43 protein-coding genes, 8 tRNA genes and 4 pseudogenes (1 of these 55 running past the window's edge) are annotated in these 57671 nt (G+C 40.5%); 35 read left to right on the top strand and 20 right to left on the bottom strand.

The features are described from left to right. From ACEO2X_RS02165 to ACEO2X_RS02150, 4 genes and pseudogenes are all read right to left on the bottom strand, one after another. On the bottom strand, positions 1-615 hold the 5' portion of the coding sequence (locus ACEO2X_RS02165) for a 1-aminocyclopropane-1-carboxylate deaminase/D-cysteine desulfhydrase (RefSeq protein WP_371971004.1). It extends 258 nt beyond the left edge of the window; 615 of the gene's 873 nt are visible here — the first part of the coding sequence; it begins with the start codon at positions 613-615; its stop codon lies off the left edge, out of view. A gap of 67 nt (positions 616-682) precedes the next feature. Then, positions 683-874 (bottom strand): annotated as a pseudogene (locus ACEO2X_RS02160) (HlyD family secretion protein); the annotation flags it as partial. Continuing rightward, positions 869-1256, bottom strand: a pseudogene (locus ACEO2X_RS02155) (IS4 family transposase); the annotation flags it as partial. The pseudogenes ACEO2X_RS02155 and ACEO2X_RS02160, both read right to left, overlap by 6 nt. Before the next feature lie 134 nt (positions 1257-1390). Then, positions 1391-3013: an oleate hydratase gene (locus tag ACEO2X_RS02150; protein ID WP_371971003.1), complete on the bottom strand. Its 1623-nt coding sequence runs from the start codon at positions 3011-3013 to the stop codon at positions 1391-1393. Between the two features lie 356 nt (positions 3014-3369). Here ACEO2X_RS02150 and ACEO2X_RS02145 point away from each other — a divergent pair, with 356 nt between their 5' ends. Beyond that, a complete protein-coding gene (locus tag ACEO2X_RS02145; RefSeq protein ID WP_180064456.1) occupies positions 3370-3993 on the top strand; it encodes a LysE family translocator in 624 nt (207 codons plus the stop codon). Between the two features lie 49 nt (positions 3994-4042). Here the strand turns inward: ACEO2X_RS02145 and ACEO2X_RS02140 are convergent, their stop codons facing one another. Together ACEO2X_RS02140 and metG are read right to left on the bottom strand one after the other, a co-directional pair. Next, complete coding sequence (locus ACEO2X_RS02140; RefSeq protein WP_136144675.1) at positions 4043-4399, bottom strand: hypothetical protein; 357 nt, start codon at positions 4397-4399, stop codon at positions 4043-4045. Positions 4400-4526: 127 nt separating this feature from the next. Continuing rightward, complete coding sequence (metG, locus tag ACEO2X_RS02135; protein ID WP_371971002.1) at positions 4527-6584, bottom strand: methionine--tRNA ligase; 2058 nt, start codon at positions 6582-6584, stop codon at positions 4527-4529. A 278-nt stretch (positions 6585-6862) separates the two neighbouring features. Between metG and apbC the strand changes: the two genes are divergently transcribed. The 7 genes from apbC to ACEO2X_RS02100 all read left to right on the top strand — a co-directional run bounded on the left by apbC (position 6863) and on the right by ACEO2X_RS02100 (position 16867). Then, positions 6863-8116, top strand: a complete 1254-nt coding sequence (gene apbC, locus ACEO2X_RS02130; protein WP_096901454.1) for an iron-sulfur cluster carrier protein ApbC — start codon at positions 6863-6865, stop codon at positions 8114-8116. A 373-nt stretch (positions 8117-8489) separates the two neighbouring features. Next, positions 8490-9083 carry a LysE family translocator gene (locus ACEO2X_RS02125; RefSeq protein ID WP_004975506.1) on the top strand — a complete coding sequence of 198 codons (594 nt, stop codon included), beginning with the start codon at positions 8490-8492 and terminating at the stop codon, positions 9081-9083. 446 nt (positions 9084-9529) lie between these two features. Then, complete coding sequence (dcd, locus tag ACEO2X_RS02120) at positions 9530-10099, top strand: dCTP deaminase (RefSeq protein ID WP_004975507.1); 570 nt, start codon at positions 9530-9532, stop codon at positions 10097-10099. A gap of 243 nt (positions 10100-10342) precedes the next feature. Beyond that, entirely contained in the window at positions 10343-12436 is a 2094-nt protein-coding gene (locus ACEO2X_RS02115; protein WP_225530555.1) for a hypothetical protein, read from the top strand. Positions 12437-12449: 13 nt separating this feature from the next. After that, entirely contained in the window at positions 12450-13166 is a 717-nt protein-coding gene (locus tag ACEO2X_RS02110) for a hypothetical protein (protein WP_004975509.1), read from the top strand. Between the two features lie 33 nt (positions 13167-13199). Then, positions 13200-15446 (top strand): DUF6160 family protein, encoded by a 2247-nt coding sequence (locus ACEO2X_RS02105; protein ID WP_179988584.1) that lies wholly within the window; start codon positions 13200-13202, stop codon positions 15444-15446. Positions 15447-15460: 14 nt separating this feature from the next. Next, on the top strand, positions 15461-16867 hold the full coding sequence (locus ACEO2X_RS02100) for a hypothetical protein (RefSeq protein WP_180050252.1): 1407 nt from the start codon (positions 15461-15463) through the stop codon (positions 16865-16867). Between the two features lie 58 nt (positions 16868-16925). Here ACEO2X_RS02100 and ACEO2X_RS02095 read toward each other — a convergent pair whose 3' ends face one another. The 4 genes from ACEO2X_RS02095 to ACEO2X_RS02080 form a co-directional block, all read right to left on the bottom strand. Then, positions 16926-18641, bottom strand: coding sequence for a proline--tRNA ligase (locus ACEO2X_RS02095; protein WP_225555889.1), 1716 nt, complete (start codon positions 18639-18641; stop codon positions 16926-16928). A gap of 123 nt (positions 18642-18764) precedes the next feature. Continuing rightward, entirely contained in the window at positions 18765-21869 is a 3105-nt protein-coding gene (locus ACEO2X_RS02090; RefSeq protein ID WP_371971001.1) for an efflux RND transporter permease subunit, read from the bottom strand. Between the two features lie 63 nt (positions 21870-21932). Further along, entirely contained in the window at positions 21933-23066 is a 1134-nt protein-coding gene (locus ACEO2X_RS02085) for an efflux RND transporter periplasmic adaptor subunit (RefSeq protein WP_131261509.1), read from the bottom strand. A 49-nt stretch (positions 23067-23115) separates the two neighbouring features. Then, positions 23116-23760 (bottom strand): hypothetical protein, encoded by a 645-nt coding sequence (locus ACEO2X_RS02080; RefSeq protein ID WP_154320463.1) that lies wholly within the window; start codon positions 23758-23760, stop codon positions 23116-23118. A gap of 275 nt (positions 23761-24035) precedes the next feature. Between ACEO2X_RS02080 and pilG the strand changes: the two genes are divergently transcribed. The 6 genes from pilG (at position 24036) to ACEO2X_RS02050 (ending at position 32685) form a co-directional block, all read left to right on the top strand. Further along, positions 24036-24419, top strand: coding sequence for a twitching motility response regulator PilG (gene pilG / locus ACEO2X_RS02075; RefSeq protein WP_004975524.1), 384 nt, complete (start codon positions 24036-24038; stop codon positions 24417-24419). 32 nt (positions 24420-24451) lie between these two features. Beyond that, on the top strand, positions 24452-24820 hold the full coding sequence (locus ACEO2X_RS02070) for a PleD family two-component system response regulator (RefSeq protein ID WP_004975526.1): 369 nt from the start codon (positions 24452-24454) through the stop codon (positions 24818-24820). A gap of 3 nt (positions 24821-24823) precedes the next feature. Then, a complete protein-coding gene (locus tag ACEO2X_RS02065) occupies positions 24824-25360 on the top strand; it encodes a chemotaxis protein CheW (RefSeq protein ID WP_004975527.1) in 537 nt (178 codons plus the stop codon). Positions 25361-25406: 46 nt separating this feature from the next. Further along, on the top strand, positions 25407-27482 hold the full coding sequence (locus tag ACEO2X_RS02060; RefSeq protein WP_371971000.1) for a methyl-accepting chemotaxis protein: 2076 nt from the start codon (positions 25407-25409) through the stop codon (positions 27480-27482). A gap of 169 nt (positions 27483-27651) precedes the next feature. After that, entirely contained in the window at positions 27652-32223 is a 4572-nt protein-coding gene (locus ACEO2X_RS02055; RefSeq protein WP_371970999.1) for an Hpt domain-containing protein, read from the top strand. A gap of 3 nt (positions 32224-32226) precedes the next feature. After that, positions 32227-32685: a hypothetical protein gene (locus ACEO2X_RS02050; protein WP_004975530.1), complete on the top strand. Its 459-nt coding sequence runs from the start codon at positions 32227-32229 to the stop codon at positions 32683-32685. 81 nt (positions 32686-32766) lie between these two features. Here ACEO2X_RS02050 and dapE read toward each other — a convergent pair whose 3' ends face one another. The 3 genes from dapE to ACEO2X_RS02035 form a co-directional block, all read right to left on the bottom strand. After that, entirely contained in the window at positions 32767-33900 is a 1134-nt protein-coding gene (dapE, locus tag ACEO2X_RS02045; RefSeq protein ID WP_371970998.1) for a succinyl-diaminopimelate desuccinylase, read from the bottom strand. Between the two features lie 141 nt (positions 33901-34041). Beyond that, positions 34042-34188, bottom strand: coding sequence for an entericidin A/B family lipoprotein (locus tag ACEO2X_RS02040; RefSeq protein WP_096901466.1), 147 nt, complete (start codon positions 34186-34188; stop codon positions 34042-34044). A gap of 120 nt (positions 34189-34308) precedes the next feature. Beyond that, the gene (locus tag ACEO2X_RS02035; protein ID WP_179996982.1) at positions 34309-35193 is read right to left on the bottom strand and encodes a DUF1853 family protein; all 885 of its coding nucleotides are present in this window, start codon (positions 35191-35193) and stop codon (positions 34309-34311) included. An 87-nt stretch (positions 35194-35280) separates the two neighbouring features. On the opposite strand from ACEO2X_RS02035, the gene ACEO2X_RS02030 reads away from it, so the two are divergent. The 11 genes from ACEO2X_RS02030 to ACEO2X_RS01980 all read left to right on the top strand — a co-directional run bounded on the left by ACEO2X_RS02030 (position 35281) and on the right by ACEO2X_RS01980 (position 38001). After that, entirely contained in the window at positions 35281-35661 is a 381-nt protein-coding gene (locus ACEO2X_RS02030; protein WP_004968265.1) for a YbaN family protein, read from the top strand. Between the two features lie 9 nt (positions 35662-35670). Further along, a complete protein-coding gene (gene elsL, locus ACEO2X_RS02025; protein ID WP_131261501.1) occupies positions 35671-36195 on the top strand; it encodes a cell wall-recycling L,D-carboxypeptidase ElsL in 525 nt (174 codons plus the stop codon). A gap of 262 nt (positions 36196-36457) precedes the next feature. Beyond that, a tRNA-Val gene (locus tag ACEO2X_RS02020) sits at positions 36458-36533 on the top strand. 26 nt (positions 36534-36559) lie between these two features. Further along, positions 36560-36636, top strand: a tRNA-Asp gene (locus ACEO2X_RS02015). A gap of 51 nt (positions 36637-36687) precedes the next feature. Then, positions 36688-36764: transfer RNA gene (locus ACEO2X_RS02010), tRNA-Asp, on the top strand. 20 nt (positions 36765-36784) lie between these two features. Next, a tRNA-Val gene (locus ACEO2X_RS02005) sits at positions 36785-36860 on the top strand. A gap of 14 nt (positions 36861-36874) precedes the next feature. Then, positions 36875-36951: transfer RNA gene (locus ACEO2X_RS02000), tRNA-Asp, on the top strand. Between the two features lie 100 nt (positions 36952-37051). Continuing rightward, positions 37052-37127, top strand: a tRNA-Val gene (locus ACEO2X_RS01995). Positions 37128-37191: 64 nt separating this feature from the next. Beyond that, a tRNA-Asp gene (locus ACEO2X_RS01990) sits at positions 37192-37268 on the top strand. Between the two features lie 101 nt (positions 37269-37369). Further along, positions 37370-37445, top strand: a tRNA-Val gene (locus ACEO2X_RS01985). A 94-nt stretch (positions 37446-37539) separates the two neighbouring features. Continuing rightward, positions 37540-38001, top strand: coding sequence for a DUF2750 domain-containing protein (locus ACEO2X_RS01980; RefSeq protein ID WP_004977378.1), 462 nt, complete (start codon positions 37540-37542; stop codon positions 37999-38001). A gap of 25 nt (positions 38002-38026) precedes the next feature. On the opposite strand, the gene ACEO2X_RS01975 is transcribed toward ACEO2X_RS01980, so the two are convergent. The 4 genes from ACEO2X_RS01975 to yccS all read right to left on the bottom strand — a co-directional run bounded on the left by ACEO2X_RS01975 (position 38027) and on the right by yccS (position 44669). Beyond that, positions 38027-38845, bottom strand: a complete 819-nt coding sequence (locus ACEO2X_RS01975; RefSeq protein WP_096901468.1) for a YdcF family protein — start codon at positions 38843-38845, stop codon at positions 38027-38029. 167 nt (positions 38846-39012) lie between these two features. Then, positions 39013-41631, bottom strand: coding sequence for a PepSY domain-containing protein (locus ACEO2X_RS01970; protein WP_371970997.1), 2619 nt, complete (start codon positions 41629-41631; stop codon positions 39013-39015). 155 nt (positions 41632-41786) lie between these two features. Continuing rightward, positions 41787-42347, bottom strand: coding sequence for a YcxB family protein (locus ACEO2X_RS01965; RefSeq protein WP_070152580.1), 561 nt, complete (start codon positions 42345-42347; stop codon positions 41787-41789). A 147-nt stretch (positions 42348-42494) separates the two neighbouring features. After that, on the bottom strand, positions 42495-44669 hold the full coding sequence (yccS, locus tag ACEO2X_RS01960; RefSeq protein ID WP_180005964.1) for a YccS family putative transporter: 2175 nt from the start codon (positions 44667-44669) through the stop codon (positions 42495-42497). Positions 44670-44920: 251 nt separating this feature from the next. Here yccS and ACEO2X_RS01955 point away from each other — a divergent pair, with 251 nt between their 5' ends. From ACEO2X_RS01955 to gltS, 3 genes are all read left to right on the top strand, one after another. Next, positions 44921-46105 (top strand): multidrug effflux MFS transporter, encoded by a 1185-nt coding sequence (locus ACEO2X_RS01955; protein WP_346781324.1) that lies wholly within the window; start codon positions 44921-44923, stop codon positions 46103-46105. Between the two features lie 391 nt (positions 46106-46496). Further along, positions 46497-47783, top strand: coding sequence for a DcaP family trimeric outer membrane transporter (locus tag ACEO2X_RS01950; RefSeq protein ID WP_371970996.1), 1287 nt, complete (start codon positions 46497-46499; stop codon positions 47781-47783). Between the two features lie 615 nt (positions 47784-48398). Further along, the gene (gene gltS / locus ACEO2X_RS01945) at positions 48399-49640 is read left to right on the top strand and encodes a sodium/glutamate symporter (RefSeq protein WP_131261496.1); all 1242 of its coding nucleotides are present in this window, start codon (positions 48399-48401) and stop codon (positions 49638-49640) included. A 91-nt stretch (positions 49641-49731) separates the two neighbouring features. Here the strand turns inward: gltS and chrA are convergent, their stop codons facing one another. Next, on the bottom strand, positions 49732-50958 hold the full coding sequence (gene chrA / locus ACEO2X_RS01940; protein ID WP_371970995.1) for a chromate efflux transporter: 1227 nt from the start codon (positions 50956-50958) through the stop codon (positions 49732-49734). Positions 50959-51228: 270 nt separating this feature from the next. Here chrA and ACEO2X_RS01935 point away from each other — a divergent pair, with 270 nt between their 5' ends. The 3 genes from ACEO2X_RS01935 (at position 51229) to ACEO2X_RS01925 (ending at position 53609) form a co-directional block, all read left to right on the top strand. Next, positions 51229-52203 carry a patatin-like phospholipase family protein gene (locus tag ACEO2X_RS01935; protein WP_162164697.1) on the top strand — a complete coding sequence of 325 codons (975 nt, stop codon included), beginning with the start codon at positions 51229-51231 and terminating at the stop codon, positions 52201-52203. A gap of 355 nt (positions 52204-52558) precedes the next feature. Then, entirely contained in the window at positions 52559-52729 is a 171-nt protein-coding gene (locus ACEO2X_RS01930; protein ID WP_004977313.1) for a hypothetical protein, read from the top strand. Between the two features lie 358 nt (positions 52730-53087). Next, on the top strand, positions 53088-53609 hold the full coding sequence (locus ACEO2X_RS01925; protein ID WP_004977311.1) for an acyl-CoA thioesterase: 522 nt from the start codon (positions 53088-53090) through the stop codon (positions 53607-53609). Positions 53610-53793: 184 nt separating this feature from the next. On the opposite strand, the gene ACEO2X_RS01920 is transcribed toward ACEO2X_RS01925, so the two are convergent. Continuing rightward, positions 53794-54006, bottom strand: coding sequence for a hypothetical protein (locus tag ACEO2X_RS01920; RefSeq protein WP_004977309.1), 213 nt, complete (start codon positions 54004-54006; stop codon positions 53794-53796). 521 nt (positions 54007-54527) lie between these two features. Here ACEO2X_RS01920 and ACEO2X_RS01915 point away from each other — a divergent pair. From ACEO2X_RS01915 to ACEO2X_RS01900, 4 genes and pseudogenes are all read left to right on the top strand, one after another. After that, positions 54528-55550, top strand: coding sequence for a GTP-binding protein (locus ACEO2X_RS01915; RefSeq protein WP_323712413.1), 1023 nt, complete (start codon positions 54528-54530; stop codon positions 55548-55550). A 92-nt stretch (positions 55551-55642) separates the two neighbouring features. Continuing rightward, entirely contained in the window at positions 55643-56173 is a 531-nt protein-coding gene (locus ACEO2X_RS01910) for a YaeQ family protein (RefSeq protein WP_179989704.1), read from the top strand. Between the two features lie 58 nt (positions 56174-56231). Further along, entirely contained in the window at positions 56232-56573 is a 342-nt protein-coding gene (locus tag ACEO2X_RS01905; protein ID WP_004977304.1) for an FKBP-type peptidyl-prolyl cis-trans isomerase, read from the top strand. A gap of 65 nt (positions 56574-56638) precedes the next feature. Continuing rightward, positions 56639-57544: pseudogene (locus ACEO2X_RS01900) on the top strand (histidine kinase); the annotation flags it as partial. A gap of 20 nt (positions 57545-57564) precedes the next feature. Here the strand turns inward: ACEO2X_RS01900 and ACEO2X_RS01895 are convergent. Then, positions 57565-57671: pseudogene (locus ACEO2X_RS01895) on the bottom strand (IS5/IS1182 family transposase); the annotation flags it as partial.

Below are 57671 nucleotides of genomic sequence, written 5' to 3'. Positions count from 1 at the left end.
GTCCTGTTTGAGAAAATCACCTTTCAAGGCTGAAAATCCTAAAACTTGCTGTTGTTCCGAGCTACTTTCAATGATGCCCACAATTGTTCCACCAGTACCCACAGCACAACAAATTACGTCATAATTTTCTAAATCATCAGGGGAGAGGATTTCCTGTGTCCCTTGAATGGCAAGGGAATTGCTTCCACCCTCTGGAATAATAAAGGCTTGAGGATATTGCTGTTGAAGTTGTTGTAAATATTCCACTTCATGGCGCAGACGATATTCGGCTCGGCTAACAAAATGCAGTTGCATGCCAAAATCTTGCGCTGTTTGTAGGGTAGGATTTAAGTCTTGGGTCGCAAGTTCTTGACCACGAATGATGCCAATACTTTGAAAGCCAAAGCGTTGAGCTGCATAAGCCGTTGCTGCAATATGATTGGAAAATGCACCGCCAAAAGTGAGGACTTGAGAAAAACCTTGCTGTTGTGCTGCCAAGAGGTTGTATTTAAGTTTAAAAAACTTGTTGCCCGAAATCTGGGGATGAATCTGATCAAGGCGTTTGATGGTTAGTTGAACAGGCTGGGGAAGTTCTAATGTTTGATAAGGGGTAGGAAAAGCAATGTGATCAAACATTTTTTGCGAACGAGAAATGAATTTGACCACATTGTAAATGTATTTGATTGAGAATGTCAGTGTTGGTTTATGAGTCGGTATCCACCGACGTGATTACCGACATACCAGGGCGTAGATTTTCGATCCCTTTTTGATTCGGATCAATGGTGATACGTACCGCTATACGTTGAACGACTTTGGTAAAATTTACTGTGGGATTGTCAGGTTTAAGTACACTGAACTCTGAACCCGCAGCGGGGGAAATCTGTTCCACATGGCCTGGTTCATTGAGCAATGTCCAAACAATAGTTATCGCTATTCCACGATAGACGATGGCTAACATCAAGATAGTGATATCTCGTTTTCCCCATTTCCAGTTGGTTCTATCCAAAGTTAATTGGACTTTATCGAATAAAAATATATTGAAAATTAATTGAGAAATTTGACGATAATCGAAATACTGATCTGCAAAGAAGCGTTGTATACATCGATAAAATGATTGTGGTAAGCACGTGAGGGGTAAGGCTTTAGATGCAGAAGAAAGATTACATGTCTGTTTTTACAATTAATGCCAGCATAATCAGTGTAAAACATTTTACATGTGACTTGTTCCACTTTAGATATTTGTTTAAGATGAGATGTAACTCATTGAAATGTGTCATCATATTCGTCGTCAGAAAACAAGTATTATGCCATTATTTCAATGAGTTATCTTTTTTTGTCGTGTACAAAGATCGTTTTATCAAAGTAAGTTGAATAACCATAGGGCAGCAATTACCCTATGGCTTTTTAAAATTTAATGAAAAACTGCTTCCAAAGCATTTAAGCCAACTTTAGGATCGAGTAAACCATTGTAAATCTCTGGAATTTCACGTTCGACACCTAAGAGCTGATAAATGGCAATCATGGCACAACGTACGGAATATTCCACAGTAAAAACCACATCATCTTCAAGCTCTACGAATTGACCTAAGAAAGCAAAGTTGACCGCATTTTCTGGAATGACCAATGGACGATCACCTGCTTTACGACATGCAAATAGGGCAGAAGCATAAGGCATCATTACTGTGGTAATGTCGGTATGTGCCAACACATGATCCAAGATGTCATCGAAACCAAGTTGATGAATCAACTCAATTAAAATCTCTTGACCCGTCGCTTCACTCATCGGTTTTTTAATGTAATCGCCGATATGGTCAATTTCAAAACCATAACCCCATAAGGTGAATTTACCTTCTGGTAAGTCAGCAAAATGCGGTTGAGCTGGAACGACCACAGATAGATGCCAACCAGATTCAAACCAAGTCATGAGTGCACCTGTACCCGGTTCATTTCCTGTGTAATCAATAATCCGTTTTAGCAGCACATCATCATGCATGGTGAGCGTAAAGGATTTCCATTTATGCTCATCAATGTTGCCATAGAAGGTCATTGGACGACCAAAATCAGGAGCTTTTTGAGCCAATGTTTCCCACAAACGCCAGCCATGATCTTGTCGATCACGAATCAGCTCAGGAACATCGAATTTATCGCCATAACGTGAATCAGCCGTAATCGAACCTAAAGTAAAGAGCGCAAGATCATGCTCACCCAGTTGAATTTGTTCAGTGCCTTCTGGAATGTTGACATAAAGTTGGGTTGCCTTACGTTCCTTCGTTTGGGCATCTTCGACAAAGTCTGCATCTGTGACATAACTACCGAACCGAACATCAACGCCTTGTTCCACCAACCAGCGTTGTAGAGGATGAATCATTGAATCATATTGATTGTATTTAGTTCGTTTCACACCTGCTAAGGTATGGATGCGTGGTAATTCTTGAATGAAACGTAGAAAATAACGGCGTAATTCCGCTGCGCTATGCCATTTTTGAAAGGCAAACGTGGTTCGCCACATCCGCCAAAAATTACTTTGGAAAAATGCATCATCAAAAAATTCATCAATACGGCGACTACCGATACGATCTTCTTTTAATGCCAGTAAACGTAACATTTGAGCACGGTTGAGCGTTGATAATCCCAATTTTTGAGCTTCTGCAATAATATGATTTGAGTCGATCAAACGTGCTTGAGCATTGGTTTTAACTTGTTCGTTAAATTCACGACATTCTTCACGAACAGAAATGTCTGGATTTTCTAAAGATGGGATGCTTGAAAATAAATCCCAAGTACACAAATAAGTCTCATCAGTTAGCATACGTCCACCACGTGTGACCCATGCTTGGTTCGGATTAAGCGGATAATGTCCACCATCCATCGAACCACCAGAAACATTCAATTCTTCTAAAATATGGATATGTTCGGCTGGCACTTTAGCATCACGAATCGCAAAAGCAGCAGCAGCCATACCAGCTATGCCTCCACCTACAATCCAAAGATGTGATTTAGAGCGGTCTAATGTTTTCAGTCTTTTATTTTGCATCTGATGTGCCTCGGTTGTAGTTCTAAAGAAAATTAAAGCCGTAATTTTATTATGGGATTATGTGTTTTAAAAATATATGAAAGTTCTGCTAAAAATCGATGATAAATTATTATCAGAAAAAAACTTTAATAGAAAAAATGGATGCACAATAAAATTTTACTGTTCATATGCTATGTTTTAACTGTTTGATATTAAAATTAAATTGAGTTTTTACTCTATTTTTGGTTTTTTACTAAATATCAAATTGCTTGAAAAATCCTTAAATTTATAAACATAAATCAAAAAAATTATATCTTCTATTATGGTTTTTTAAGTAAAATAAATAGTTGAAAATTATTCTAATCTTGAGGTCTATCTTGGAATCATTATTGATTTTAGGCTCTATTGCTTTGGCATTAATGTTGGGGGCAATTAGTCCTGGGCCTACCTTTATTTATGTGGCAAAAAATTCGATTGCCATTTCTCGTAAACATGGTTTATTTACGGCTTTAGGCACAGGTACGGGTGCAGCAATTTTTGGTTTATTGGCGGTGATGGGGTTGCAGGCTATTTTATTGGCTGTGCCTTCGGCATATTTGCTGCTTAAAATTTGCGGTGGTTTATATCTGTTATTTTTGGCTTATAAAATTGTGAAGCATGCCAAAGAGCCTATTCAAACTAATCTTGCAGATGGACAGCAAATGTCACTGCGCCGTGCGTTTACCACAGGTTTAATTACACAGTTATCTAACCCTAAAATTGCAATTGTCTTGGCGAGTATTTTTACAGCTTTGTTGCCTAAAGAAATTCCGAACTATTTTTATGTGGTGCTGCCAATTCTGTGTTTTTTTATTGATGCAGGTTGGTGTTCATTGGTTGCTGTAGCTTTGTCTGCAGAAAAACCACGTCAGGCTTATATTAAGTTTAAGGCTATTTTTGACCGTGCAGCAGGGGCGGTCATGACAGTATTGGGCTTAAAATTAATTTTTGGGATGAAGTGATTTTTGTATAAATCCCCTCTAGGGTGAGAGGATTTATACTTAGTACATATTATTTTTTACATTCTGGTTGAGAGCGATCAATAACTTGAGTGCCTTCAACGCGATAACCAATTTGACCTACAATGAATGCTTGGTTTAATTGAGTAATAACAACATCAGATAAAGCAACTGCACAGCGATCTTTTTCAATTGCACGATCTACAGCTGTTTTGAAGTTTGGAATACCTAAAGGAAATAATACAACAGGTACTTTATCTTCACCTGTAACTCGTTCACCTTTTACAAATTGATTTGAGTTTAAGTTATAGTTTTTCGTAGATGCGACAGTCATATCCGCCATACGTACTGAACAACCAGTGAAAGCAAGTGTCGATAAAGATAATGCGATTGCTAATACTTTTTTCATAAATACCCCTAAAATAATTTTAATAAATAAAAGCAGCGATATTTTAATTAGAATTATTTAGAAATCAATAAAATAATTATATTTTTAAGAAAAATGCGCCATTTCGGCGCATTTTTCAATTCACAGCTTAGCTGACTTTATCACCCGGTTTCGCACCACTTTCAGGTGAAACCACCCAAACGCCGTCACCATTACCCGCAGCGAGTACCATCCCATTAGAAATACCAAAACGCATTTTACGTGGTGCAAGGTTCGCCACCATTACCACCAATTTGCCTTTTAAGTCTTCAGGTTGGTAGAACTCACGAATACCGCTAAACACGTTACGTGGCTCGGCTTCACCAACATTTAAAGTCAATTGAAGGAGCTTGTCAGAACCTTCAACCGTAGCCACTTCAAGAACTTCTGCAACACGTAAATCAATTTTGACAAAGTCATCAATGGTGATAATTTCCGCTTCACCGACTTTAGGTTCTGCTTTTTTCTCTTTGGCTTTTTCTTTTTTCTTTTCCGTTTTTGGTGCTTCAGCAGGTGCGGCTAAAGAATCTTTAGATGCATCTACCATTGCAGCTACCGCTTTCGGATCAACACGTTGCATGAGTGGTTGGAACAACGCAATTTCATGACCGACTAAAACAGTTTTACGTGATTCAAAGTTAAAGCTATCTAACTGTAAGAAGGCTTGAACTTGTTCAGCCAAGGTTGGCAGTACAGGCGCAAGATAAATCGCCAATTGACGGAATAGGTTAATCCCTACAGAACATACGTCATGAACTTGCTGTTCTTCGCTTTCAATTTTGGCTAAAGCCCAAGGCTTTTTCTCATCAATATATTGGTTGGCGCGGTCAGCAAGCGCCATAATTTCACGAATTGCCGCAGAGAATTCACGCTCTTCGTATGCTTTGGCAATCGAGTCACCTGCAGCAATAAAGCTTTGTACTAACTCAGGTTCAGCGCAGTTTGCACTTAATTTGTTATCAAATTTAGTGTTGATGAATTTGGCACAACGACTGGCAATATTCACCACTTTACCTACAAGATCAGAGTTTACTTTCTGCACAAAATCATCCAGATTTAAGTCAGAGTCTTCAACTTTATCAGACAGTTTTGATGCAAAGTAATAGCGTAAATATTCAGGATTTAAATGCTGTAAATACGTTTCTGCTTTAATAAATGTGCCGCGAGATTTCGACATTTTTTGACCATTTACAGTCAAGAAACCATTTACAAATAAACCTGTAGGCGTGCGATAACCCGCACCATCTAACATTGCAGGCCAGAATAAAGCGTGGAAATATACGATGTCTTTACCAATGAAGTGATAGACTTCTTTGTCTGAATCTTTTTTCCAATAATCGTCAAAATTTAGGTCAGGGCGTTTGGTTTTTACGTAGTTTTCAAAACTCGACATATAACCAATTGGTGCATCAACCCATACATAAAAATATTTATTTGGTGCGTCTGGAATTTCAAAACCAAAATATGGTGCATCACGTGAAATATCCCAGTCATTCAAGCCATTTTCAAACCATTCATCTAATTTGTTGGCGATCGAAACTGGCAAACGACCTTCATCGCGTGTCCATTTTTGTAAGTATTCACCAAAATTAGGCAATTTAAAGAAGTAATGATCTGATGATTTTTCTACAGGCGTCGCACCGCTCAAAGTCGATTTTGGATTAATCAGCTCAGTCGCGTTATAGGTTGTACCGCAAACTTCGCAAGAATCGCCGTATTGATCTTCCGCTTTACATTTTGGGCAAGTGCCTTTAATAAAACGATCCGATAAGAACATGCCTTTTTCAGGGTCAAATAATTGCGTGACAGGACGAACAGCAATATTGCCCGCATCACGGTTTTTGACATAAATTTCGCTGGCACGTGCGCGGTTGGTGTTGCTATGCGTTGAATCATAATGATCAAAATGCACGCCAAAACCGTCAAAATCACGAATGTGTTCTTGTTGCACATTGGCAATTTGCTGTTCAGGGCTAATCCCGTTGGCTTCGGCACGCAGCATGATTGCTGTACCATGCGCATCATCCGCACAGACATAAGTCACGTCATGTCCCATTGCACGCATGGCGCGAACCCAGATATCTGCCTGGATATAACCGAGTAAGTGACCCATATGGATCGGACCATTGGCGTATGGTAGGGCGTTAGTGACTAAAATTTGACGCACGGATATAACTCTCTCAAATAGGGACGATGCAATTCGGGCAATTTTACCTTAGATAGCACATAGATGCACAAGGGATTCCATGAATTCTTTTCAAATCCGCCTAGAAGGCTAAATACAATATCTAAACAAGGAGTTGGTCTGCATTTGAAGATAAACCATGTTGAAAACCAACTGATATACTCAGAATTAAGTATTTCAGTGAAAGCACGACTTAACCTTATACTGAATTATCGTTACACTATCAAAATCGCGGTATTTCCAAACTTTGGAGTAAATCTATGTCTTGGCTTTCTTCACTTAAATCAGTTTTTTCACCTTCGCATACGGTGAATGAGGAAGCTATTCAGCACGTGCTACAAAGTTATGTATTGCCTGAATCTGAACATGCTTTAAAAGACCGTATTTCTCAAGTGAATGTGCAAGGTGATATTCTGCAAATCACCATCAATACTTATCCTGAAGAAAAACAACATTTACAACAAATTCATGATGAGCTAGCCGATGCTTTAGAAAAATGCGGCATTAAAGAACTGAATATGCATGTGATTCAGCAGAAAACGGGACAGAAAAAAGAAAGTTGTGGGCATCAACATGCTGAAGGTGAAAGCTGCTCAACATCGACCACACAGACCGTAGCATCTCATTTACCGCCAGTAGTCGATGCTGCAGGTCAAAGTTCAATGCAAGAAGCCGATCCGAATAATCCACCGATTCAAAAAGCTGCGCCACAACAGCGCGATGTGCCGAAACATCCGCGTATTCAAAACGTAATTTTGGTATCTTCAGGCAAAGGCGGGGTTGGAAAATCTACCACTACAGTAAATTTGGCTTTAGCTTTGCAAAAGCTCGGCTTAAAAGTTGGCGTATTGGATGCCGATATTTATGGTCCAAGTATTCCGACCATGCTCGGCAATGCTGGCAAAACTCCAATGATTGAAGCTGAGCAATTTGTACCATTGGATGCTTTTGGGATGCCTGTGTTATCCATCGGACATTTAACAGGTGACCACAATACACCTGTAGCGTGGCGTGGACCAAAAGCCACAGGTGCATTAATGCAGCTCTTTAATCAAACTTTATGGCCAGATTTAGATGTGTTGATGATTGATATGCCACCAGGAACGGGGGATATTCAATTGACACTTGCACAGCGTATTCCTGTAACGGGAGCGGTGATTGTGACTACACCACAAAATGTTGCCTTAATGGATGCTGTCAAAGGCATCGAACTATTTAATCGTGTGCAAATCCCTGTCATGGGCGTAATTGAGAATATGTCGACCCATATCTGCTCAAACTGCGGCTACGAAGAACAAATTTTTGGTCAAGGTGGTGGCGATAAACTGGCAGAACAATATGACATTCCGTTGCTTGGACGTTTACCATTGAATGTCAGTATTCGTGAAAATGTGGATGCAGGCACGCCGTCAGTGATTGCAGGCGATGATGCTGCCGATAGTTACATTGCGATTGCCAAGCAAATTGCAAAAAAACTGCCTAAAGCTGAAAAAGATCAGAATCGTATTTTCTAGTGAGGGATCTCAGCTTGGAATGATTGCAGTTGCAGTCATTAAGTTATCATCCTTTAAATTTTGACTGATTCACCTTTAAAAGCTAAATCACAATATTTTGAAAATTTGGCTCACTTCGGTGAGCTATTTTTTCTGATTAAAAAATACACAAGCATCTGATTTAATGGTGTTTAATCTCTAAATATCCTAAAAAGGTTAAGAAAAAATGACTTATAAGTTACCATTCAATTAAAAAGTATTTTTTATATAAGTAATTGAATGAAAATAATAAATTTAAAATATTGAACTGATCAAAAATTTGTCTTACAAAATACTTTTTGCCAATTGCAATGAACTATTTTAATCTGCGCTCATTCAGTAGTGAGGTCAATGCATGATTTCATGGTTTTTTATCGGTTTGGTGATCACAATTTTATTGACACCAGGGCCAACCAATACCTTGCTTGCATCATCGGGTATTCAGGTTGGTATCCGCAAATCTTTCCGATTAATTCCAGCAGAAGCATTGGGTTATTTGATCTCTATTACACTTTGGGGTGCCTTAATTGGTACGGTGTCTACCCATCTCCCATTATTGCCCACCATTCTAAAATTATTCAGTGCAGGCTATATTATTTTCTTGGCGATTAAATTATGGCGCACGGCTAAAGTCGAGCAAAGCTTTAATCAACCTACGATCCGTGCGAGTGAGCTATTTTTAGCGACTTTATTGAATCCTAAAGCTTTGTTGTTTGCCTCTGCAATTTTCCCAACGATTGCATGGGTAAAAGCAGACTATTATGTGGCACACATGTTGGCATTTTTATGTTTAATCGTGCCGATTGCTTTTTTCTGGACATTTATTGGTTCGGTGCTCGCTAAAAATAAAATTAGCTGGCTCAATCAGTGCAATCTACAAAAAACAGCTTCTATTGTGTTGCTGAGCTTTTCAATTCCTTTAAGTTATTCGGCTTTGTTGAGTCTATAAAGCCAACGTTGTATCTAAAAGTTGTATCTACTGGAAATAGGGTCTGTTGACATTTCATAAATGGCTTGCGCTGTAGGCTAAAACTGAGCAGATCAGGCATGAAACGCAGGGAATAGTGGGTCTATTGCCAAGTTTCATAACGCAATCTGAGAAAGTTTTAGCCACATGAGCGAGAACAAAGCATTGCTTTGTTTGCTGCGCAAGGGGACAAGCATATTTTTTGCTGCTATTGCGTTATGTGCCAGTCATTTAGAATGACTAAATTTCCTGTCCCATGCCTTATATCAGCTAAAAAATATGCGTTGTCGCAAACATAGACGAATTGTCAACAGCCCCTAATCATTGCACTTAAAAAAGCGATGTGAGGGAAACGGCTGGTTTTCATTAACTTAGATTTCAGTTAAAGTACAGCACAGTTAAACATTCATATTTTGGATAGAAAATAAATGGCAATTAAGTCTGATCGTTGGATTCGCGAAATGAGCGAAAAACACGGCATGATTGAACCGTATGCAGAAAACCAAGTTCGCTTTGATGAAAATGGCGAAAAACTCATTTCTTATGGTGTTTCTAGCTATGGTTATGACGTACGTTGTGCACGTGAATTTAAAGTCTTTACCAATGTTCACTCAGCAATTGTCGATCCAAAAAACTTTGATGAAAAAAGTTTTATCGATATTGAATCAGATGTGTGCATCATTCCGCCAAACTCGTTTGCCTTGGCGCGTACCGTTGAATATTTCCGTATTCCACGCAATGTATTGACAGTATGCTTAGGTAAATCGACCTATGCGCGTTGCGGTATTATTGTGAATGTCACGCCACTCGAACCAGAGTGGGAAGGTCATGTAACTTTAGAGTTTTCTAATACCACGAACTTACCTGCGCGTATTTATGCGGGTGAAGGTGTGGCACAAATGCTGTTCTTTGAATCAGATGAAGTCTGTGAAACTTCGTACAAAGACCGTGGTGGAAAATATCAAGGGCAGACAGGCGTGACTTTGCCTAAAGCATAAGCAATAACTATCTATCATATTTTTCTGTTGAAGAAGCGAGCCAATGTGCTCGCTTTTTTTCATTCATCGGAAAGCTGTGCAGTTTAGCCAGTTTGTTTTGCATTTGCATAAATATTCAGCATAATTAAATATGAGAATGCTTTGGCATAATCACGTTTTTAAGGATAAAAACACTCAAATAAATAGCCAAGCTATAGATAAATAAAAGAAAGATGCGGAGCATCAGATAAAAGGAAGGTCGAGATGACTGAACACGCAATTACTTACCCTTTTCGTAAGCATTGCTTAGCCACTGCGATAGGCTTACTTTTGGCGAATCCGAGTTATGCTTTACAAGCACTCTCCGATGACTCTTTGTCAAATACCACAGGCGAAGGGGTTGCTTTAGTCCTTGATGACTTCAAAATGGTGTTTCAGCAACCGAATGATCTATCTACAGGGTCGAGCTATGCACGTGGGTTAGAAAACCCTAGTCAATATGATACGGGCTTTATTCGTATTATCCCGACGGGGGAGAATTATGTGCAGTTGGCAGAAAGTGCATACCATACGGTTTATAACAATACTTATAATCAAAGTGTTTTAAAAGGTAAGGCTGAGCATAAATATAACGAAACTTACCGTTCAACTTATGAACAAACCTATACAAATCAATATTCAACTTTGTATCAAGAATATACTAAAAATATTGAAGCTGATGTTGACGCGAAAAAAGAAACATTTACATTTGATGTTCGTGAAGGTTTTTTTAATAATGAGACGCTCAAGAATTATTACAATCAGCGTCTTGCAGACTATAGTAATGGTACTTGGGGATGGAAGGATGGATGGTTATATACTGATGGTGAAGGTTTAGCAAAAGATGGGACTACAGCGTACTCTTTGAGTAATATTGGTACAGATCAGAAAAAAGCTAAAGAATATGCTATTACAAACACTTATGAGATGCTTGATCTTTTATATGGAAGACGGTCGGCAGAAGCTAATAATGATTTATTGAATTCTGATTTTTATAAAGGGCTTGGCAACTTTACTCGAGCAGACCAAGTTGGCTCACAAGTAGACACATTAATACAGGCTGAAATAATCAAAGAAACAGCATCGGCTGATATTCGGGCTAAATATAATGCGAGTCAACTTGCAGAAGATACAGCCAAGTCTGCTGTGGCAGAAGTTTATGCTCAAATTATACAATCGGCTGAACAGGCAGCGGAAATTGCTGCATTAGGTTCTCCTGTGCAATCTTTAAGAACCAAAGCAGATGTCTTTATTTATGGTCTGGCATTATCTAAAAGTGATAACTCTTTAAGCAGTCGTTATAGCAATCAGGGTTTTAACTGGGGTTCTGCAGACAATCCATGGTTATTCCGTGCAGGTACAGAAAAAGTCAAACAATTTAAAAATGTAGAAAAAGATGTCGGTTATTTGGCACTTGAGGCACCGCTCGCAACTACTACAGCAACTGAAAGTGATAATAATATTAAATTGGGCTTTTGGACTGATATTTTTTCGCGTCAGTTGAAATCAAGCGCAGAGGTTGATCCGAGCACTGGAGCACCAAAATCGGGTTTAGATAAAGAGCACCGTTTACGCACTCAGTTTGTTGCCAATGGTTTAAGTCTAAATGGTTCACAGACCCGAATATTTCAGACTTTAGACTCGGATAACCCAAATCATCATCAAACCTTGGGTATGGCAAGTGTATTGCGTTTAAATACCAATGATAATCCTGCGAATTTAAGTTTCACAGATTCAAACTTAGACAGTAAAGGGATCCGCATTAGTACAGCAGCAAAATCAGATACTTTGGATGGAACGGCGGTCACACCAGCAATAGATGGTTCATTGGCACCAGTTTTTCATGATACAGAGGGTTTGTATTTATACAGTCCGAATATCAATTTAGTTTTAGGGAATATGTATCAGCCTTTTGTGGTTGGTTCTGAGGGCAATAATATTGTGCTAGAAGTAACACGTATTCCGAATGTTCCTGAAATTTACAATAAAATTTATCAAAATTATGAAGATGGAAAGGGTGGGTATTTAGGTTCTACAGCATTTACAGGTTCTACCTGTAATGTGGTGAGTTGTGGCACACCGCTAAAAGCCAATGTCAATGACAGTGCTGCGATGTATCAAGGACGTAATGCGACGCATAGTAGTATTGCAATTGGTACTGTAGAACGCTTGCCAAATAATATGTTGCGTGCCAAAGATCATACGGATGCCACAGGTGTTGTATTTAAGGGTGTAGATGGTACTGCTAAGAATCTAGGTTCAGTTGCAATAGATGGTGTGCTGATTCAGCACCTTAAATTTAAAACAACAGGTCTATAAAAGGAGAATCATCATGTTGAAAAAACTGTCTTGTATTGCATTGATGTGTAGTCCTTTGACCCATGCCAATTTAATTGCACTGGAAAATCATGAATTAACGCAGGCTACTGGTCAAGGTGGAGCAGACCTCAGTTGGACGTTATCGTTAAACCATGAATATGCCGAAAATTTAGAACTCAGCAATATTTCTAAATTTAATGGTGGGACTAAACCTACAGAAGTTTATTATCGCTATAGTAAAAATTGTGCTGACAATAATGTGCTTTGTCGTTTAGCGATTGCACCCAATAACCATGAAGATAATAACGGCAATAAAAAATGGCTGGTATTTAAACAAATTCAGGGCACCATACAAATAGATAAATTTTCTTTAGATGGCACGACTATTATTAATCATAAAAATGACCCACAAACGGCAATGCAGCTTAAGTTTTATGATGATAAGCCATTAAAAATAAGAAATTTGGGTTTTGCAACCATGGCGATCGAAACAGGTACAGGGCAGGGAGCAAATGAAGGTTATGCAAATTCAGAGGTATATACCAAATTTCAAGGAAGAAATTATCAACAAGATGGTAGTTATAACTTAGTTCAGCAAGATGTACCTTTGTTTGATCAGGGCGCTGAAAAAGGATTTATGGGCTTAAATATTCACGGCAATATGCACATGTCTGGCAATGTGAAAATATTTAGCTACAACTGTACAGGTTCAGCAGCAAGTCGTTGTTGAATATAGGATTAAGTACAGTATAGGGAAATAACAATGAAAAAAATAATGCAGTTGAATTTATTAACATTGAGCGTACTTTGTGCGCAACAAGTGTATGCTTTAGAGCTGATTGCAGACCAGCATTTGTCTGATGTAAGTGGGCAAGATGGTATTGTAATCACCCATGAAATGTCTAAAGCCACGATTAATCAAGTCAATTGGTATGATCCTGATTTAGTGGCTGGAACTCAACAGGGTTTAGGCTTACATAATGTAGAAATTAAAGGACAGAATAACCAGCCTATTATCAGTAAGCTTGCTTTAGATGTGGGGAAAACTGATGTTGGCGCAGGTGTGCGTATCGATGCGAGTATTGATGCTTTTCAATCGACTGCAGATTTAAACTTGGTCAAAAAAAACTGTGTCGGAAATAGTTGTACTAAAGAAACACAAAGCTTGGGTCAGTTCGGCTTAGAAACTAAATCACCTTTAAAAGTTTTATTAGAAACCAAAGCAGGTTTATTCAATCAAAATGAAACGGCACATTTAAACTTCCAGTTACAGAATGCCAAAATTAGTCATGGTTTAGGTAAGCATGAATTATCTATGCATGATTTTAACTTTAATTTTGCGACTGACGGCTATATGTACATTGATGCCGATGAGGGATTGGTCTTTACCACTAAAAATGGCACCACCGACCATTTTGTTAATCTTGGACGAGTGAAAGACCTGAGTGATGTTGCTAGTAGCCGACAAAATGCAACTAACCCTGGGGTCAATATTGACTTGCGTTATGATGATAAAAATTTAATTCGCTTTGGTGCATCAGGTGCGGTAAGCAATGCGAAATTGTTTTTTAATGGGCATCAAAAAAATGTTGCCAATTTTGACGTTTCGAATAAGGTCAATGGTGTAATTGAAACTAAAAATACCGCAGTTACAGGCTACGATACTGTGGTGGGGCAAGGTGGTTTGCATTTGGGCTTATCTGCTGATTTTACCAATCAAAATACGGCAGGCTTGGCTGCAGGGCAATTACCAACAACCTTAGAAATTGGGCACACAGGAAAAGGCAGTTATGCGGTTGAGTTTTCGAATTTAAGACCGCTAACCACACGTGATGCACAAGGTGCTTTGCACAATAAAAATGCTTATATTGATTTTGGCGATATTTATATTAATACCGTACAAGCGAAAAACCTCAATTTTTTAGTCAATGAAAATATTAAAAATACCATTGGTGCAACCAGTCCTATTTTAAACCAGTTGCTATCGAGTAAGCTTGAAGGTGACCAGTTCTCACTGATCGCTGTTCGTGGTATGGACTTTCAGTCTATTGCAGCCAAAGCTAGAATTATTTCTGACAACTCTTTAAATGAATTGACAGGAGATGGTGGTTCTTGGGGTATTGGGATTCCAATTTATAATTTAAATGCCAATGTGGCCTTGTCGGGTAAACAATATCTGTCACCTTATGATGGAACGAACAAAACTGGAATTGGTTATAACGCTATTGTTTCTACCGAAGGTTATGGCATTGATTCAAAAACAGGCTTACCAAGTACCACTTCTATTATCTTAATTGACGGGCAAGACAGCCTGCATGCTGGTGAAGCTGTCAACTATTATGCTGGTTTAAGAAATATTGATGCATTAATTCAGTCCGACGGTGTGATTGGTTATGAAGATGAAGGGATTTATATTCGTGCAGATCATTTATTAGTTGCAGCAAAAGCAGAGTTAGCGATTGGACAATTACCAGGTTCGAAATACAACTGCGTCACAGGATCAACTAAATGCGGTGGTTTTGTACCTTACGATAATTTCTCTAAGAAAGATGATGTGTTGACCACAATTGCTTTTAAATTAGATGGCAATGGTGAATTGTTGGTAATTCCTGGAATGGATCCAACCGATACTAATCCGAACTCAAACTTTTTGTCTTTTGATGCGAACTTTAAGTTTAGAAGTCTAGATAGCACAGAACAGGCTGATCCGAAGAATTTAGGTAGTTATTTTAGTTTGATTAATGAAGATCAAGTGAATAATGAAACTGTTCAAACGTCTTCTATTAACTTGAATCGTATGGAAGGTCATTTAGGTGTCAAAGGAAAAGTCGTCGTCAGTGCAGATACGGTCACTTTAGACAATCAAGTGAAATTTAATTATAAAAATGATATTGCTCAACCCTTTAAAACAAACTTTGCAATGTCTACCAATGGCAATATGCAGAAAATCGCATCTGTCGCACTTACAGGTGGAACCATGCGCAGCACATTGGGCATTACGCCACGCTAAAGGATAGAAATAAAATGAAAAAAACAATTTTAGTTGCATCTATTTTAAGTACAGCTTTTTCATTCAATTCTGCTCAAGCGATGCAGGCTTTAAATGATGATCAGTTATCTCATGTACAAGGTCAGGCACTTTTGAACCTGATGACTGCGACAGATCAATCGCAAGGGTTAAATTTTTATAAACTAAGTGTTGATGCACTCATGGAGCTTAATGCCAACATTAAAACGCTACAATTAGGTTGTGGCGGTGTAAATAACGCGATTGGTGGTAAAGCGGGATGTGATATTGATATTTCTAATATTTCGTTAAGTGGTTTGAATGAATCCTATGATTCAACAGGTAACCCAAAGTTTAATGGTGAACGTGCGGGTACCAGTGCACAAATTACCAATCCATTTATTGAATTTGCGATTAGTGGAAATAGTGCGTCAACACGTGAAGTGGTTGGTTTTCGCTTAGGTGCAGAAGAAATTTTAGGTCTACTGACTTTGGGTACAGATAACGTGCAAAACCCAAATGACGGGATTAAAAGTTTCAGTGGTTATATGAAAATGGCACAAACGCAAGGGCATTCATTTACTAAAGAAGCTAAATTTGGTAATGCCTCTGACCAAAAAATTAGTGGGATACTGACTGCGTTGGGGCAGGATCGTGTCTATACAAGTAAACCTGGCGCAGAAGGACATACTGGGATTACCGTTCCATCGATGCGAGCTGATTTTACGATGCCTGAAACAGTAGTGACTGGTCAGCGTATGGAATCCGCTGTAGTTACGGGTATCCGTTCAACATTAGCTTCTATTCCGCTAGCGGCAACAGAGTCTGGGACATATACTGGTGATGTAAATGGAACACCTGACTTTTCAAAAGACCAGTTATATGTCACATTTCCTCCTTTATTGTTTGGTTCTGTTGGTGATCACTCATTCTTTAAAATGAGTAAGGGTTCTACATTAGAAAATTTGAATATGGATATTACTTTTGTCCAAGCCCTAAATATGATTCACAATATTCCTCTGACAGGAACAGGTGGATATTTATCTTTACAAAGCAAGCCAGTGCAGTGGATGGGTGCAGATGAAAAAGATATTGCACAACAAGGTTGGTGGATGTCGTTTAAGGAACCAGTGCAATTAGGTTATTTGGCAACTGCGGATTTGGTAGATGTTTCTGCAGTACTACCACAGGTCGCAAAAGCATTAACTTCTGAGTTAATGCAAGATAAGCATAATGTAGATGTAAGTTTGTTAGAAGCATTAGGTTCATTGGCTGGTACACCAATCGAGCGTAAAATGAATATCGATGTTGGTAGTTACACAGGATATTACACGGGTCAACCAGCCAGATTAACACTTAATAATCAGGTTTTACAAAACCAAAATGTTACCCCTAACTGTTATGGTGGTATGAAATTCTGCTAATCCCAAATGAAAAAAATCCCGCAACTTGTGCGGGATTTTTTATACTCAGTCTTCAATCTTATTTGGCAATTTTGATGAGTAATTCTTCTTTCGTTAGGTTGCTAGATTCAGCATCACGACGACCTTTATATTCAAAAGTACCTGCATCTAAACCTTTCTCACCAATCACAATACGGTGCGGAATACCTGTAAGCTCAAGGTCAGAGAATTTCACCCCAGGACGTTCATTACGATCATCCAGTAATACATCATAACCCGCAGCTTGAAGTTCAGCATAAAGTGCTTCTGCTGCTTCTAATGTGCGAGGTGATTTATGTGCGTTCATTGGTACAATCGCAATTTCAAATGGTGCGATGGCTGCAGGCCAAATAATCCCTTTATCATCAAAATTTTGTTCAATGGCAGAGGCAACGACACGTGTTACTCCAATCCCATAGCATCCCATGGTAACAGTAAACGGTTTGCCATCTTCACCCAATACTTTGCAGCCCAACGCTTCTGAGTATTTAGTACCAAGCTGGAAGATATGACCGACTTCAATACCGCGTTTAATTTGTAGAGTTCCTTTGCCATCTGGAGATGGATCGCCCTCAACGACGTTACGTAAATCGTAAACTTCAGTATATTGTGCATCGCGTTCCCAGTTCACACCTGTTGCGTGTTGATCAACTTGGTTTGCACCTGCAACGAAGTCAGACAGTACTGATGCAGCACGGTCTACAATCACTGTTATGCCTTTTTCAACCAAACCTTGTGGACCAACAAAGCCAGCAGTTAAACCTAAAGCTGCAATTTGTGCATCGGTTGCAAAAGTAAGTGGTGCAGCAATCTGTGGATGCTTTTCTGCTTTAATTTCGTTGAGTTCATGGTCACCGCGCAGGAATAATGCAATCACAGGCACTTGACCTGTTTCATCTGCAACACCTTGAACCAAGAGCGCTTTGACTGATTGGTTACTATTTGTGCCTAAAAATGCAGAAACTTCCGCAATGGTTTTTTGGTTTGGTGTATCCACAATGTTGAGTTCTTGGGTTGCAGCAGCACGTTCACCCACCAAAATAGCTTCAGCCATTTCAATATTGGCTGCATAATCAGATTCGGTAGAGAAGGCGATATCATCTTCACCGCTTGAAGCCAGAACGTGGAATTCATGTGAACCAGAACCACCAATAGAACCTGTATCTGCTTGTACTGGGCGGAAGTCTAAACCTAAGCGCGAGAAAATACGGCAGTAGGTGTCGTACATTACATCATAGGTTTCTTGTAAAGAAGCTTGATCGGTATGGAAAGAATAAGCATCTTTCATAATAAATTCGCGTGAACGCATTACCCCAAAACGTGGGCGAATTTCGTCACGGAATTTGGTTTGAATTTGATAGAAGTTGATTGGTAATTGCTTATAGCTTTTTAATTCATTACGCGCCAAATCGGTAATGACTTCTTCATGTGTTGGACCGAGTACAAAAGGATTGTCGTGACGGTCATTAAAGCGCAGTAATTCAGGACCGTATTGTACATAACGACCTGACTCTTCCCAAAGTGAAGCAGGCTGAGTAACAGGCATAAAGGTTTCTAAAGCACCTGCGCGATTCATTTCTTCACGAACAATGGCTTCAACTTTATTTAGCACACGCACACCCATTGGCAGCCAAGTATATAAACCTGAAGCCAATTTACGAATCATACCCGCACGTAACATCAGCTGGTGAGAAATCACCTCGGCATCGTTTGGGGTTTCTCTTAACGTAGCAAATAAAAAGCGACTCGCGCGCATGGAAACTGTCCTAAAAAGTGAAGCGTTAAATGGAGTTTTTTCAAAGCCAGATTATACAATAAAAATCGGGCTAAACTTGCGTTAAAATTTAGCCCGAACGATTGTGTGACTTTGCGTGAGATTTTAAGAAATCAGTTTACGCGTTTGGCGTAACATAAAATTCTTAAAATCATCTAAGTAAGTGAAAATGACAGGTACGACCACCAAGGTGAGTAGGGTGGATGTAATTACACCGCCAATGACTGCGTGTGCCATAGGCGCACTTTGTTCGCCGCCTTCACCCAAGCCAAGTGCGAGTGGCACCATCCCCATCACCATTGCACTGGTGGTCATTAAAATAGGGCGTAAACGGGTTTTCCCTGCAGCTATAATTGCATCATAACGTGAATCGCCCTGATCCATGGCTTTTTTAATAAAATCAATTAGTAAAATCGCATTTTTGGTGACCAATCCCATCAGCATAATAATACCGATAATAGAAAACAGGTTCATGGTCGAGTTAAAAATAAACAGTGCCAAGAATACTCCAATCAACGATAAAGGTAGGGAAGCCATAATTGCTGCGGGGTGAATGAAACTGTTGAATTGCGAACCTAAAACAATATAAATAAACACAATAGACAGGGTAATTGCAGTCAGTGCATAACCTGCAGATTCAGCCATGTCAGCATTGGCGCCTTGAGTGTCGAAGCTATAACCTGCGGGTAATTTAAAGTTATCCTGAATTTTTTGAATGTCGGCACCAATGTCACCTGCAGGACGTCCAGCAGTGTTAGCTACGACCAAAACTTCACGGGCCAAATCACGGCGGTTGATTTGCGCTGCACCTAAACTTTCTTCAAACTTCGCCACACTTGCTAGAGGCACTAAAATATTTTGTCCATTGGCATCGGTTTTTTGTGAAGTTAAATACATATTTTGCACATCGCTCGGCAAGCTACGATGGTTTTCTGTAAGGCGAACATTGACATCGTAGGTTTCGCCACGTTCATCTTGCCAAGTGGTGACATCATCCCCCGCAATCAGTGGGCGGATAATATTGGCAATTTGATTCACCGATAGCCCTAAATCGCTGGCAAGGACACGGTTAATATGAACACCTAATGTAGGTTTAGGAGCTTTTAGCGAGCTTTCTAAATCGACAATACCATTCACCTGAGCAATTTCGGTCATAAAGCGGTCAGAGATTTTTTGTAATTCTGCTAAATCAGGGCCTTTAATAGACACCATCACAGGTTTTTGCCCACCAGAAACCGTTTCATCGGCAGATGCGACAGAGGTAATGGTGATGCCTGCAATACTTTGTAGACGCTGGCGAAATTCGTTATTGAGTTCGGTCAGCGTTTGTTGACGTTCATTACGCGGGCTGACAGTTACACGCAAGTTAACATGATTTTTCCCGCGATCTGTCACGCTGTTAATGGCTCCGTAAGTCGCGCGAACTTCAGGGTGTTGACGGATGATTTGATCTACTTGTTTTAATTTTGCTTGTGAATATTCAAGTGAGGCATCCACAGGTGTTTCAAATTTAATCCGAATCTCACCTTTGTCGGGTACAGGTACAAACTCCGTACCAATCAGTTTGGATAATCCGAGTGCTGCAAATAATGAGCCCACTGCAATCAATAAGGTAATAACGCGAAATCGTAGTGCTAATTTTAAAAGTTTTTCATAATGATGGCTTAAATTGTCGAGTTTGTTAGAAATCCAGTTTAAGAAGCGTTTTAACCGTCCAGGTTTTTTATTCGGATTTGCTTTTTCTGCCCAGTGTGCAGAAAGCATTGGATCCAGCGTAAAACTGACAAACATGGAAATCAGTACGGCAGTACTGACGGTGACACCAAATTGATAGAAAAAGCGTCCGATAATTCCGCCCATAAATGCTACAGGTAAAAATACCGCCACAATGGTTAGGGTGGTTGCTAAAACTGCCAAGCCAATTTCTTTAGTACCATCCAAAGCAGCCCTGACATGGTCTTTGCCCATATCGGCATGACGCACAATATTTTCACGAACCACAATTGCATCATCAATCAATAAGCCAATACTGAGCGAGAGTGCCAGTAAGGTCATCATGTTGATGGTAAAGCCAAATGCCCAAATAAAGGTGAGTGTGCCGAGTAGGGCGATTGGCAGGGTCAATCCTGTAATAGCGGTAGAACGGAATGAACCAAGAAACAACAGTACAATCAGGACTGCCAGAATCGCACCTTCAATAATGGTACGTGCTACATCACGGATACTGCCACGAATCCCTTTAGAAGAATCCACCACGACTTTTGCAGTCATGCCAGCAGGCAGTTGGGTTTGAATACGTTCTAAGGTTTTATAAGTGTTATCTACCACTTCAATGACATTAGAGTCTGAACTACGCAAGATATCGACAGCAACCGCAGTTTGCCCATTTAAAAATGCACTGGTTTCCAGCTCTGCTTGACTGTCTTGAATTGTGGCAACTTGTTTTAAAAAGATTGGCGCACCATTTTTATTGGCAATAATTAAATCGCCAAAAGCCAGAGGGTGAATGACTTTGGATTGGATTTCGACCACCAATTCACTATTGGCTTGTTTGAGTGTGCCGCCAGGTACTTCAATATTTTCAGCTTTGAGCGTGTTGATGACCTGATCCACACCCAGTCCAAAACTCATTAACTTTTGTGGATCTACCTCAATACGAATTTGTCGCTGTGCATCACCCAATAAATTAACAGTTCCGACACCAGACACAGTGCGCAGTTGCGGTACAACTTGTTGATCTAAATAGGAACTTAAATCACGCAAAGACATTTGTGAGGATTCAAACACAATCGACATGACTGCATTGGCAGTTGGGTCGTAGCGCTCCACCACAGGGTCTTGAATTTCATCTCGAAAGCCTGCACTGACAGACGAAATTTTATCGCGTACATCTTGTGCCGCCACTGCCGAAGGAACATCTAAATTAAACTCGGCAATAATAGTAGATAACCCTTCACTGGATTGTGAAACCAGTTGTTTGAGTCCAGAAATGGTGTTGATCTGATCTTCCATTTTCTTGGTGATTTCAGATTCAACTGTTTCAGGTGATGCACCCGGATAACTGGTATAAACCACTACAAACGGAAAATCGACGTCAGGAAATTCTTCCACGCCCATACGTTGCCATGAAGCCAAGCCAAGCACCATTAGACAAAACATCATCATGATGGTAAAAACGGGATACTTGACGCTAACTCGGGTAAACCACATAACAACGATCCTGATTTTTTATTTATTGGACATCTGCACTACTGCATTGAGATGAAATTCAATTTATTGAGGGTTATTTTGAATGATCACCTGCTGCTGAATTTGATCGGGGTTGAACACCACTCGACTGACTAGATCACTGCTCTGTAAGCCTTGAATCACAGCAGTATTGTCACTATAGCGCTGTTCTAAAACTGTGATATCCACGCGGGCAATTTTTTGATCTCGAATCACCCAAACATAAGGTTTGTTTTGGATATCGTGAATGGTATTGAGTGGGATGATTTGCCCTGAAATTGTCGTGTTCGCTAAAATATAACCATCCACAAATGCCCCAATACTTAAAGAGGGAAGACGATCAAGCGGGGTTGCAAAAAATTCAATTTGACGACTGGCTAAATCCGCAACAGGAGAAACACGGCTAATTTGTGCATTAAATGTGTTTGCTTGTCCTTGGAGTTGATATTCAATTTTTTGACCAATTTTGAGTGCGGCTTGTAAGTCGCTTGGTAATTTCGCTTGAATTTCTAATTGGTTCGGATCGACGACTTCAAATAAGGTTTGTCCTGCAGCCACAGTTTGCCCAGGCTCAACTTGACGTTGGGTAATGACACCATGAATTGGACTGGTAATCGTGCCATCTTGATCGGCTTTTAGTGCAATATCGACATTGGCTTGTTGGGCGCGTACATTTTCCATTTGCGCACGATAATCTAACTGACTTTGCTCATATTCCACTTGTGAAATAAAACCCTGATCGAGCAAACGTTTTTTTCGTTGCATCATGTTGCGGGCTTGGTTGGCTTGCGCTTGCGTTGCAGCTAAATTGGCGCGAGCTTGTGCTAAACGCGCAGCATTATCCTGATTATTTAAGCGTAGCAAGGTTTGACCACGTTGTACGCTATCTCCCACTTTGACATAGACTGAGGTTGCTGTGGCAGTCACCTGTGCTTGAATACTGCTTTGATTCACAGCACGCACTGTGCCTGTAAAGGCAGTTTTACTGATTGCGCTGCCTTGTTGTGGTGTCACTAAATCTTGCTGAATGAGTTCAATTTTTTCTGATACTGTTGTTTTATTTTCAGTTTCTGTTTTTTGGCAGGCACTCAGCAAAATACATAAACCGATTGCACCGATACGAAAAATGGGTAAATGCTGCCGATTAAACCTAACTGCGATACGCTGCGCAATGTGCATGCATATTTGTCCTTATTGATTGCCAAAATGACAAGGTAATTCAAATCAACTATTCAAGTGCTTTTAAGCGAGTAATAATTCTGTCGTATTCTGCTTGTGTATTTCGATAGCTTGTTTGTAAAGATTGAATCATATCTTTTTTAAGCTCGATGTTTTTTAAGTTATTGTCCAAATTGGTTTTTAGTTGTGCAGGCACAGGTTTGACCTTGCGTAAATACTCCATTTCTTGACGTTTAAAAGTAATACGGTCATTTTGCAGCTGTTTGAGTTGTTCTTGTTGGAAAATAATTTGCTTTTTAATATGCGCTAAAGCGTTATTACGTTTAGTGATTGCGGTTTGACTATTGGTATAGGCTTTTTTTAAACGCTGATCAGATTCCATTTGATACGCTTGAGCAGCACGTTGTGGGGCTTTTTTAATATCCATTTCAGTGTTGTATGGACGTGCGCGCTGAATCACTTGCATGTTACGGTCTAATGCTTCATAGCCATGACGAATATGATTAGGTGTCACATTACTACTAATATTTGCAACGCCATGTTGATCATAATAGCGATACCACACCGCTTTGTTCTGGCTGTCAGCCATGAGTGGGGCAGAGGACAAGAGCAGTAAAGCAAGCATGCCCAATTTAAGTGACTGCTTATTTTGTTTTAATTTGACAGCGAGTGATTTTGCAAAAAAAGTGCTCACGTTGTCCCCCACAATAAAGTTGACTAAATTACTTAAATTACACGTAATAATAGTGTTATATTAGATCAAAATTAGGAATTAAAAAAATACAACCGATAAAAAATATCAATGGTCACAAGAAAGTGTGAGCGGTTTGGTGATAATGGTGTAAAAGTGTAGATTTACACTAAATATGTTCATTGAAACTACAAGTAAAGATATGTTAAAAATACGATCAATGTGTAAGATTTTTCTACTCAGTTGCTTGTACAAACAAAAATGGGAAGGGTCATTGAATGGACGATAAATTCCAAAATCTAAAAGTCATGGTGATTGATGATTCAAAAACCATTCGCCGTACAGCTGAAACACTTCTGCAGCGTGAAGGTTGTGAAGTGGTTACCGCAGTTGATGGATTTGAAGCTTTATCCAAAATTGCAGAATCAAATCCAGATATCGTATTCGTAGATATTATGATGCCACGCCTAGATGGTTACCAAACGTGTGCCTTAATTAAAAACTCGCAAAACTACCAAAACATTCCTGTCATTATGCTATCAAGTAAAGATGGTTTATTTGACCAAGCTAAAGGACGTGTCGTGGGTTCTGATGAGTATCTGACTAAACCATTTAGTAAAGATGAATTATTAAACGCCATTCGTAACCACGTGACCGCATAATTATTAGTTAGTTAGATTTATTGGGGAAAATAATGGCTCGTATTCTTATTGTAGATGATTCACCTACAGAAACATTCCGCTTTAGAGAAATCTTGACCAAGCATGGTTTTGAAGTCATTGAAGCAGCGAATGGTGCAGATGGCGTGACCATGGCGCAAGCTGAATTACCAGATTTAGTATTAATGGATGTGGTTATGCCAGGCGTGAATGGCTTTCAGGCAACACGTCAAATTTCGCGTGGTGACACCACCAAACACATTCCAATTGTAATTGTGAGTACCAAAGATCAGGCAACTGATCGTGTTTGGGGAAAACGCCAAGGTGCAAGCGATTACTTAACTAAGCCTGTTGACGAAAAACAATTAATTGATGTGATTAATCAACACCTTAATGCAGGATAAGCTATGGCTGCAAATGGTTTTATTGAATTGCTTCGGTTATCTAAACGTGGAAACAAAAACTACGTTAGTACCGAAAATGAGGTAAACCGCTGGTCAGGCATTGCTTTTGAGATGATGGGGCAATATTTCGTTGCTCCATTAGGAGAAGTTTCTGAGGTTATTTATCCACCGAAATATACGCCAGTGCCAAATACCCAACCTTGGGTAGTAGGTTTAGCGAATATTCGCGGAAGATTACTTTCAGTTTCAGATTTGGCACATTATGTTTCTGGGCAAAGCAGCCAATATTCACCTACTCAAAAAGTAATGTGTATTAGTCATAATGACCATTATGTCGGTTTAGTTGTAGATCAAGTTTTGGGTATACAGCACTTTAATAAGAAAAGTTTCTTTTCTAAACACAATGATTTAGATAGTAATTTACAAGAATATTGTCAGGGGTATTTTCACCAACATAACCAACAATGGCATGTTTTCTTATTTAGTCGTTTATTGCAAAACCCAAAATACATGAACGCATCTATAAAATTTATAAATTAACTGTCGCGCACCTAAAAAATGAAGGCGTCAATCGGGGAGAAGCTGCATGGGCTTTAAACTTAAAAAGAAAAATTCAGGCGAAGAAACCGTCCGTAAAGCAAGTGGTCCAGGTTTTTTTGCAAAATTACAGGCGCGAACAGAAGAGTTTGCGAGTGTATTTGGCGAAACAGAAAAATCTAAGCCACTTATTTTAGGCGCAGCTTTTTGTATCATCTTATCGCTTTTCCTGTTGTTATACCTTTTTTATAGCGTGCCGCGTAATAACGATTTTACCCGTAGTTTGGGTGATTTACGTCTGTTGTCACAAACCATTTCACGTCAAGCAACCGAAGCGACTGCATCAGGTACGCCTGAATCTATTAAAAACTTAACAGATTCACAAAAAGCCTTTGCTGCTCACTTAGAAACAGTGAAGGATATTCATGCCAGCACAGATACACTGCGTGAAGTGGAAACACAGTGGAAATCGGTTTCTGAAAATATTGATTTGATTGCTTCGCAACAAAAAATCATTAACCAACTCTATGACACCAACATTGCAATTGGTGAAACCATTCCGGGTATTCAGGCTGAATATAACTTGATGGTTGACCAAATGGCACGTCAAGACATGCCAAGTAGCCAGGTGGTTATTGCAAAGAACCAAGTATTCATTGCAGAACGTATTTTACGTTCAATCAGTTCTGTATTAACAGGTACAGACAGTTCACGTGAATCTGCAGATGACTTTAGTGCCGATACCGAAACGTTTGGTGCTTACTTGGCAGCACAGTTAAATGGTAGTGCGGAACTTGGTGTACAACGTATTACTCAAGAAGATTTACGTAGTTCATTAGAAGGTATTCAAGCAGAATATGAAGATGTATTGAAATCTGCTGCTGTAACAGTTTTAAATAACTCAACACAAATTGTAAAAGTACGTCAGGCATCATCTTCTATTTTCGATCAGTCAGATAAACTTTTAACCAATTTAAATAAATTGTCTAGCAGTTCAGGTTGGTCTATTGCAATTCCTGCAATTGGCTTAATTGCAGCATTACTTGCGTTCTTATTCTGTGTATTCAAACTCTTAAGCTTACGTGGTGAAGCCGATAAAGCTCGCGTGGTTCGTCTACAAGATGAATATGACCGTAACCAGAACGCGATTTTACGTTTACTCGATGAGATCGCCGACCTTGCAGATGGTGACTTACGTTCATACGCAACAGTATCGGAAGACTTCACGGGTGCAATTGCCGACTCGATTAACTTCGCAATTGACCAATTACGTGACCTTGTATCGCGTATTCACGAAACATCGCACGAAGTTGCACAATATACGGCAACCACACAGAACATTACCAACCAGCTTGCTGAAGCATCTGAGCATCAGGCGCAAGAAATTGCAGGTGCATCTGCCGCAATTAACGAAATGGCAATGTCGATTGACCAAGTATCTGCCAACGCTGAAGAATCAGCAGCGGTAGCAGAACGTTCAGTACATATTGCATCGAATGGTGCAGACGTTGTAAACCGTTCAATTGAAGGTATGGATATCATTCGTGAGCAGATTCAAGAAACCTCTAAACGTATTAAGCGTTTGGGTGAATCTTCACAAGAGATTGGTAACATCGTTGCCTTGATTAACGATATTGCCGACCAAACTAACATCTTGGCATTAAACGCAGCAATTCAGGCGTCTATGGCGGGTGAAGCAGGTCGTGGTTTCGCAGTCGTAGCCGACGAGGTACAGCGTCTAGCGGAACGTTCAGCATCTGCAACCAAGCAGATTGAAACACTGGTTAAAACCATTCAGACCGATACCAACGAAGCCGTAATTTCGATGGAACAAACCACATCAGAAGTTGTGCGTGGTGCGAACTTATCTAAAGATGCGGGTGTTGCACTGGATGAGATTCAAACGGTATCGACCAACCTTGCGAAATTGATTTCTAACATTTCGGATGCTGCAAAACTTCAGTCTGCTTCTGCAGGTCACATTGCAACCACGATGAACGTTGTACAGGAAATTACCTCGCAAACGACCAGTGCAACTTTCGATACTGCACGTTCGGTATCTGAGTTGGCCAACATGGCAGAATCATTACGTGAATCTGTAACTGACTTTAAACTACCTGAATAAGCGGGATTCCAGCTTGGGGAAAGGTGTACCTATACACAGTTATGGGTACACCATCATTCAGAGATAAAGCATCGCAAAGATGAACTTAACTTTTGGGTTAGGGGCATTCAGGATGGTTACAATTAAGTTGAAGTGCCTTTGGGTGCTGAAAACGTAAGAAGCCTTAGCTATGAAAGAAATATTAAAAAATTTAGTCGGAACAATGACGCTTCCTGAAGATAGTTATCTTGAGCAAGATGCGGAAATTCTTGAAATTTTTGTCGAAGAAATTGAAGAAATCTTCGAAGAATTAAATCCATTATTTACAACTTGGTTTGCGAACCCAACAGATCAAGAAACTTTAGTGACTATTCGTCGTCACTTTCACACTTTAAAAGGCTCGGGTCGCATGGTGGGTGCGAAGTCTGCGGGCGAATTGGCATGGACGGTTGAAGATACTTTAAACCGTGTGCTTTCGGGTGCGGTAACACTCAATACTGATATTCAAAAATACGCAAAAACTGTTTTAAATATTTATCAATACAAGCTTTATCCAATTTTTAAACAAGTCGGTTTAATTGATCTTGATTTACGCCCATTAGTGCTTTTAGGACAACAATTACAGCAAAACCAAAGTCCTGAACCTGCATTGGAAGAGTTGCTGATTTTAGCGGATCAACTGACTGCAACTGATATGCCGACAGGACTAGAATTGGCGGATGCTGCAGTTGAAACAGCAGTAGTCACAGCAGTTGAATCATCTGAAGATGTAATAACTGCTGAAGAAATGCCGCAGACAGAAGTTGCACAAGAAGAGGCTGCTGATGCGAGCCTATTGGCTGAAACTCTGGCTATTTTTGTGGAAGAAGCTGAAGAGCATTTAGCAACAATTGATCAGTTCTTGGCGCAAGATCAGATTCACTCACAAGACTATAATGGCTTAATTCGTGCTTTACATACACTGCGCGGCAGTTCGTCTATGGCGCAAATTGATCAAGTTTTTCAAGCCAGTTCTAAAGTTGAAAACTTGTTTAAAACATTTGTGCAAGATGAAATTGAATCCACCTCTAAAGAAACTGCGCTGTTGGTGCAATATGCAGAATTTGTCCGTGATTATCTGCATGTGCTTCGTCAAGGTCACTGTGATGGTTTAGATGTAATCTATGCAACTTTTAATAAAGCATGGGATAGCTATGGGTTTAGCACCAGCGATACGGAAGACTCCAACCCTCAAGGTTTGGTGTCGAAACTTATTGAACTGAATATTGATCGTTTACTTGATGCCGAATTTGAGTTTGATAAATTGGCGCAAGCGCAATTCCCAAGCTATTTAGAAGAACTCAGCGCACAAGCACAATTATTGGTAGAGCATACCGATAACCGTGCGTCTGTGGGTATCCATCAATTTACTGAAGAACTTAAAGCCGCTTACGACAGTGTTTTAGCCAAGCCAATCTTGCTTAACTCTGAATATGGTTATGAGTTATTTGCACAGGCGCACCAAGAGTTTATTCATTTATTCGATACTTTGGCTGCGGGACAGCGTGTTACGGTTACAGAAGACATTCAGAAAACCTTAAATGACTTAACTGCATTTGTGCAGCAAGACATTGATGCAAATGTATTGGAAGATGTTGAAACATCAGAGAGCAACAATGCTGTGGAAACAACAGTTGTTGCAGAACCTGAAGCGGCACCAGTTGCAGTTACTGGCGAAAGTTCGGGCACTGTGAATTTGGCACAATTGTCACAACGTATTGCATCAGATCAACAAAACATGCATGCCTATGATGCCAATAAAGACTTCGATCCTGACTTGCTGGATATCTTCTTGGAAGAAGCAGAAGAGCTTTTGGTGGGTATGGATGAAGATGTTAATACTTGGTCAAAAGACGCCAGCGATACTTCGGCATTAAATAACTTAATGCGTTATTTGCACACTTTGAAAGGTGGCGCAAATATGATTTCTGCGACGCATATTGGTTTAATTGCACACAACCTCGAGTCGATTTACGAGCGTATCATTAACAACCAAATTGTTGTTTCACCTGCGTTAATTCAAATTATTCGTTTGGTGCAAGATGATATTGCAGACCGTATTCAGACCATTCGTGATGAGCGTGTAGACTATGCAGCACCAGAGTCAATTGCGATTTTAGGCAACATTGTTAGCTTGGCACAAGGCGATGCAGATGCGTCAGTCGCAGGTGCAGCAACCGCTGCGCAGCCTGAACAGGCTGTTGAAGCAGAAGAAGTTGATGCACAGCCTGAGTTCGCGGCAGAAGCGTTGCAAGACACGACTGCAAATTTAGCTGAAAATGACGCAGTTATTGCTGATGATGCACATCTTGAAGACACCGCTGCTGCGGCATTTGAACCGATCACAGAAACTGCAAGTCTTGAAGCAAGTGCTGAATCTGAAGATGAGCAATTACATTCAATTGTGGTTGAAACTTTCCGAGAAGAAGCGGAAGAAATTTTGGATGCTGCAGATCAGCGTTTGAAACAATGGTTTGAACAGCGTAGTGACCGTAGTATCTTGCTTCAATTACAACGTGCGGCACACAGCTTAAAAGGCGGTGCACGTATGGCTGAAATTGAGCCTGTTGCGCAAATTGCCTATCAACTTGAAAGTGCCTTTGAACAGTTTGCGGTGCATCAATTTAACTCAAATGTTTATGATGCCTTGTTGCAAACCACGTTAGCGTGGTTACGTGATGCAATTTTCAAAGCAGATTACAGCAATTATGACAGCTTAAAATCTAGCTTGTCGGCAATGCAGTTTGTGGATGTATCTGCACAATTGCCTGAGCGTTTAACGCATACCGACTTGTTATCGCCAAGCCGTAGTTATGAGTTTGTTCAGGGTGATGGTACAGAGCCGCCTGCAATGTCGGGTGAGTGGGGCGAAACCACACAGCTGGATAATAGCAATGAGATGATTCGTATCTCGGCCGATTTAGTCGAGAAGATGATTGACTTGTCAGGCGAGAACTCGATTAACCGTTCACGTATTGAAATGGAGCTTGGGCAACTGGGCGGTACGTTGAATGAGATGGAATTGGCGATTAAACGTCTTGCCGATCAGTTACGTCGAATGGAAGGCGAGCTGGAATCGCAAATTATTGCCAAGCACGGTTCTGAAAACTCACGTTATGCAGACTTTGACCCATTAGAGATGGATCAATATTCATCGTTGAATCAGTTGTCTAAATCTCTGGCGGAATCTGCATCGGACTTGGTGGACTTTAAGAGCACCTTGGCTGAAAAAATTCGTGATGCTGAAGGTTTGTTATTACAACAATCACGTATTCAGGCCGAAATTCAAGAAAGCTTGATGCGCACACGCCTTGTACCATTCTCACGTTTATTGCCACGTTTACAACGTATTGTGCGTCAGACTTCATCGACCTTAAACCGTCCAACAGAATTGGTGGTTTATAACACTGAAGGTGAATTAGACCGTACCATTCTAGAGCGTTTGGTGACACCGTTTGAACACATGCTGCGCAACGCGGTTGACCATGGTATTGAAGACCCTGCACAACGTGCTGCAGCCAATAAACCTGAAGTTGGTAAAATTGAACTGAACATTACTCGCCAAGGCACAGATGTTATGGTGACTTTTGTGGATGATGGTAAGGGTATTGATGATGCTAAGATTAAAGAAAAAGCATTGAGCTTAGGTTTAATCAAAGCCGATCAGAATTTAGATAAAAATGAAATTCTGCAATACATTTTCCACCCAGGCTTTACAACAGCACAATCGGTTACACAAATTTCAGGTCGTGGCGTTGGTTTAGACGTGGTGCAAAGTGAGATTAAGGCGCTCGGCGGTCACGTTTCTGTAGATTCAACATTAGGTCAAGGCACAACCTTTAGTATTCGTGTACCAACGACGGTTGCGGTATCCGATGCCTTAATGGTTAAAGTTGGTGATCAACAATTTGCTGTACCGTTGGCGCAAATTGACCGTATTGTACGTATTGCACCAACCACTTTGGAATCTTACTTCAACAGCAATGAAGATTTCTTCCAAATTGACAACCAGAACTACAAGTTACGTTACTTATCTGAGTTCGTTGGCAATCAGCCATTACCGCGTTTAAGCCATGTGGGTCATTCACTACCTGTTCTGTTAATTAAAGGCAGCACAGGTCAAACCATTGCTTTACTAGTCGATCAGTTGATTGGTTCGCGTGGTCAAATTGTTGTGAAACCAATTGGACAACAGTTCTCAAGCATTGGTGCAATTGCAGGCGCAACTATTTTGGGTGATGGTCAAGTTTGTTTGATTTTGGATGGTCAGAACATTGCCCGTCAAATTCTTGCAACGCAACGTACTAAACAAGCCAGCGATCAACGTGATAGCCAACGTCGTGATACACGCCGCTTAATTATGATTGTGGATGACTCAGTCACCGTACGTAAAGTAACTTCACGTATGCTTGAGCGTCAAGGTTATGACATCGTGACTGCCAAAGATGGTGTCGATGCCATGGAGCAGCTTGAAAACGTCAAACCTGACTTGATGTTACTGGATATTGAAATGCCACGTATGGATGGTTTTGAGGTGACTAACCTTGTACGCCACCACGACATGCATAGCAATCTGCCGATCATCATGATTACGTCACGTACAGGTGAAAAACACCGCGAACGAGCGTTTAGCTTGGGTGTGACGCACTACATGGGTAAACCGTTCCAAGAGGCAGAATTGCTTGCCAATATTGAACAATTATTAGCAGTTAGTCAGGGGTAAACGATGAGTCAGACGAATAGTCCAAATTTACTCGGGCAAATCAGTCAGCAAGAGCTGCAACATTTAATTACCGTATCTACCGGTTTTATTGATGCTTATATTGTTGAATGTCATGGTAAACAACCAATGCTGATACCTCAAAATATTGTGTTGTCAGCGCTGGATAACGCCACTCAAGTTAAAACTGTGGAATGGCACGAATCGCAATTGCCTGTTTATGCGGTCAATGACCCAGAGAAAAAAATGGGCGTGGCACTGGTTATTGAAGGCGATGAAATGGAGCAGCGTTTTGCTTTGATGTGCAATGAAATGCCTAAAACCCTGCGCTTGCGTATTTCTGAAGTGGTAGATGATGACCAGCAAACCACGACTGATCCTGCGGTATTCCAATATGTCCGTATGGGTGAGCAGGTCTTTCATGTGCCTAATTTGCAATACATTCAAGAAAATTTGACGATCTAAACGCAATTTTCTCCGTTGTAAAATAGAAAAGGAACTCAAATAGAGTTCCTTTTCTGCTTCATGCAACTAATCTTATTGGATTTAAGTTAGTAATCCTTCCAAAATCTGTTCATAAATTTCTGCCAATGGCTCTAAATCAGCCACATCAACATGCTCGTTAATTTGGTGAATGGTGGCATTGAGTACGCCTAATTCCAACACTTGCGCACCTGTTGGCGCAATAAAGCGACCATCAGATGTACCGCCACTGGTCGATAATTCTGTTTCAACACCTGTGACATTGCGAATGGCTTGACGTGCAGCATTAACCAATTCACCTACAGGGGTTAAAAATGGCAAACCTGAAAGCGTCCACTCGATTTCATACTCCACTTGATGGCGATCTAAAATTTCCAAGACGCGAGCTTTTAGCTCATCTGCAGTCACTTCAGTCGAATAACGGAAGTTAAAGGTCACCGTCATATTGCCAGGGACAACATTGGTCGCGCCTGTTCCTGCTTGAATATTTGAAATTTGAAATGAGGTGGCAGGGAAGTATTCATTGCCATGATCCCACACCGTTTCACACAGTTCCGAAATCGCTTTAGACGCGGTATGAATCGGGTTAATTGCCAAGTGTGGATAAGCCACATGACCTTGTTTGCCTTTTACAGTCAAGACACCATTGAGCGAACCGCGACGCCCATTTTTAATAATATCGCCTAATTTATGGGTACTTGAAGGTTCACCTACCAAACACCAAGTCATTTTTTCCTGACGTGCTTCTAAAGTTTCAACGACTTTGACGGTGCCGTTAATAGAGGGGCCTTCTTCATCAGAAGTGATCAAAAAGGCAATTGAGCCTTTGTGATCAGGATGTTTGGCGACAAAGCGTTCAGAGGCAACCACCATGGCTGCCAATGCGGTTTTCATGTCGGCACTGCCACGACCATAAAGTTTGCCATCACGAATTTCAGGTACGAATGGATCGGTATTCCATGCGTTTAAATTGCCAGTTGGTACAACATCGGTATGACCTGCAAAGCAAAAGACTGGTGCTTCCGTACCTTTACGCGCCCAGAGGTTATCTACATCGTCAAAACGCATAGATTCAATCTTAAATCCAATTTTTTCTAAGCGTTCTGCCATGAGGTTTTGACAGTTGTGATCGACAGGAGTGACAGACGGTTGGCGTAAAAGCTGAAGGCTTAAATCCAGAGTAGCAGAAGAGGTCATGAGAGTTTCAGACGTTTATCAAGAGTAAGTGCTAATAATAGGGGAATAATGCAACAAAAGTGAAATTTTAGCGTGAAAAAACCTTGTCCGAGAACAAGGTTTTTTGTGGTTTTTGTGAAGATATTCCTGAAATACTCAGAATTATTTGCGAATTTCTTGTTGGGTTTTTTCAGCAGTATTACTCACCGCATGACCTGCAGAAGATACGTCTTCGCCCACGCCTTTAATTGTATTACAACCCGTTAAAACAAAGGCTAATAGTAGTGAAGTCGCTAGAATTTTTTTCATGATCATCTCCAATATGTTCTAGATAGATTATTTTGATGTGTTTTTTAGCTTAGGAAATAAACAGAAAAATAAATAGGCAACTTTTATGGTGCTTACGTAATAAAATGTTGAAACTGGTATTCAGCGTGTTAATGGTGGATAGTTAATCAGCGGTGCAGCACGATACATATAAAATTGTGAATGTGCCGCCCGATAATACAAGCCATCTCCCCACCATTGATTAGGATGGCTACTGGCTTGAGCATTTTGACAAATCCATTCATGACGTTGCAGGCGATAAAACTGTTCTGTTTGTGCAGGAATATCACTCCCCCAAAGACCTAAACGACGAGCGCGATTAACCCAGTATGGCACAAGTGTTGTAGATGATTGTGCCAAGTGATGTATGGTGAAATACAATTGTCCTTTGAGTACAGCAAAACGGCGTTGAATCGGCACATCCAAGGCTTGTTTAAATTGAAATTGCTTTTGACTAAAATGATTCAGTTTACGCGCTAAAGTATCGGAGCGGTTTAAACCATACCAGTGTGCCAAAGAGCAATCCGCTTCGGCTAAGTAGTATTTTAATGCGACTTCCCAGTGTTCAACCTGCTGCGTGTCATGGTTGTGCAGTAAAAAATCCAGTTCACCCACAGTTTTAGCACCATCAATAATTTGAATACTGTGCCCCAATAATTCGAAGGGATGATAGTCACGATCACGCAGCCAAAACCACATCAACATTTCAAAGCGTAAGCCTAAACGGGTACTTTTCAGTTGATTTAAAAAATCGTAAACCGCTTCGGGATGTGAATCTAAATAGGCTAAACGTGATTGATAAGCGTGATAATGGTGTTGCCAAAAAGTATCTGAATGGAATTCAAAAGTATGTTGAATGGGCAATTGCTCAGGCACAGCACATAAAATATTCGGACTTGCCACACTAAAAGCCAACTGACGGATAAGCGGGGTTTTGTAGGTCAGCCATACTTCGGGCAGAAGCTCGGGTTGATGCAACTCAATCATTATGAATCCATGCTGAAAAATGCAGAATTACAACGGAAAATTAAAAAACGCTTTATACTACCGCAATTCGTAGTTTAGGACAGTGGTATGCAAAGCTTGTTATGGCGAAGTTTAGTGGTGATCTTTGTCATCCTTGGCTTTATTGGTGCATTGTTGCCGGGTATGCCTACTACAGTTTTTTTGATTTTAGCAGCTTGGGCATCGTCACGCGGTTGGCCGCAAATGGACAACTGGTTACTGAATCATCCTAAATATGGCAGTACACTCAGAGATTGGCGCGCCAATGGTACTGTACCGCGTAAAGCCAAATGGTTTGCAACGATCATGATGAGTATTAGTGCCGTGATCATGCTGTTCACAACTGCGCCCGTTGCGGTCAAAATTTTTACCAATACCACCATGTTGGTGGTGTGTATTTGGTTGTGGTTACGTCCTGAACCACAGCCGCCCACGAAAGAAGAAGAATAGGGTAGCGCAATGTCTTTTTTATACACACAAGCAGATATTTTGATTGATTTAGCCGAGCAAACTTTATATTTGCCGAAGCATCAGAAACTCTACGTCATCTCGAGTGGTGTGAATGGCATTGGTGAAACTGAAAATAGTGGTAAAACACCACGTGGCTGGCATGAAGTCGCTTTAAAATTTGGTGAAAATGAACCTGAAAATGCAGTATTTATTGCGCGTCAACCGACAGGTGAAATTTACAATTTAGATTTAGCTGAACAATTTCCTGAACGGGACTGGATTTTAAGCCGCATTTTATGGCTCAGTGGTTTGCAAGAAGGTTTTAATCAAGGCATTGGCTGCGATACTTTTCAGCGCTATATCTATATACATGGCACACCAGACACAGAACCGATGGGAATTCCTGCATCGCATGGCTGTATTCGGATGCGTAACCACGATATTTTAGAATTGTTTGAACTGATTCCAGAAAAAGCCTTGGTTTATATTTCTGAACACAAGCTAGATTTAAATAGCTTAGGTTTGCTTGGTTGATGGTGCGAGTCAATTGAATAAAGTTGTATCTATCACAACATAAAAAACCAACATATTGAGCAGATAGATTGCAGAGCTAACAAGTTGAAAAGCACATTAATTTTGCTTGAAAACTAAAATAACTTGCAGAATTTGTTTGTTTTTATAGCGGATCACCTATTTTTTAATCACTCAGTCACAAAAAACTGAAAACAAGCCGAAAAGCGTTTGACAGGCGGTAAAGATTCTCTATAATGCACCTCACAAACGATAAAGACGTTAAGGGCGCTTAGCTCAGTTGGTAGAGCGTCTGCCTTACAAGCAGAATGTCGGCGGTTCGATCCCGTCAGCGCCCACCAAGCCTTTACGTTATAGATTCTTACGTGCAGCGGTAGTTCAGTTGGTTAGAATACCGGCCTGTCACGCCGGGGGTCGCGGGTTCGAGCCCCGTCCGCTGCGCCACTTAAGATTCTTTAACCATTGTTTGTACCACAATAGTGACTTTGTGTAAGTGCAGCGGTAGTTCAGTTGGTTAGAATACCGGCCTGTCACGCCGGGGGTCGCGGGTTCGAGCCCCGTCCGCTGCGCCATTTACATAAATTGCTTTTGAGGGCGCTTAGCTCAGTTGGTAGAGCGTCTGCCTTACAAGCAGAATGTCGGCGGTTCGATCCCGTCAGCGCCCACCAGATTCTTTTGCGATGCAGCGGTAGTTCAGTTGGTTAGAATACCGGCCTGTCACGCCGGGGGTCGCGGGTTCGAGCCCCGTCCGCTGCGCCATTCAAAAGAAAAGTTTAGGTTGCCTGATAGACTTAAACTGAATGATGCAAAGTTTGACAGTTTTGCAAAATCAGAACAAAATATTGTTTTGATCTTATCAGGGCGCTTAGCTCAGTTGGTAGAGCGTCTGCCTTACAAGCAGAATGTCGGCGGTTCGATCCCGTCAGCGCCCACCATATTTTAGTATTTATGCTTGGCATACATACAAAAAAGACCTTAATTGCTTACGCAATTACCGTTGCAGCGGTAGTTCAGTTGGTTAGAATACCGGCCTGTCACGCCGGGGGTCGCGGGTTCGAGCCCCGTCCGCTGCGCCATTTTTCATTCCCTGATGTGAAAAATGTATTTCAAAGTTCAAGACGACGTTCTTTGCTTGTCTTGCATCATAAAAAATAACGATGTTATTTTTTAATCTTCAGGGCGCTTAGCTCAGTTGGTAGAGCGTCTGCCTTACAAGCAGAATGTCGGCGGTTCGATCCCGTCAGCGCCCACCATATCCTTTCATCCTCCTTTATCTTATATTACTTGCGTATTGCAATAAATTCGCCTAAAATTTTTATTTAATAATAATACTAATATCCGTGACTTATGCGAAATCCTTATCAACGTAAAGCTGCATCTAAGCAAGCAACGCAAACTTATAATGCACAAGATATTTACAAGCAATTTATTGAGACCATTGTGTCTCAGGGGCATGTTTTTGCATTGTATGAAGATGGCTGGGCGCTCTGTGCCACGCCTACAGGGCAACGTGCTTTTGCAATGTGGCAAAATAAAAGTCTGGCAAAACTGTTAATTAAAGACAATTGGGCCAATTATCAAGTCGAAGAAATTTCACTGAAAGATTTTATTGAAAAAGTGATTCCATTTTTACGTCAGGAAGCCACCAATATTTCGATGAATCTAAGCCCAGAAGGGCAGAATGTATTGGTTGCCCCTGAAAAGTTATTGCTTGATCTAAAAAATTATTTGTATCAGGTGTATATGCAAAAACCTGAATTTTTTAAAGATATGCAAATTCCTTTACCACGCTCGATACGTTTGAATTAAGCGATCTGCTTGCTAGATTTTATTTTTAATACTCATTCAGCAGCCAACCACTGATATAAGCAAAATACTCGCGTAACCATGCGTTATAGCGGGTATAGAGTGGTGTCGTTGCACTGAGCATGCTGAACTGTGTGTATCCTTGTCGTTTGGCAATGGCTGCTGCACGTGGTGTGTGAAAGTCGCTGGTGACAATTATAATCGGTTGGGTTTTATCTGTGCCTAATGTATGCAGCAAGGGCTGACTGTTTTTCAAATTAAGTGCCGTACTGGTGCTTTGGGTTTCCAAGATAATGTGTGATGCTGCAATTGCATAACGTTGTTGCAAATAGTTGGACATCACCTGCGCTTCGGTGAGTTGTTCCGCAAAAGCAGGGCCACCACTGACTATTAAATAACTTTGTGGATGCTCCAAGGCATACGCGGCTGCAGTATCCAGTCGTTTGGCGAGCGTGGGCGATGGTTGTCCATTTTCAATGCCACTGCCGAGTACAATCACCACTTTAGCATTGTTGGTTACAGTATTTTGCTGCTGTGTACTGAAATGAATATAAGTAAAAAAGATCAGCAGGCTGATGCACCACAGCCAAAATACGCCCCAACCGAATTTCCACAGCCAATCTAAGCGTGTATGTTGTTTTAAGTAGCTTTGAATCCAAGTATAGAAAATGGCATAACACAGCAGCATCATGCCTATTAAAACAGGTAAAACGGTGCCGAAATGAATTTTCTTTAAGCTGATGAGATAGGCACCATCCAATACTAAAATTAATCCAATTAGGCTACTCAATATTCTTTTAAATAGACTAAATTGTGTTTGTACGTGACTTGCTTGCATGCCTTGCATAATTTTATTGTACTGTGATGCTGTACAAACAGTATAGCCGAAGCTGCTGAAAAATTTTGCCTCAACTGAATTATGTTTCGGCTGAGGCTATGGATAAAACTTGGGTGAATTGCCAAGTTTTAGCTATAGAGCTACAGCGCAAGCCATTTAAAAAGTGTCAACAAATCCTAATACACATCTCGGCGATAACGTCCTTGCTGACGTAATTGTTCCAGTTGAGTCTCACCCAAAATATCTTTTAAGGCTTGGTCGACATCACTGGCCATGCCTTGAATGCTACCGCAGACATAAATCACGGCATTTTGTTCAATCCAGCGTTTTAATTCTTCAGCCTGTTCGCGTAACTTATGGTGTACATAGACTTTTTCGGCTTGATCACGGGAAAAGGCCAAATCAAGGCGTTGTAGCATACCTGTGCTTTGCCAAGCCTCGATGGTGTGCTGATAAAAGTAATCGTGCGCTTGCTGACGTTCACCAAAAAACAACCAGTTTTGGGTGTAATTCAGGCGGGTACGTGCATGCAATAAGCTCATTAATCCTGCAAGCCCTGTACCGTTGCCAATACAAATAATTGGGCGGTCATCATCAATTAAATGGAAAGATGGATTATTGCGAATGCGTAATGCGATATTTTGCCCAAGTGCAGCATGTGCAGTTAACCAACCTGAACCTAAGCCAAGCTCGCCTTGAGCATCGAATTTTTGACGCACCACAAGTCTTAAAACCTGTTGTGAAGGAATACTGGCAATTGAATATTCACGACTAGGCAAGGGTGAAAGTTGTGCCAATAATTCATCCGCAGTTTTAAATGTCTGAATTGGCGCGGTGAGGTCTTTATCTGCCAAAGCCTGTACTAAGGTTTGCTGACCATCAGCAAGAATTGTATTGGCATCGAGTTGATGCTGTTTTAAAAAGGCGTGAATCCGTGCAGTGCTGTTTTCAGGCTGAATTTCTGCAATATCACCTGCAGACCAATGCACATCATGTTGTGCTAACAGTTCAATATTGAAGGCGGGTGCGCCTAAACTGTTGGGATTTAGCAAGTCACGTTGCTGTAAGGTCCATGTATCAAAAGTTTTTTCGATATGCATACTTGGTAAGTCAAGTTGTGTGACCTGTACCAAAGCCTGATTCCAACGCTGTATGTCTGCAGGATTGGCATTATTAACTTCAATGGTATTGAACAAGGCATGTGCTTGATTACGTTGCAACCATGCAGCAATCGTATGTCCAAAACGGCAGTAATGATCTGCATATTCACGTGAACCTAAAGCCAGTACTGCATAACGCAAATGACTCAGGTCACAGGTTTGCGGTAGGATTTTTTTCACAAAACTTGAGGTCAAATCGGGTGCATCACCTGTGCCATAAGTGCTAGCAATACATAACAGTTGGGTGGTGTTTTTAAGATCTTCAAGGCTGAGATGTTGCAGGGCTTTGACTGTGACAGGCTGATGTGCTTCTTGCAGACTAGTAGCGGTGCGCCATGCCAATTGTTCGGCAGTACCTGTTTGGCTGGCATAGACAATGAGCCAGTGTGCAGCATTTGGGTCGATCTGAAATTGAGTCTGGTTTTGACGTGCAGCAAGAGTCAAACGCTTTTGTTTACGACGTTTTAAATAGAGCATCCAACCTGTGACGAAAAACAGCGGCATCATCAATGCAGAAAGCATGGCTAAAAATTGATAAACAGGCCCAAAGAAACTACCGCGATGCACAGGCAGCATACTGCTCATGATTTTTTCATTAAGCCGTTTGTCTACATATAATTCAAGTTGAGTAATACGTGCTTGTTGATAATCAAAAGTTGCGTTATTGCGGGCACGTTCATGTTGTGGAATGACATCGACAAAGTTAATTTCAATTTCAGTATTGGCGTGTTTAGGCACATTAAAAGTGATACTGGAATAATCCTGCCCCAATTGCTGCGGGAAATGTTGCCATGCCTTCGTCAATGCCAGATTGATTTGTGCCTGATCCAGCGTATTCTGCTTGGCTGGTTTTGTAGTGTTTGCGCGGCGTCCTGCAGTTTGTGTTTGCGCAGCCTGATGAGGTGCTTGAGCATTTGAATTTACAGGTTTGTTGCGTCCATCTGCTTGCAATTGCGCTTGTGGTCTTTCCACACCCATGACTTTAAACATGCCATTGCGCCACCACTCATACGACCAATATAGCCCTGTGCATGCCAAAACTAGATAGAAAATCACCACCCATGTACCTACTACGGCATGTAAATCCCAAATAAAATTACGTCCTTTTAATTGAGGTTTGAGCGCAAACCATTGTTTAAATGAATGGCGTTTCGGCCAGCGTAGGTAAATGCCACTTAACACAAAGAACAACAACATGAGGGTACATGCGGCTGTAATTTGTTTACCAATAGGCCCTACGGTTAAGTTGCGGTGTAATTGCTGAATAAACTGGAAAAATTCACGTCCCCGAATTTCAGGCAACACTGCTGCCGAGTAAGGATTAATCAGGATATTTTGTCCACGTTTTGCACCTTCTTTCGCAATATTGATGGTTGAAGATGCAGCCGGGTCTTTTGCAACGGTGATGCTATTAATTTTATAGTCAGGTTGGGTACGCTGAAAATGTTGATAAATTTCTGCAGGGCTTAGTTTGGCTTTCTGCTCAACTTGTACCTGATAACTGTTCGGATTCATCCATTTTAGAATTTCTTGTTCGTAGGAATAAATCGCACCTGTCACGCCCATGAGTGACAAGATCAGTCCTGCAGTAATACCAAGGAACCAGTGAATTTGGAAAAAGGCTTTCTTCAGCATAAGCGTTGGTTGTTGAGTATGAATTGTGATGCAGAATAATGCAGAGATGAAGTTAATGCAAATGCTATTTATTCTCATTATCGTTCATTGTTTTAATTTTAAGCAAAAAAAACCTCCATCACAGGGGATAGAGGTTTATTTTTAAATAGGGATATTTAGATTTGCTTGGCTTCGCCTGCAGCTTCAGTCAAATGCTTGCGAATGGTGTTGAACGAAAAGTTCTTGCTGTCCATACGCTTAGGCAGAATATAAGCACCTTGCTGACCTTTTACTTTGAAGTTCATCAAGATAAACTCAGGGGTATTGTACCATTCATACACATCTTTCCAGCCAATTGCACCCACGCCTTCTTGAGCGCCCATTTGCTGACGCATCACGATACCGTGTGGCTGTACGCCTAAACGAATCCCTTTAATTTCTTGCACAGGAAATTCATTCATTTTGCGCTTAACGTACCATTCCAAGCCGTATTTACGCACGAGCAGGTAGAGTGCCACACAGACAATGGCAACCCAGCAGAAAATTGTCGAATAATTTTTTAACAGCAGAATGCCTAAAATGGAAAGGGCAACAATCACACCCATAATAATCCATGCTTTCATGCCAATTTTATTGGTACTGCGCCAAATTACCAGTTGTGCGTGACGTTGTTCTTCTTCAGAAACTTCGTAGATCACAGGCTGTAGGGTATAGGCGTATAAACTTTTCGCGGTCATAGTGAAACTAACAAATTTAAAACTATAAAAAGTTTAGCATTAATTGCTGTCATGCAGTGAGTATATTGTCGCAAAATCATGCTAAGGTCGGTGAATACTTGTGCAGCTTAGGGCGAATAAGTAGGCACTGACCGTTTGCAGGATTGTTTATAAAGACGCCAGTTCCGTTGCGTCCTGATCATGTTCGTGGCTTAAACTTTGTTTTAAGCGACTTAATTGCTGCAAGATACTCATCATCAAAGATAATTGCTGCAAAATAATCAATGATTTTTGATCTTCTTCTTTGTTTTGGCTTAAACGCTGACGAATGGTTTGCAGCATGTTTTGTGCGCTTAAATCTGGCGTTTCATCTTTCAGTAAAGCACCTTGAATATCGTCCATCGCTTGATCGAGCAGTTGCAAGACTTCCTGATCGTCAATTTTGTCACGATGCGCACCAAGTGCAGCAATATAGCTAATAAAGGTGTGATTTAGACACAAGAACTCAAAGGCTTGAGCTTTTTGATTGGGGTCAAAATCAGGTTCGGTGGCGAGTGTTGAAATCAGTGAAGCAACTTCTGCATCGGTATTATGAGCAGCACGGCGCACGACACGATAATTCAAACCGTTGTTGCGTCCATTTTTATATTGTTCAATCACTTCTGCCAAATAGCCACATTGCGCGGTGAGTGAGCGGCGAATCGTGCGTGATAGACGGCGGAATTTCCAATCGGGGAAGATAAAACTCACGCCAAACCATGCTAGCGCACAACCAATTAAGGTATCGACCATACGTGGTACGGCTGCAGCATAGCCTAAACCCTCTAGGTTAAAGTTCATCAGCGCCAAAATGGTCATAAAGGCAGTGGCTTGTGCATATTGTTTACTACGCAATTCAAAGAACAACATGCCACTAATCACTAAAACCAGTAATTGTCCTTCTACAGATGGTACAAAATATAAAATGGTGTAGCCGACTACAATCCCTGCCAACGTCCCAATAATACGCAAACGTAAACGTCGTTTGGTGGTGTTAAAGTTGGGCTGCATCACAAACAGGGCGGTCAGTAAAATCCAGTAGCCATATTGAATATTGGTGACTTGCACAAAAATATAGCCAATCAATAGTACAATCGACAAACGAATGGCGTGGCGGAACAAGACCGATTCTGGGGTTAAATGCTGCTTGATCCGAATGACAATATCATCCCAACTTTTTAAGTCGTCATCTTTCAGTTGTTGTTCAATATGTTTTGATTTATCCAGTTTAATATTGCGTTCGGTTTCAAGGTTACGCAGTTGAGCATCAATTGATTTCAGGTTTTGGTATAAGGCAAACAGTGCATTAATCCAGACTTGGTCATATTGCTGTTCACTGCGCAGTTTTTCTAAAGACTGTTTAAGATTTTCAAAAGCATGTTTAAAACGCTTGTTATGCACATAAGGTTTACGATGCAAAATGCTTTCGCTTAAATCTTTACAGGCTTTGCCTTGAATCGACAAAATACGCTGGAAGCGAAATAAAATATCGCTGTGCTGAAATATTTTCGCCAGTTTTTGATAATCAATATGTGCAGAGTCGGCACGTTCGTGAATGTCTTGTGCGACAAAGTAATACTGTAAGCTACGTCGGGTATCTTTTTGCCCGCGGTCACCTTTTAAACGGGTCAGTAAAGCGGTTTTTAAGTCGTTAAAAATCGCAATTAATTTGCCATTTTCAAGTGATAAATCAATGATACTTTGTTGATAACTCGGTGCAGTCATATCCACATCAAATAGATTTGATTTGGCAAATAAAAAATCACCCAAAGAAGAATAACTGAGTGAAAGTTTGTCTTGTAAGGCACGAACAGGGAACAGTAAAAAGCTGATGGTCGAAATTAAGCCGTACCAAATTGCGCCCGAAACCAAAAGCAGCGGCTGCATGTACCAGTCATCAAATAGGTTGACGCCAAGCATGGAATAGACTGACACCACCAAACAGCCATAAGAAATGGTGGCATAACGTCGTCCGAGCGAACCGAGCAAAATTAAGACAATACACGACAGGATTAAGCCTGTAGCAAATAAAATAGGATGCGGAAATAAAAACTGAATTGATGTGGCGGTAACAAAGAAACCAATATAAGTATAGAGCTGATTGACAATACGCACCGAAAAACGGTCATCAATATCACTCAAACCTGCGGCAAGCACACCTAAAGTTAAAGGAATAGTGGCAAGCTGCATCCCCATAAAATAGGGAACAAAAGCAGTTCCCGCAAATGCAATGAGCATGCGGATGTTATACATAAATGTGGTGTTATAGGTCGCTTGTTTGAGCTTTATCAGCCAAGGTTTCAACATCATTCCTTTAAGTAAACTTTTCTGTCTAAACAGAGATTTATGCTGCAAGATGAAGGTTTGCGTACATTGTAACTGTAGATGAGATGTTTAGAGTACCTAATATGTGAAAATTCATCTTTGATCACAACAAATCATACTATGGAGCGTGTAAGCTTGTCTGTACATCTGTCATTTCATCATAAAATATGAGCATATCGAAAACGCTGCCAAGTTCAAGCAGTACGCCACCATCTGCGCAACAACCCAACATGCGGCAATATTCGACTGCGTGGATTTTATTGTTGGCGTTATTGACTTCGCTTGGGCCTTTATCGATTGATATGTATTTGCCTGCCTTGCCCGTTATGGCAAGCGAGTTTGGCGTATCGACCCAAATGGTCGCAAACAGTTTGCCTGCCTACTTTTTAGGTTTGGCATTGGGTCAACTGATTTACGGGCCGCTGAGTGATCGGATTGGACGTAAGCCGCCTTTATATTTTGGCTTGGCACTATTTTCACTCGCCAGTATGTTGTGCGTGTTTGCTCAAAATGAATGGGGACTGATTGCTGCACGTATTTTGCAGGCTTTGGGTGGCTGTGTGGGTGTGGTAATTGCACGAGCAGCTATTCGTGATCGCTTGGATTTGCAAACATCCGCTCAAGCTTTTTCGAGCATGATGATTGTGATGACCATTGCGCCCATTATTGCACCTACGCTGGGCGCATGGGTACTTAGATGGATGAATTGGCAAGCTATTTTTGTAGTGCTGACCTGCGTTGGAATTATTTGCTGTTTATGTGTGCACTTCTTTTTTAAAGAAACTTTGGCGAAAGAACGTCGTTTAAATTTGAACTTTCAGCAAGTACTGACCTTATATTTTGCCATTTTAAAAGATCGTGATTTTCGTTTTCCAATGTTGGCAGGCTGTCTGACTGGTGGGGCATTGTTTTGCTATATCAGCGGTTCAAGTGCAGTCATGATGGATCAATATGGCTTGAGTGAAACAGCTTTTGCTTATGTGTTTGGTGCCAATGCGATTGGTATTATGCTGTTTTCGACCCTGAATAAAAAAATCAGTGGCAAATTGGGTGTGTTACAACGCTTAAAATTGGGCAGCATGATTCAACTGAGTGGTGCGGTCATTCTACTGCTTGCAGGTAGTTTGGGGTATGCACCTTTGGCATTGGTGATGATCGGTTTATTTCTTGCCGTGTCTGGGATTGGTTTTACAGGCCCGAATGCCATGGCACTGGCAATGGCAAAACAAGGCGCACGTGCAGGAACAGCCAGTGCGGTCATGGGTAGTGTGCAATTCTTTTGTGGCTTGATTGGTGGGGTGTTACTCAATTTTTTAACAGGTAGTGCTTTGCTGAATATGGCTGTATTAATGCTGCTATTTATTGGGTCTGGAATGTTCGCCGTTTTTCATATTTTACAACCGCAACCAGACTGAGTTGGGGTCAATACTTTTTCAAATGGTGATTTTTTTCGAAAAAATCGGGCTTTTTAACAGAACTGAAATATATACAATAGTCTAATGGTGGTGTAAATACTTGAATAATCAACCTATTTAAGGTGTTGAATTTTATATGGTTTAATTGTTTGAATCTGTAATTATGATTAATTGTGATTTCTTATTCGGGAAAACTGATTTTAATAAACGTCATAACTTGATAGATTGAAGTCTGTAATAAATGACACAATTTGAAATATTTGAGTGTCTTGGACTATTTGGCAAAAGTGTTTTGATTTTTAAGCCATTTTTATAATTCGATGTGAAATCGATAGATGACGAACAAAATCATCATGCACGGATGCAGCGTTGTTTTATTTTGGAGAGATAAATGAGTCAATTACTCAACGGTCAATTTATGATCAAAGGTTTAGCTATTGCTGTTACAACTTTAATAGTAGGTACTGCACACGCAGCAAAAACTGAGCAACAACAAATTCAAGAACTTCGTCAAGAAGTTGAAGCGTTAAAATCATTAATTCAGCAACAACAGCAAGTACAACAACAGCAGCAAACTCAAATTGCCCAAGTACAACAGGCGAAGCCTGCTGCACCTGCAAGTGCATTAAGCAGCTTAAAGTCTAAATCAGGCGCAGATGTTTCTATTTATGGTTTTGTACGTGGTGATGCAAACTATATTATTGATGGTGCAGACAGTGACTTTAACAGTACTCATGCTGTGGGTAATGCAACAACGAAATCTACCAAAGATAAACTTGTAGCAACTGCAAAAGTAACGCGTTTAGGGTTAGACTTTAATACACCTGTTGGTGACAACAAAGTAGGTGGTAAAGTTGAAGTTGACTTTGCAAGCGGTGCAGCAGAAAACTTACGTATTCGCCATGCTTATCTAACTTTCAATGACTGGTTATTTGGTCAAACGACTTCAAGCTTTGCTTCAGTACATGCGCCAGAAATGATTGACTTTAGTACGAACATTGGTGGAACAGGTGCTTCTGCACGTGTGCCACAAGTGCGTTATAGCCAAAAATTAGCGCCAGCAACTCAATTATTTGTATCTGCTGAAGAAGGTAATAGTAAGGCGACCCAAACTGGCGATTTGAGCTATCGTTTACCTGTTTTAACAGCAAAAGTGACTCAAGGTTTTGCTGATGGTAAAGGTTTGGCTTCTGCGCGTGCATTGGTTGAACACTATAAATCAGATGCAGCAAATGATGACAAAACAGGTTGGGGTGCAGCTGTAGGTGCGAATTACCAAGTTGCAGAGCCGCTTAAAGTATCTGCTGATGTTGCATATATGAAAGGCAACAGCAACCATCTATATGGCAGTAATACAGCATATTCAGTTGTAGGTAATAGTATTGAACAAAACGAAGCAGTTGCTGTACAAGTGGGTGCAACGTATAAGTTCTCACCACAATTACGTTCGACTTTAGCTTATGGTGCTTTATTTGCGGATGATGGTACAGATTATGCACGTGCAATAGCTAATGTTGATCAAAATGAAACAGTACAACAAGCGTGGATTAACTTTATCTATTCACCTGTAAAACCAGTCGATTTAGGTATTGAATATATTAATGGTGAGCGTAAAAACTTTGATGGTAAGAAATTCAGTGATGACCGTGTAGGCTTTATGGCGCGTTATAGCTTCTAAGTCGCTACTTTTGAGCAAAATCCAAAACAGAGCTTAATTTTAAGCTCTGTTTTTTTATGTATGAAGTTTATACCACTAATTCAGTAACTTAAATTTTATGCATTTTCAAAGAATGCTGTAACTTTCACTTATAGCTTAAAACAATCATTAAAAATTATAGAAAAAACGCAGAAAATAGCAGCTTTTTGTTAAAAAAAATGCATAATGATCGACCTTTAATCTTGCTGTTTTTTGTCAAGTGGTTGAATATCTTTATCGGAAGGTATTTATCCACCTCAGATATTTTGGAGCTTATATGAGATTACCTCTCAGTGTTAAGCCGATTCAGTTGTTTGCACTCGAAGTCACCCCGAAAGTGAAATTGCTGTCTTTTGTCTTTCTTTTCTTCTGTTCTAGGCAAACGCAGACCATAACGCTTGAGTGAAACCTAAGGATTGGGTTGGCTCAGCGAAACGCATACATCTTAAACATCGGTCAAATACAATACTGTTTACATACTTTGTATTGCGGCATTTTTTAGTTGATTTAGAGTCATAGTGATGCAAATGCTTTGGTTTGCATAGACAGCTCTTCATCGTATTAAAAACAATCTGCAATCACTATATGGATATTGCCATGGAATTTACTTTTAATGCGTTTTATACGCTGATTGCTGCGGTCATCGTCCTGCTCTTAGGGCGACTTTTAGTCAATAAAATTGATTTTTTAAAACGCTATAATATTCCTGAACCTGTTGCAGGTGGTTTGGTTGCCGCTATTGTTTCATTGTTGGTGAATCAATTTTGGGGTTATAGCATTACCACCAGTAGCGCATTGCAAACTAGCTTTATGCTTATTTTCTTCGCCTCGATTGGTTTAAGCGCGAACTTCACAAAATTGCGTCAGGGCGGAATCGGTTTAATTATTTTCTTGATTGCAATTTCCACATTTATTGTGTTGCAAAACATTGTCGGCATTAGTCTTGCAACATTGTTAGGTATTGATCCACTAATTGGTTTAATTGCAGGATCGATTACTTTAACTGGCGGTCATGGTACAGCAGGTGCGTGGGGTGAAATTTTAGAAACCCAATATGGTATTCAAGGTGCTTTGGCACTGGGCATGGCAAGTGCGACCTTTGGTTTAATTATTGGTGGTTTAATTGGTGGTCCACTGGCTAAAACTTTAATCAACCGTCATCAATTGGCTGTACCACGTACCGACGAACAAATTGAAAAACGCGATAATACGCCTGCGGATCAAGATTCCAATGAGTTTATTCCATTTGAATATCCGCATCAGGTTCGTTTAATTACAGCAGATAATGCAATTACTACTTTGGGTTTATTTGCTGGATGTTTGGCATTTGCCGAATTTATGACAGGCGCTGCCAAAGGCACGATGTTTGAATTACCAACTTTCGTTTGGGCATTGGCGGGCGGTGTGGTTCTGCGTAATGTCTTAGAAAGTATTTTTAAAGTTAATATTTTTGACCGTGCGATTGATGTGTTTGGGAATGCATCTTTATCGTTATATTTGGCGATGGCGTTGTTGTCACTCAAACTATGGCAATTGGCCGATTTGGCAGGTCCGTTGATGGTGATTTTAGGTGCGCAAGCACTCACAATGGCGTTATATGCAGCTTTTGTGACCTTCCGTCTTATGGGGAAAAACTACGATGCAGCCGTGTTGGCAGCAGGACACTGTGGTTTTGGGATGGGGGCAACGCCAACAGCAGTCGCCAATATGCAGGCCATTACCAATATGTATGGTCCATCTTATAAAGCGTTCTTGATTGTGCCGCTGTGTGGTGCATTCTTTGTCGATTTAATTAACGTTGCGGTGATTCAATCTATTCTAAAATTCTTTGGTGGCTAAGCTCCAAAGTATTCAGGCTTGATTCAGTCATCCACAAAAAATGCCAGTTCAATTGAACTGGCATTTTTATTTGATCTGTAGCATTTTTAATTTAAGCCATGAAATGCAAAAATGCTGTATAGACCAGAAAACTACCAATTAAACTGAGCCAAATAGGTAGTTTGGATTTTAATAATCCAATCACCAAAACAATAAACAGCAGATCAGCAATACTCAAAATATGACGCTGTGCCATTTCGAGCACCATATACAGCAGCAAACCGACTACCGCTGCATTAATCCCTGTAACCGCATGACGAATATAGGCTTGCTGCATCAACCAAGACCAATAAGGCAAGGTGGTAAATACCAAAAAGAAAGATGGTATAAAAATCGCCAACGTGGCTAAAGTCGCATTCAGCAGCATAGATTCTGTCATTGGAATCAAACTGCCCAAATATGTTGCAAAGCTGAACAGTGGACCAGGTACCAATTGCGCCATGGCATAACCCAAATCGAACTGTTCTGCACTGACTAAGCCTGTGCTAACAAAATCTTGATGCAATAAAGGCAAAATGACATGCCCACCGCCAAAGACCAAAGATGCGGCTTGATAGAAACTTAAATTGGCTGCATAGAGTAATTGAGGTTGCAGCCAGTTTAGACCTGACAGCACAATAAAGGGTGTAACAAAAAGTACTGCCCAAAATACAGCATAACGACGATGTTTGAGTAAATGTGCCGCAGTAAAATGAGTATCTGTCGCCGTTGTATTGGTGGATGCTGGTGCAGCAGTCGGTGCTGCGCGTTTCGCCATCCAAATGCCAAAACAAGCGGCAATCAGAATCACCAAAACTTGATTGAAGCTCAATGGCACCAGATAAATAAATAGGGCAGAAGCAAACATTAAGGCATATTGCCAAACCGTTTTACAAAAACTGCGCAACATTTGCCAAAATGCCCAAGCTACCACGGCCAATACGATCAGTTGAATGCTGTGAAAGCTATTTGAAGACAGGACATCTAAATATTGATGTCCCAAAACTGCAACCAAAGCCATAAACAATGCGGAAGGCATGGTAAAACCCAACCACGCTAGGACTGCGCCCCAATAGCCTTTTTGCAAATAACCAATCGCTAAACCCACCTGACTACTAGTTGGGCCGGGTAAGAGTTGTGCAAGTGCGACAATTTGTGAATACTGGGATTCATCTAGCCATTTGAGTTGTTGCACAAAACGCTGATGGAAAAACACCAAATGCGCTGCAGGCCCCCCAAAAGACAGACAACCTAATTGCAGAAAAATCCAGAATAATAAGGAATAAGAAGGTGGTTGCATATTATGTTAGATAGATTCAAATTGTGCGCCACTGTAGTAGCTAGAAGTGACAGTTTAACGAATTACTACAAGGATCGGTTAAAATAATAGATAGACTATGGGCGCTCATGCAAGGTAAAAACAGAGAGCATAACTGTTGACGTTAAGAGGGTTGCTGTATCAAGTAGGCTGATCAACCTTGACACGATTGATGGTGAAATATCGACTGAAACCTATGGATTCAAGAAGGTCATTATGAAAATTGGGTATGTATCTCTTACAGCATTACTGATGGTGGGATGTCAGGTGGTGCCATCGCAGCAGCAATTTTCGACTCAAACTTTGCGTGAGTCGCAGCCCGTGGTTGAAGCAGAGTCGCGCCTGAATCAAATTGATTTTCGTCAGTTAAAACAACAAAAAAAACGTCCAGTTGTCGCCTTGGTTTTGGGCAGTGGTGGCGCACGTGGTTATGCACATATTGGGGTGATTGAAGTACTTGAGCAGTACGGTATTCATCCTGATTTTATTGTGGGCAGCAGCGCAGGCAGCATTGTCGGTTCAATTTATGCCAGTGGTAAAAATGCACAGCAATTACGTGAAATTGCCATGAATATGAAAGCCAATGATGTGCGGGATGTGACTTTAGATTTAAAAGGCTTTTTTGATGGTAAAAAAGTTGAAAATTATGTCAATGCACAAGTCGATCAACTCCGTTTGGAGCAATTTAAAATCCCGATGTACGTGGTGGCGACTGAATTAAAAGAAGGCAAAAAAGTTGTATTTAATTATGGCAATACGGGTCAAGCGGTGCGTGCGTCAGTGTCTATCCCAAGTATGTTTGTACCTACTAAAATTGCAGAACATGAATATGTCGATGGTGGTTTAGTGAGCCCTGTACCTGTCAAGGTTGCACGCGATTTAGGGGCAGATATTGTGATTGCCGTGAATATTTTGGCGCAGCCTATTCATACTGAAACCAGTAATGTGTGGGGATTGTTTAACCAAAATATTAATATTATGCAAAAGCATTTGGCCAATGAAGAATTGAAACTGGCAGATGTGGTCATTCAACCCGATTTACGTGAAAAAGCCCATATTTTTGATGTAAAAGGGCGCGAAGCGACTATGCTGGCAGGTGCAGAAGCAACCGCAGCGCAATTAAATAAAATTGATCAGGTCTATCAACAGCATCATTATGCGCATGGGCATAGAATTGTAGACTATAAAGTGAGTAATACTTTTGGGCTTTATGGACAGTTTAAATAGCTGTCCAGATCCTTCATTTAGGTCAATTCAATGAAATCAACAGATTTAACTTAAGTCTAATTAGGTGCTTGATAAAAATAACTTTAATGTTAGATTGCTTAGATTTATTCTTTGTAAGTATTTGATATTATAGTTTAAAAATAAAGATACCATAAAGATATCTAAATACTGAGATGAGGTATTTAGACTTAAAATCAATTTTTTAGCGTGTTCTTTCGCACCGTTTCCATTTATTCTATGTAGCATTTACTGAATTCGTTTTTTAAGCAGTTTACCAATTGAACATGCTTCCAAGACGGCCTAACTTTTGTGCTTCAGGACTTTAAAACTTTATAAAAAATCGAGGGGATACTTCATGCACGGCTTTGAAATTGGACAGCAGGTGAAACTTGCCACTATGGAGCAAGTTATTTTTACAGTGACGATGATTAATCCAGATGGTTCTTATGTGATTGAAGCTGCACTGAGTACCGAACAAACTTTGACTTATAGCAATGTGTCGCAGGAAATGCTGCGCTTGGTTTAAATGTCGCAGCGAAGTTTGAAAATTTACGGGGAAATTGAACTTTTTTTCGTGTAAATTCGCCGAAATTTGCTTGAATAATCCATTGAATAAAAGATTTTAGATTGTTTTTTGAACACTTGAATCAGGGGGATTCACGTAATATTCAATTTGAACAAATATTCTAAAAAATCAGAAATGGATTAAAAAATAACAGCTTGGGAGTCTTAGTCTTTAGTCTTATAATTTTAAATAAATGTTATCATAAACAATATAAATAATAATGATGTAGTTGTTGCCGAAATGAACATTCAAACTTTTATAAACGCGATATAATAATAGGCTCATATCTTACTGTCTTTAAAAGAGTCTAGAGAACGCGATGTCACCATTAGATCAAATTGCCCCAGTGTTAGATGACCAGTCAGAATTAACCATGACCGTGTTAATGACACCCGACATGGCAAATTTCTCAGGGAATGTACATGGTGGAACAATTTTAAAACTATTAGACCAAGTGGCGTATGCATGTGCAAGCCGCTATTCGGGTAGTTATGTGGTGACCCTTTCGGTTGATAAAGTGAACTTTAAAGAGCCGATTCATGTGGGTGAATTGGTGACTTTCCTTGCTAGTGTGAACCATGTCGGTCGTACTTCAATGGAAATTGGGATTCGTGTAGAAGCACAAAATATTCAAAAGCGTACAGTGCGCCATACCAACAGCTGTTACTTCACTATGGTTGCAGTCGATGAAAATGGTAAACCAAAACAAATCCCTGCGTTGAAATTAGACAATGACTGGAAGCGTTGCCGTTTTGAAGCAGCAGAGCAGCGTAAAGTAGCACGTTTGCAAGAAAATCATCATCCATCTTGCAGCATTTATAAGAAAACTGAACAAAACTAAATTTTCATCAAATTTAGCTGAAAACCTGTTTGCAATTGTAGACAGGTTTTTTTGTGCCTATTTTTTAATTTTGTCCAAGGCAATATTGATTGGCTTTGTAGATAAACAAAAACTGAGTAAACCGAGAGAGTGGCGGAAAACTCAGTTTTTGTATTCGATTTACATTTTTAAATGTATCTAAGTTTTAAGGCTGTTGCGTCGATGCAGCAGGGGTTTCAGTGCTTGCTTCAGATGCAGGTTGTGCAGCAGCTTGTTCTGAAGCTGGTTCAGCCACAGTTTCCTGCGTTGAAACAACCACTTTTTCCTGTTCTGTTGCTGTCGATTCAGCCTTTGCAGCAAAAGTAGTTGCAGTGGCAAAAGCAAAAGTTGAAGCGAGTAAAATTTGTGTCAATTTCATGGTTTGGCATCCTTATTTAAAGTTTTTCATGAGTAGTAGGGAGTGCTCAGCACAAGCATTAAGTAAAAAAACTTATTGCGGCTAAAGTGTTCAAGTCAGTCATCACCTGATTTGAACGGGCTGAACAGGAACTCATGCTAAAGAGCCAAAGCTATGGGATCAATGCTTGCAACAAAGCAAAACAATGACGGTTACTTGAACCGCACAATGATGATGAATAGGTCGTAGTTTGGTAATTTTTGTTTTAAATATGCAGTCAAATCCAATCAAAATGGCTGTGTTTTCCGCAATAAAATTGCGTGGTTGGCAATAAAACATAACATCAAGCGGCTAAAACTCGTGTATTTCCCCAAATAAGTTGCAGATCATCACGTAATAAATGTAAGCGAATTTTTCAAATCATGATGGTGATAGATGTGCTGAAATGAATAAATTTCAGTGTATTTAGATTCAGATTGAACTAATCGCTAAACTTGCTTAGCATGCTTGAGTTGTTTGAAATTCAATAAAGTGAGCTTATTTTGAAATTAATTGCACCACAAAAAGCAGTCCCGACGCATATTATTTCTGGTTTTCTCGGTGCAGGAAAAACCACCTTATTGAAACAGTTACTCAGCCAAAAACCAGAACATGAAGTTTGGGCGGTGCTGATGAATGAATTTGGACAAATCGGGGTCGATCAACAACTCTTACCTCAGCAACAGGGTTATCAAGTCAAAGAATTATTGGGCGGTTGCTTATGTTGTAGCAGCCAATTGCCTATGCAAATTGCTTTGTCGCGTTTATTGTCCGAAGCGAAGCCTGACCGTTTATTCATCGAGCCGACAGGTTTGGGGCATCCTGCGCAACTCTTGGAACAACTGACCGAACCACATTGGCATACGCATTTATCGATGCGCGCCTTGGTGACGGTAGTAGATGGTTCGCGTTTGCATGATCAGGCGTGGACGCAGCAAAACCTGTATGCCGATCAGCTCAAAGCTGCACAAATTATTGTGGTGTCACATGCAGACCAAATGCAGGCGGCAGATGAGCAAGCCCTCATACAACTACAACAGGAATATCAAGCCTACGCGCAAAAATGGTTGAAAGCAGAACAGGGTCATCTGGCTTTGACAGAAATGGATATACCGTATGTCGGTACACAGCGTAAAATTCAGCCGTTGCTAAAATTGCAACAGAATACCATCGCTACACATCCGCAAGAGCCTACAGAAATTAAGCAATTGCCGTATCACTATATCGAAACTGCACAAGGATATGCAGTCGCAGGTTGGAAATTGCCTAAACGTTGGCAATTCGACTTTTATCTCTTATTAGATTTACTCTGTGAACAGCAAGATTGGCTGCGTATTAAAGGGATTTTTTATACCAATCAGGGTTGGAAAATTTTTAACTTCAATCCACAACAATTTAATTATCAAACTACAGATGAAGGCATAGACAATCGGGTGGAAATTATTTATCAAACCGCGCGGGATTGGGCAAAGTTTGAGGCTGAATTATTGGCGTGTCGGGTCGATGCTGCTGCAGCTCTAGATTGAAAACCATACATTATCGGGCAAACGATAAAGCAAAATCCCAGAAAATCCATTATGCTTAGCGGCAAATTTGAACATGGTTTTAGGAATAGACAATGGCGCTGAAAGCGACAATTTATAAGGCAGATTTGAACATTGCCAATATGGATGTGCATCAATACGGTGACTATCAGCTCACCATGGCATTGCATCCTTCTGAAACTATTGAGCGTTTGATGGTGCGTATTTTGGCATTCGCACGTTATGCAGATGAAGCTTTGGAATTTACCAAAGATTTGTTTGAAACCGATGAGCCTGCTTTGTGGGAAAAAGACTTAACAGGGCAGTTAATCAAGTGGATTGAAGTTGGTTGCCCAGATGAAGACAAAGTCAAAAAAGCCAGTTCGCGTTGTAAGCAAGTTGCGATTATTGCTTATGGTTCATCGGTAGATGAGTGGTACAAACGTAACAGTAAAATCAAAACTTTGAATAATGTTGAAGTGTGGCAACTATCGCCAGCAAGTACCGAAGCCATTCAAGCGTTATGCGAGCGTACCATGCAATTGCAGTTGAATGTGATGGATGGTGAATGGACATTGATTGGTGATCAGGCACAGGCTCAGATTGAGTGGACACAGTTACAATAACACTTAGCCGAGTCGGAAATTATCTTAAACATCGAAGTGTAAATATTTGGAGATGAACATGAGTGCGGAATTAGAAATTATTGATTTGGTGGTGGGTGAAGGTAAAGAAGCGGTTAAAGGCGCTTTAATTACTACGCATTACACAGGCTGGTTGGAAGATGGCACCAAGTTTGATTCATCCTTAGACCGTGGCAACTATTTTGAAACTGTGATTGGTACAGGTCGCGTAATTAAAGGCTGGGATCAAGGCATCATGGGCATGAAAGTGGGCGGTAAACGCAAACTGATTGTGCCTGCACATTTGGCTTATGGTGAGCGCAAAATGGGTAATATCATTCCTGCCAATTCTAATTTGATTTTTGAAATTGAATTGTATGATGTGAAAACACGCGATCAATAAACACCTCACAATTTAGCCCAACCGCTAGAATTTAAGTCATTCATCCGATGCCAGTAAGGTCTAGCATGAATGACTTAATTTTTTACTTCAAATTTAGTGCAAGAACGATTAGATTAAAAAATAAGCATAATAGGACGTTTGCGTTTTTGAATTTCACTCGGATGTGGCACAAGTGTGCATTTCTCTTCTTAATTTTACTGTGCAGTGTACTCACACCACCGCGTGTGTTGGCGCAGTATGAGTCTGCACCTGAATCTTACTATCTACATTAACAACTGCTCAATTCTGTTCAATTTACTGAAGATCAACCGAGTATTTTGACTGGGCGATGGTTGTTTTATCCGCAACAATTGATTCAAGAACCCAGTGCGGTACTGGCATCGAATACCGTTGAATTGCCTGCTTCATTTGAAGATTTAATGGGCAATGCCAATACTTACGGCACTTTTATTGGGCACTTTCAAATTCCAAAAGAATTTCTAGGCAGACGTATTGCGATTTGGATTCCCAACCAATATGGCGCCTATCGGGTATTTTTAAATGGCGATCCACTGGTGCGTGTTGGCACAGTCGGTGCAGATGCGAGTAGTCACCAAACCGAAAATGCCCCACGAATTGCATATTTTGTTCCTGAAAGTGAATATTTTACCCTGACCATTCAAGCGTCTAGCTTTCAGAGCTTGCAAGGTGGTTTAAAAAATCCAATGAAAATTGGTTTAAGTCGCACCATCAATCAACAGTATCAGCGTTTGATGATGAGTATTGCCATGATTTGTGGGGCAGTACTTGGTATTGGTTTGTTTACCTTGATGTTTTCGGCATTTAGTCTTGCAAATGGTGGAAAGACCAAGCGTATTTTTATTTTCGGCATTTTTATTGTTTTTCTGGCATTACACAATTTATTTTCTGCACCCTATGCCTATACCACTTTCCTGAATTTAAGTTGGTCTTGGGGAATAAGACTCGAATATTAGACCTCTTGCGAAAGTCGTTATTGCAAGTTCATCCGGTTTACCAGTGCAGCGATTAAGTTAATGCGTAAACCGAATCTTTTTCGTCTATTTCGATAGCGTTCACTTAGTATTCTAAATCTTTTCA

It is taken from the genome of Acinetobacter sp. AL9, assembly GCF_041464035.1.
Taxonomy (GTDB): Bacteria; Pseudomonadota; Gammaproteobacteria; order Pseudomonadales; family Moraxellaceae; genus Acinetobacter; species Acinetobacter towneri.
This window is presented reverse-complemented; position numbering and strand designations above follow the sequence as displayed.

Bases quoted from the DNA above. Each gene is read 5' to 3' on its own strand.
- ACEO2X_RS02150 (WP_371971003.1), bottom strand. From the start codon at position 3,013: ATGCAAAATAAAAGACTGAAAACATTAGACCGCTCTAAATCACATCTT.
- ACEO2X_RS02140 (WP_136144675.1), bottom strand. From the start codon at position 4,399: ATGAAAAAAGTATTAGCAATCGCATTATCTTTATCGACACTTGCTTTC.
- apbC (WP_096901454.1), top strand. From the start codon at position 6,863: ATGTCTTGGCTTTCTTCACTTAAATCAGTTTTTTCACCTTCGCATACG.
- ACEO2X_RS02125 (WP_004975506.1), top strand. From the start codon at position 8,490: ATGATTTCATGGTTTTTTATCGGTTTGGTGATCACAATTTTATTGACA.
- dcd (WP_004975507.1), top strand. From the start codon at position 9,530: ATGGCAATTAAGTCTGATCGTTGGATTCGCGAAATGAGCGAAAAACAC.
- ACEO2X_RS02115 (WP_225530555.1), top strand. From the start codon at position 10,343: ATGACTGAACACGCAATTACTTACCCTTTTCGTAAGCATTGCTTAGCC.
- ACEO2X_RS02110 (WP_004975509.1), top strand. From the start codon at position 12,450: ATGTTGAAAAAACTGTCTTGTATTGCATTGATGTGTAGTCCTTTGACC.
- ACEO2X_RS02105 (WP_179988584.1), top strand. From the start codon at position 13,200: ATGAAAAAAATAATGCAGTTGAATTTATTAACATTGAGCGTACTTTGT.
- ACEO2X_RS02100 (WP_180050252.1), top strand. From the start codon at position 15,461: ATGAAAAAAACAATTTTAGTTGCATCTATTTTAAGTACAGCTTTTTCA.
- ACEO2X_RS02095 (WP_225555889.1), bottom strand. From the start codon at position 18,641: ATGCGCGCGAGTCGCTTTTTATTTGCTACGTTAAGAGAAACCCCAAAC.
- ACEO2X_RS02090 (WP_371971001.1), bottom strand. From the start codon at position 21,869: ATGTGGTTTACCCGAGTTAGCGTCAAGTATCCCGTTTTTACCATCATG.
- ACEO2X_RS02085 (WP_131261509.1), bottom strand. From the start codon at position 23,066: ATGCACATTGCGCAGCGTATCGCAGTTAGGTTTAATCGGCAGCATTTA.
- pilG (WP_004975524.1), top strand. From the start codon at position 24,036: ATGGACGATAAATTCCAAAATCTAAAAGTCATGGTGATTGATGATTCA.
- ACEO2X_RS02070 (WP_004975526.1), top strand. From the start codon at position 24,452: ATGGCTCGTATTCTTATTGTAGATGATTCACCTACAGAAACATTCCGC.
- ACEO2X_RS02065 (WP_004975527.1), top strand. From the start codon at position 24,824: ATGGCTGCAAATGGTTTTATTGAATTGCTTCGGTTATCTAAACGTGGA.
- ACEO2X_RS02060 (WP_371971000.1), top strand. From the start codon at position 25,407: ATGGGCTTTAAACTTAAAAAGAAAAATTCAGGCGAAGAAACCGTCCGT.
- ACEO2X_RS02055 (WP_371970999.1), top strand. From the start codon at position 27,652: ATGAAAGAAATATTAAAAAATTTAGTCGGAACAATGACGCTTCCTGAA.
- ACEO2X_RS02050 (WP_004975530.1), top strand. From the start codon at position 32,227: ATGAGTCAGACGAATAGTCCAAATTTACTCGGGCAAATCAGTCAGCAA.
- dapE (WP_371970998.1), bottom strand. From the start codon at position 33,900: ATGACCTCTTCTGCTACTCTGGATTTAAGCCTTCAGCTTTTACGCCAA.
- ACEO2X_RS02040 (WP_096901466.1), bottom strand. From the start codon at position 34,188: ATGAAAAAAATTCTAGCGACTTCACTACTATTAGCCTTTGTTTTAACG.
- ACEO2X_RS02035 (WP_179996982.1), bottom strand. From the start codon at position 35,193: ATGATTGAGTTGCATCAACCCGAGCTTCTGCCCGAAGTATGGCTGACC.
- ACEO2X_RS02030 (WP_004968265.1), top strand. From the start codon at position 35,281: ATGCAAAGCTTGTTATGGCGAAGTTTAGTGGTGATCTTTGTCATCCTT.
- elsL (WP_131261501.1), top strand. From the start codon at position 35,671: ATGTCTTTTTTATACACACAAGCAGATATTTTGATTGATTTAGCCGAG.
- ACEO2X_RS01980 (WP_004977378.1), top strand. From the start codon at position 37,540: ATGCGAAATCCTTATCAACGTAAAGCTGCATCTAAGCAAGCAACGCAA.
- ACEO2X_RS01975 (WP_096901468.1), bottom strand. From the start codon at position 38,845: ATGCAAGGCATGCAAGCAAGTCACGTACAAACACAATTTAGTCTATTT.
- ACEO2X_RS01970 (WP_371970997.1), bottom strand. From the start codon at position 41,631: ATGCTGAAGAAAGCCTTTTTCCAAATTCACTGGTTCCTTGGTATTACT.
- ACEO2X_RS01965 (WP_070152580.1), bottom strand. From the start codon at position 42,347: ATGACCGCGAAAAGTTTATACGCCTATACCCTACAGCCTGTGATCTAC.
- ACEO2X_RS01955 (WP_346781324.1), top strand. From the start codon at position 44,921: ATGCGGCAATATTCGACTGCGTGGATTTTATTGTTGGCGTTATTGACT.
- ACEO2X_RS01950 (WP_371970996.1), top strand. From the start codon at position 46,497: ATGAGTCAATTACTCAACGGTCAATTTATGATCAAAGGTTTAGCTATT.
- gltS (WP_131261496.1), top strand. From the start codon at position 48,399: ATGGAATTTACTTTTAATGCGTTTTATACGCTGATTGCTGCGGTCATC.
- chrA (WP_371970995.1), bottom strand. From the start codon at position 50,958: ATGCAACCACCTTCTTATTCCTTATTATTCTGGATTTTTCTGCAATTA.
- ACEO2X_RS01935 (WP_162164697.1), top strand. From the start codon at position 51,229: ATGGTGGGATGTCAGGTGGTGCCATCGCAGCAGCAATTTTCGACTCAA.
- ACEO2X_RS01930 (WP_004977313.1), top strand. From the start codon at position 52,559: ATGCACGGCTTTGAAATTGGACAGCAGGTGAAACTTGCCACTATGGAG.
- ACEO2X_RS01925 (WP_004977311.1), top strand. From the start codon at position 53,088: ATGTCACCATTAGATCAAATTGCCCCAGTGTTAGATGACCAGTCAGAA.
- ACEO2X_RS01920 (WP_004977309.1), bottom strand. From the start codon at position 54,006: ATGAAATTGACACAAATTTTACTCGCTTCAACTTTTGCTTTTGCCACT.
- ACEO2X_RS01910 (WP_179989704.1), top strand. From the start codon at position 55,643: ATGGCGCTGAAAGCGACAATTTATAAGGCAGATTTGAACATTGCCAAT.
- ACEO2X_RS01905 (WP_004977304.1), top strand. From the start codon at position 56,232: ATGAGTGCGGAATTAGAAATTATTGATTTGGTGGTGGGTGAAGGTAAA.